This window comes from Acinetobacter sp. Root1280 (genome assembly GCF_001425285.1).
In the GTDB taxonomy this organism is placed as follows: Bacteria; Pseudomonadota; Gammaproteobacteria; order Pseudomonadales; family Moraxellaceae; genus Acinetobacter; species Acinetobacter guillouiae.
Genome location: NZ_LMED01000023.1, coordinates 322,565 through 380,235, shown reverse-complemented (window position 1 = coordinate 380,235; position 57,671 = coordinate 322,565). Strand labels below are relative to the sequence as shown.

The window sequence follows — 57,671 nt, the reverse complement described above, 5'->3', positions numbered from 1 at the left end:
GAAAAGTGGATATCACGAAATAGTCGAAAAAGGATTACTCGACAAATTGATTTTGCAGGCTTAGAAACAGAGCAAGTCTATAATGATCAAGATCAATTGGTGAAAATTGTACAACCAAATGGTGGCATCATCCTATTTGCCTACGATGAAGCAGGGGACTTAACTGAAATCAAAGATCCTGAAGGTCATATTTGGAAAACTGAATATGATCAGGATGGTAATATCAGCAAAGAAATTAATCCTTTAGGGCATACCACTCAGTATAAATATAATAATGACAACCAATTGGTTGAAGTGATTGATGCCAAAGGCGGCTCAAAGAAAATTCAATATAATGATCTTGGACAAATGGTGTCGTATACCGACTGTTCAGGGAAAAGTAGTGCTTGGGAATATGATGAGCTGGGAATAATGCAGTCTCAAGAATTTGAAAATAAGAAGAAAATTCAATATATCTACAGTAGTCAGGTCAAAGACAATGGGCAAATTCAAGCTGTTATTTATCCTGATGGATTAAAAGAACAATTTGAACATGATGAAGAAGGGCGTTTACTTAAGCATATCGATAGCAAAGGCTTAATCACCCAATATAAATACAATCAAGTCGGGCTATTAGAGCAACGGATCGATGCCAATAGTTACCAAATCGGCTACCAGTGGGATAAACAAGGTCGTATTAAAAAGCTGATTAATCAAAACCATGCAGAATATTTATTCGACTATAACCGTTTTGGGCAATTGGTACGTGAACATACTTTTGATGGAGAAGAAAAACATTACAACTATAATGACAATGGGCAACTGTTTCACATTCGTCAACCAAATATTCTGACTCAATTCGGCTATCATACGGATGGTTCGATTGCGTCAAAAACATTTACTCATTTACAAACTCGACATCGTCAAGTTGAAGAATTTGAATACAACTTAAATAATCAACTCAGCAAAGCGACCAATACTGAAAGCCAAATTGATTTTTATCGCAATCAACTCGGACAATTGGTACGTGAGCATCAACACTATAAAGTACCGAATCTAACGCCACTGACAGCAGTATTACGTTATGAGTACGATGAATTGGGGAATTTGACTCAAACCATTCGTCCTGATGGGCAAGTTCAAGCCAATCTAAGTTATGGATCGGGGCATATTTATGGCATTGCTTTTAACCAACAAGATATGGTGGCATTCCAACGCGATGATTTACATCGTGAAACTACACGACTGCTGGCCAATGGTTTAGTGCAAACTAAGAATTATAATGATGTGGGCTTACTCAGCTCACAAGTCATTCGCCCTGAACAAGAAACTACGGACAGGGTACAATTTCAAGTAGAACGTCATTATCACTATGATAAGAACTATTTGCTGACTCAAGTCGATGACAGTCGCCTAGGAAAGTTAAATTACCAATATGATCCAATCGGACGTTTAATCAAAAGCCAAAACCCATATAAANAACTATTTGCTGACTCAAGTCGATGACAGTCGCCTAGGAAAGTTAAATTACCAATATGATCCAATCGGACGTTTAATCAAAAGCCAAAACCCATATAAATCGGAAAGCTTTAGTTTTGATCCTGCGGGGAACTTGATTGATCCAATTGCTGCGCAAGTGAAAAATAACTTGATTAGCCAGTATCAAGGCAAGCATTATAAATATGATGCACAAGGCAATGTGATTGAAACCACTCAAGCAGGTCAGACCTTAAAGTTAACTTGGGATAACTTAAATCGTCTGATACAAAGTGACAACAATGGTCAAATCACTGACTATGGTTATGATGTATTTGGTCGCCGATTATTTAAGAATAATCATCAAGACCAGAGTTTAACCTTATTTGGTTGGGAAGGTGATCAGATGGTTTGGGAATCAGTGAAATCACCAAAAGTGCAAACTGATTATACCAAACACTATGTCTATGAGTCAGATAGCTTTGTACCGCTATTACAAACAGGTTATACAGGCTTTATCAAACTAATTGAAACACCTGACTATCGTCAATTCCAAAACGGACCTTATTCGATTTATAAAGATCCAGTATGGAAAACTGAAACCAGAAAGAACAAAGCTGAATTAGAACGTGTTGCCTTTTATCACTGTGATCAAGTGGGTACACCACAAACTTTAAGTAATGAGTTAGGGGAGTGTGTTTGGGAAATCAAACAGGATACATGGGGCACAGCTTTAGAAATTAATATAACAAACCAAGACAATCCATTGGAACAAAGTAATATTCGTTTTCAGGGTCAATATTACGATAAAGAAACAGGCTTACACTATAACCGTTATCGTTATTACGAACCGTATAGTGCAAGATATATGAGTAAAGACCCCATAGATTTATACGCAGGATTGAATCACTACAGTTATGTAATTAATCCAACTTTGTGGGTAGATGCTTTGGGATTGCAAGTAACCTATGGTGGAGAGTTTATCGGTTTAAGTCGTCAAGCTTCAGCAAATTTAGAATACGAAGGTTATCGAAATTATGACTGTTGGATGAAGACAGGTGATATTTGTCGGTTGCAAGGTCCTCCGTTATTCGATTATGTTTATTGTTCGGGAGGAGTAGGCCCCTTTGCTTACGCAGAGATTACTAACCTACATAATGGTAAGGTATTTCAAGTAGGTGCATCATCAAGGCCAGATGTAAAAGGTGCTAAAGCGATAGGTAAGAATGCTGTGATGGTGCTTGATGGAACTAAAAAACTAGGTGCTTCTGATCTTACAAAATTAAAAGGTAAGTTTTCGGCTAGTTGTATGGCAGGCTATATTTTTAATAAACCAGAAGGTAGGGGGGACGATCAAAGTACAGATAGTTTCCTTTCAGGACTAGCAGGAAGTGCGAGTGGTGGTATATGGGGAGTCCGTGCAGGTTTAGTATTACCTATTGATACAAGTTCTACATCGGTTAGTGAAAAAGTTAAAGCTTATTTTACCTCTAAAACGATGAAAGGTTTTGAAATTGGGGTTGGTACACCAGGAGCTGATTTTAATGTTGGATATGGTGTTGAAGCTCAAGGTCGTTCACTTACAGAGAAAATTAGGGATTAAATATGAAATTTAGCAGTTTAAGTTTTTTAATATGTTTTATGATCGCTTTAATGGGATGCAATAGTAATAAGATTTATGATGAACCATCAGATAAATACCCGTTTGATAAAAAAATGAAAACTGTTTTAGGTGAAAAATTAGAAGTTGTTAATTCATTGAATAGAGCAGAAGTTCAGTTAGCGTATGTCGAGTTACCTGCAAACTCTATAAAAACTAAGAAAATAATAGACTTATTGGAAAAAGATGGCTGGATACTTAAAGGGCGAGGAATAAGTGTCGATACATATTGTTTAGGTTCAAAAAATAGCATCAATATAGCAAGTCCAATATCATTTAATGCGACAGATTTTAAAGGAAATAAGGTTAGAGTTACAAAAACGGATGTAGACATAATTTCTTTTAGTTATAACAAGTGGGGAGAAGAACTTTGTGAATAATTATTTTCAGTTTAAATTTATTTTTTTTTTTAACGAGTGAAATAAAAAATGCTTCTGCCACTTACGGCAGAAGCATTACTTTTATTGTGTATTTATTTTCACAAAATTCAGCCCAATCAGCCATTAGCGCTTTACGTTTTTCGAGATATGCTCCACGTAAATACGCAGCTTCAACTTCGTCAGGGAGTTTATGTGCTAATACATGCTCACAGACTTCCCGTGGATAATCGGTCATATCAGCCGACCAATCACGAAACGTAGACCGGAAACCATGAGTGCTGATGACTCGATTTTGTTTTGGATCAATATAGCCTAAGCTACTTTCCTTAAATTTCTGTTCATGCATACGCTTAATCAAAGCTGTTAGCGACATATCTGAAAGCATCCCACCACCACGAGGTGCAGGGAAAATGTAACCTTGTGATTGTGTATCAGCTTGAATAGACTTCAATAATTCAATTGCAGGTTCTGATAATGGAACACGATGCTCCTTTTCAGCTTTCATTCGTTCTTTCGGAATAATCCAAACCTTGGTTTCAAAATCAATTTCTTGCCAAGTTGCTCCAAAGATTTCACCAGAACGACATGCCGTTAAAATTGCAAATTCCAGTGCTTTTGGAGAAATACCATCTTTCTGGCGCAGGTGCTGAACAAATTCTGCTACCTGATCATAAGGTAAAGAAGGGTGAGGGCGTGATACCTGTTTTAAATTACCTAGAATAGGTTCTAAGTTACCTTTCCATTCGGCAGGGTTATCACCTTCAAAATATTCCATGGCTTTGGCATAATCAAAAATGGTTTCAATACGGCCACGGAGTCGTTTAGCCGTTTCATTTTTCTCAGCCCAAATGGATTCCAGAACTTTGGCAATATCTACTTTATTAATAGAGCCAATCACACGGTCACCTAAAATAGGGTATATATAAGTTTCTAACGTAGTCGACCATTGAGCAATATGTTTCTGATTTTTCAATTCACGAGATTTATTAGCAATCACAATCTGAGCACATTCGCGGAAAGTACGATCACGGAGCTTTTGAATACGTAAAGCCTGAAGCTTTTCCTGTTTTTGCTGGATAGGATCAATCCCATTTCGGATTTGAGCTTTCATTTCTTGAGCTTTTGCCCTTGCTTCGGCTAGTGATACTTCTGGGTAAGAGCCCAATCCAATATCACGGCGATGACGTTGCTGTTTTCCATTTTCATCAAAGCGCTGACCTACAACAACACGTAGAACCCAAGCACGAGAGTCGTTCACAATACGCAGGTGCAAACCATTGACACCGCCTACAGCATGCCTTCCATTTCCTTTGATTTTTGCTACACTGAGCGCAGAGAGTTCTTTGGCTTTCTTAGGCATAGGTTTGTTCTTGTCCCACATAATAACCCACATAGAATATTGGAAATGATCGGATTAGGCAAGACGTGGTTGGAATATTATTTTATTAAGTGATTGAAAAATAAATTTATGTTGGATTAGTTCGGACGGTATAATACCACTGTTATACGGACACCGCTTCCGCCAAATATTAAAAAAGACCCTTAAATTGTTAAGGGTCTTTTTTTTGCTTTGATTTTGTTTAACGGACCTTGTATAAACTTTGGATTGAAATAGAACAGATCAGATTGATTTAGATGATCATCATGTTGAATCTCTTTTCACAGACGAGGGAAACAATCCAAAAATTTACCTTCATTTATAATTATTCCATTTAAATTCAGCATTGATAAAATAAGTACGTTCCAGACCATTTAAACCACTATACGCAGCTCTATAGGTGGTATTGCCGAGGTTACGAATCCCTGCACTTAAATTGACATATTTATGATTAAAACCTGCATATAGGCTACCAATGGTATAAGAATCAAAGCCGCCTTTTTGTATGACTTGAGGTTCATCAAATACAGTCTGAATTTTGCCTTTCACCCATGGCTGTAACGGCAATTGGCTAAAGGTATATTTATAATGGCTGTTAATATCAATTGGATGTGCCGCAGCTTGTACAAAAACATCTTCAGAATCAATTTTATTAAAACTACCTGAAATACCAAAATCATGCACTTCATCCATATAGTTGGCACTTAATTCCATACCCCAATTATTGACTTGGTTGGCATTATAATATTGGGTGGTGTCTTGAAAAAAGTCAGATTCATGATCATTGAAATTGCCTGTCGCTATATTGCATTTACCAATGCGAATACAGTTTTCTAAACCAACCCGATCAATAACTCTGCGATTGGTTTTCGTCCAGATATATTGGTCAAAGTCGCTATAAAACACGCTGGTATTTAAAGCCCAATGATCATTGAGGTATTTCCAGGCCACTTCAGCATGGTAGCCTTCTTCAGGTTGTAAAGCTAACCCCCCACCCAAAAAGCCACCAAATGTATAACGTTCATACAAATCAGGCGCACGGAAAGTACGGCTGATATTGGCGGAAATATTCTGGGTATCGGTGAGGTGATATTGTGCTCCAAGCGCCCATGTTGGTTCGAATATGGTTTTTTCAGGGGTAATTCCCGAAATACCGATGAGTTGTGAGGCAAGTTCAGCATTTGCCCCAGGAAGTAATTTTTGTCGGGTTGCCCAATAATTGGCACGTACTCCTGCAAAACCTGTCCATGTGCCGAAGTCATATTCTAGATTGGTAAAACCTGCATAATAATCTTGTTCAGAATACACCGCAGTGACGGCCTTATCTAAAACAGCTTCCAGACCAAAACTGGCTTTTAATTGATGCCAGTTTAAAAATAGATTGGCATTAAAATTATCACTGTCTAAGGTTTCGGTATAACCGCCTTCTTGTTGGCGTTCCAGTAAGGACTGTTTGTTATATTTAAATGAGAAATTATTAAAAATACCCAGATTGTCTTTACGATAAGTGATGGATTTGGATTCACGTTCCTTGCGCGCTAACAACATTATCATGGCATCTTGCATGGTACTGCCATGTGCTGATGCAATATCTTTACCGATCCATTGGTCATAATCGAGATCAATTTGGCTATCGATAGCAAATTTTCCTGATAATTTGGCACTCAGTGATTCGGCGTCATAACCCAAATCTTTGACGGTTACTGTGCTATTCACTGCATTTAATGCATTGGTTTTACTAATCGCATATTTTTTATCAGCATCACCACGAACCCGATAGTCATTGGAAGATTCTTTGGTATAAGTGACCTTTGCACCAAAATTATCCATGCCTGCGTTTAGACTGGTGGTCGAACTGGTTTTGTCATAGCCTTCATCATAAGCGAATTTTTGACTGACCCCGATGCCTTGACTCATTTGTACAGGTTTAGTCTTGACGATAATGACGCCCCCTGATGCACCCGGGTCGTAAATCACCGCAGGACTACCTTTTACCACTTCAATCATTTCAACGTTGTTAATATCCACCTGATTGATTTCACCAGAACCTGAATGGTCTAAACCTTGATTGGCGATTTTGATGCCATCAACAACACTGACCACGCGTTGTCCAGTCAGACCACGAATTTTCACATTTTTACCGAAAGCCCCAGTTTCGGTAATGGAAACACCAGGAATATCCCGAATCGCTTCTTTGACATCGGTTAAGCCTTCCTGCTGAATTTTTTCCTGACTGATGATCTGTTTGGAATAGGGTTTGTTAAACATTTCTTGTTGATTTTGTCGCTCTGCCTTGAGGACTTTTTCTGCTGTAACTTCAATGACAGGCAGTTTAGTAGGTTGTTCATCATTTATGTCGGTATCTTTATTATTTTCTGCTGCATAGAGATGATAGAAAGGAGAGTATCCACCAGCAATACACAGGGTCAATAATAGATATCGTGGGAGAAAGGGAGGTGTGTGCATGACAGAAATCCAGTCAAAATAAACGCAGGGTTGCTGCCCCATCTTAAGAATAGCAACAGCAACCGGATTGAATGAGCTATGTATAGATTAGTCAGTGATCCAAGAACCATTAATATGATTAACTTTTTTCAATGATTTTTCTTTTTCTGAGAAGCCACTAGTCAGTATAGGAACACCAGCATGACTACCTGTCATATGCAAGCCAAATAGACCACCAATCCCAGCCAAAGTGACATTACCTGAAGCGTCGGCAGTGACATTGGTAATTCCACCTCCACCCTCTAAATCCTTGATTTTACCCATGAGTTTGCCCGTGGTGGCATTGACAATACTACCGACTGTGTCAGTTGGATCTGTTGCTTGATTGGCACGTTTGTTCCATAACAATACATTACCTTCATAAACACCATTGGCACGGAATGCAGTGCGTTCAAAGTACATACGGCCAAACGTTGGGGAGACGCTGGTTTTGCTGGTTGTTGGCGCATCGAGTGGTAATTTATAAACGTTATAAACACGGGTTTCTGAGGCAGTTGGATTGGTCTCATTGACATAGACATAATCACCTACTGCCACAGCAGGTACCCGCATTGAAGTAAAGTATGGAATATCCTGATCAATAACAGCATTATCCAACGCTGTTTTTGTGGTTGTGGTTGCAGTATTTAACCAGCCTTGTTGATAATTGAGATTCATCTTGTCTTTAGATAACTTGGCCGCTTCGACAAATAAATAACCATTTTTGACCGCAGTCAGGTTGAGATTATATGACAGAGCCACATTGCTTGAATTATTGGCTAAATCAGTACCAGTGCCATTATCATAAATTTTGCTTGCACTGGTGCCTGTCAATTTCAGAATTTCGGCATTTTTAAAGACATAGGCTTTGCCAAATATTCTATGGGTGATCGCTGCATTTTGTGTATCAAGGTTATAATTAATCAATAAATAACCGGTATTACCTTCTGCCAAATTATCGACTACATTTGGCATGTTAAAGAAATTACTAAAGATACCAGAACCACCATGCCCACCACCAAATTTAATTTGATGATGTTCAGGGTTATAATTCGCAGGATATTCTGCACCTGTTACATTCGTTAAGGTTTTTGCAGTTTTATCATAAGCATAAAGTGTTTTTACACCTTCTTTTGCCAAATAAATATGGGTATCGTTTTGTGCTAAGAAGTAGTATTGACCTGTCCCGCCACTAATATCAGTACAGGTGATTAAATCAACGGTACAGCTTTGTAAACGCGCAGCTTCATTACTTGCGGTTGGGTAGCTTCCTTTGACATAGGCAGCACTATAGTTGACCAATACCGAATCAGTTTTACCTGTGCTGTTATTGACAACTGGCTTAATGGTTCGACCTTGTGTCACTTTGCCATCTGATAAACGTACAGTGATATAGGCATTTTTAATATTGTCAGACAGTTCGCCTCTAAAAATATCGGGTAGTTTGGCAAAAGTACGCAATTGCACATAGGAGTTATTAATATCAGTTTCATTGAGATACATAGTTTGTGTATCACCAATCGCCTTCATTTCTGCAGTTTTTAATGCTGCTGGTAATGCTGCACTACTAAAAATGGTGGCTTGACTGTTTGGATTGCTTGCATCAAAACGTTTCAGAATATTGTCGGTATAGAATGTGTATTCAGTTGCAGTTGTTTTGCCAGCTGGAGTGTAAGTACGTGTTTCTTTAGAAGCATTTGGGTCAAGGAAAATACCATATTCACGTTTTTTATAAACTGTTTTATCGCCATCTTTTGCAGCACTCATCACAAAGACACGATTGCCTAAAATCACGTTGTTGATGCTGTTGTAAGAGTCCTGTTTGTCGTTATTAGGGTCATAACGGACAATTTGAGAGTTACCAGTATCTGGGTTGGTGACTTTGTAGAATTGATAATCAAACACCGATTCAACTTGAGTATTAATCGTAATGCTCAGATCTGTGCTAAGTGAACCATCACTGACACTCACCACAAGTGTATCTGCACCGACCACATTGCCTGCAATATAAGTGATCACACCTGTTTTACTATCAATGCTTGCAGTGCCTAATTTTGGCGCTGTTTTAATGCTATAGGTAAGCGCGTTGTTTTCAGCATCTTTTGCCGTTACGCTAATTTTTTTACTTTCCAGGGTTTGTACGGTCACTGGGCTGATCGCATCAATTGTTGGGGCAGTATTGCTCGGTTTGCTGTCTCCACTACCACTGCCACCCCCACCACAACCTGTAAGAATGGTACAGATTGAACTGGCAATCAGGGTTTTATGACCTATTTTCATTTTAGATAACAACATTGCTTTATCCTTTGCTTGATAAAAAAATGGACAATCATCGTGGCTAGAAAGGACAATGCTTTGTTGGCTATATGATAATGATAATTATTTACATTAAAAATACTAATCTAATACAAAAACTGAGTCAACATAATATTTCTGTTTAGCATATTGATATTTATTGTTAATTAATGAAATGTCTTTTAATTTGATTAGGATTATGTCTGTTTTTTAAGCGTTGAAAATTTTTATTGGTGTCACACAAGTACTTTAAGATGAAGTGATATTTTGCAAGCTTTCACTTACAAAATATGTCCAATCTAGCTAATTTCATTTAATGTATAGTCACCAATTTTTTTATCACTTCTTCGCCTACTTCACGTGGTGATTGAGGATTTTGACCTGTAATAATGCGGTCATCGACAATGGCATAAGAGGTAAATGGGAAGAATCCTTGAGAATATTTTGCACCTTTTGATTTCAACTGATTTTCAAGGAAAAAGGGTACTTGTTTTTTCATCCCTGAAAGCGATTCTTCACGATTTGAAAATCCTGTCACTTTACGGTTTGCAATGAGTGCTTTGCCTTGTTCATCTTTTAGGGAAAGTATACCTGCCACACCATGACATACCGCGGATACTACACCGCCTTGACGATAAATTTGTTCAGCTAGTGCGGTTAATTCAGGATTATTTGGAAAGTCCCACATCACGCCATGACCGCCAGTAAAATATATTGCTTTATAGTCAGACGCTTTTACCTCACTTGGCTGCAAGGTGTTATTTAACCGTGACATAAACGCAGGATCGGCTAAATAAGCGTGTGCTTGTTTATCCATATAGATCCATTTTTGACTACGCTCATCCAGTGGCACTGCACCTCCTTTAGGGCTAATAAAATCCATTTGGTAACCCGCTTTATGCGCAACGTCATAGAAATGTGTGAGCTCAGTCACCCATAGCCCTGTAGTATCTTTACGTGAAGGGTATTTGTCATGATTGGTCATCACAACCAATATTTTTCCTTTAGATCCTGACAAAGATGGGTTCGAAATCGATTTTGAACTACTGTTATCATTCGCAGATGCAAAAGGCATTGAAAATAATGCTGCTAAAACAACCAATAACTGTTGAATTATACGATGCTTAATAACCCAAGTATTTGTCATCAAGATTTCCTGTGAGTTGTTTCATCGTGAGTATAGGATTAAAGTTAGCTTTAAGGTCAAGCCTGTTTTTTAATCTTTTGTCTATTTTAGATGAATGGCATTTTACCAATAAAGTGCTGTCTCTTTGTGTTATTTAGCATTTGCTTTAATTTGATCTTTTGCAAGTGCAATCAAATATATTCATCATTTTAAATTTAAGCTGCGGTTTTTTGTGCATGAATTTTAATCACAATTCAAATTGAATTAAAAAACAAATAAACCCTATTGACCTTGAAGTCCACTTTAAACATAGCATGAACTCAATGCTGAATTAGAGTGAAAGCTATGTTGAAATTTTTTAATTTAAATCGAACAACTCAAATACTTTTTATGAGTTTTGCATTCGTACATTCTGCTTTTGCAGCAAATGATCTTACACCAAACAATCAGCTCAGTTACATCTCACATTTACAAGAGAATACAGCGATGCAAAACATAAATACTGTAACGACCAATCGAGTTAATGCAAAGCAACCAACCACTCAGTATCCAAATGCAAAAGCGTTTGTAGAGGTTGAATTTGGACCGCATAAGGTACAGGTTCCTAAAGGTGGTTTTTATGACCGATTTCATATGCAACCAAATTTAGATGAGGTTGCAAAAGAATCTGGTGTGGGCAATATTGATTTCTTTAGAAAGATTCCTAAGCAACTGGTTGAAACACGTATAGGTCAAGTGTGGTCGCCAAACTATTATTATAAAACCAGCAATGTTCAACTGTTGATGCTTGCACCATTAGATAAGTTAAAAGCAAAGTTGCCTGCTAAAGTTGAACCCTTAAGCCCAATACCTGGATATGGATTGGTCTCACTTACTTTTTTTGCCTATGATGTCTGTGATAACGATCCTTATGATGAAGTATCTGTTGCTGTTGTGGTTCGCCGTCCTCATGCAAAAGGCGCCAATATTTCAGAGTTAATCAAATCTGCACGTACACGCGATTATTATGGTTATGTCCTTGCGCTTCCTGTCGATACTGAAATTGCACGTGTACGTGGTGTTTATGGTTATAATTTACCCAAGTGGCTCACTGCAATTGATTTAAAAATAACTGATCAGGTCCAAGCGCACTTGTATGATACTCAAGGCAATCTCGACATCAGCCTATCTGCGCCAACACCAAAACTTAAAACTGTAAAAAATCAATCACAGCAAGAAAAGAAAACCATGCTGAATCAAGTTGATGGTATTTGGTATCGTTCATATGTTCAGGCAAATAACCAAAATTTTGCTCAAAAGTTATTTCCAAAACATGTTGAGTTAAATCGTTATGGTGGTCCAGTCAGTCAATTATTGGATCAACTCGGTGCTAAAAAAATCTTACGAATGGATGTGATCAAAGATGCTCAGTTGGCACTACATATGCCAACACCGATTGCTGAATGGAATTAATAAATAAAAATAAAGCGTGATGATTTTACATCACGTTTTTTTTCATATCGAAAATATCAATTTTTTTGTCAGTTATGGTCCCTTTTTTGAAATCGATAATAAGGTTATAACTTGGATTGAATTTAATCATTGCTTATTTTTTAAATTAGTGAAAAAGCCTACACTCAGTGTTTGAGAAAAGAACTGATAGAGGAATGAAAATTTATTAGGTTTACATGTAGTTAAGATGATTGGAAAATAGTTATTTTACTGCTAATAAATCGACTATAACCTTTATTCAATAGTTTTTTAGCTGTACGTTTTTAAAGGGTTAATGTAAAGTTAGATCTTAGTAAATGTAAAATGATTTTAAATTTTAAAGTTAAAAATGTCTAAAAAGCCTTATCTATCACCAGAAATGCAAGAATATCAAGTAAAGCAAAAAAGACAAAATAAATTACTTTTGCAACTTTCAATTCTTCTATTTATCCCGCCTTTATTGTTATTTCCCGCATATCCAAGAAATGATTGGCAATATTCCATTTATAAGTACATCACACAGAATTTGTTGATTACAGTGGGTACAAAAGGACCACTACCATTTTTTACTATTCTTTCTAGTATATACATTACAGTGATTATGTTTTTCTTAAGTTGTTATGTCTGCTGGTTATTCTTAAAAAAGTATGGCATTCAGGAAAACTTTCAAAAAAAGATTTACAGTTTATTCGTACAATTCGAATTCTCTTCTTCATATAAATATCCTTGGTTAGAAAAACCAATAATCAAAAAAACATTAGTTTCGAGCATTTTTATTTTATGTTTTCTTGGCAGTATTTGGCATTTTGTTCATGATGAAATTTCATTCCAAAGTGGTAGTCGTAAAGGTGCACTCATAGAATGGAGTTACAACTATCGAATAGGCGTATTGTTCTGGGAATTGATCATGAGCTTGTTCAGTATCTCTCCTATTTTTTATTTCTTTCTTTTATTCATTTATCTTGGCAATTACTTTTTCCGTGGATTGGGGACTGGAAAAATTATTTCTTCAAAAAGAAACAGCAAAATAAAAAAGCGTAAGAAAAAAAGATGATTTCTTTAATTCTGCCATATTGTCTTATCCTGTAATAGTACGACACTTATGTCATAAAACGCTCAATCAATTTCATTGGGCACTTTAATATTCTCGTGGCGTCTATATCATCCACTCCAGCATCCTTATGTTTTACTTGCTACAAAGAATAATAAATCTAAGCTAGAGGCTTATCCAATAACATCATATTGAATAAGCCCATTTAAGACCATTAATCAATATCAGGATGTTGCTTGGCGAGATGATCACGTTTTTCTTGCAACTCTTCAATTTTTTGATCAATTTTTTCGATTTTTTGCTCAATATTTCCATGATATTGTTCGAGAAGTTCTTCAGCTTCTTCAGTATCAACGGCCATTGGTTTTGCACCTTTGAGCGGTAAGTTGGCTGTTTCTTTAAGATAAATCGCAGTAATCACCCCAAAGCAACCACAAATTACCAAATAATAGGCAGGCACCATAATATTTTGAGTGGTTTCAACCAATGTCGCTGTGATGGTTGGGGTTAAACCTGCAATCACCACAGAAATATTAAACGCGATTGCAAGTGCACTATAACGAATTTCAGTTGGAAACAATGCGGGTAGGGTTGAAGCCATTATTCCAATCAGCATATTGAGTGAAAGTGCCAACATCAACAGACCCAAGAAAATTAAGTAAACATTATTGGTGGCAAGCAATATAAAGGCAGGGTATGACAAGACAATTAGGGCAATGCTGCCTGCAAAGACAAATGGGCGACGACCAATCTTGTCGCTAAGCATGCCTACAAACGGCTGTACAAAGAGCATTCCAACCATTACTGCAATAATAATCAGAACACCATGATTTTCTGAATAGCCTAAGTTATGTGAGAAATAACTTGGTAAATAGGTGAGTAGCATGTAATAGGTGACATTGGTACACAGCACCAGACCAACACAGACCAGTAGACTGCGCTTATGCTCACGGAAAATTTGTTTGAAACCCACTTTTTGCGGTTTTTTAGATTGTGACTGTTCTTCTGCATGCGCCTGAAAAGTCGGTGTTTCATCTAAAGAGTGACGTAAATATAAGCCAATCAGTCCCAGCGGTAGCGCTAAATAAAAAGGGATACGCCAGCCCCAATCGACAAAGGCAGCTTCGCCCATGGAAAAGCTGATCATTGAAACGACGCCCGCTCCAACAACAAAACCTAAAATAGAACCAAAATCCAGCCAGCTTCCCATGAAACCACGCTTTCGATCTGGAGAATATTCCGCTACAAATATTGCTGCTCCAGCATATTCACCTCCGACTGAAAAGCCTTGAGCAATTTTTACAATGAGCAGCAAAATAGGAGCCCAAATCCCGATACTTTCATAAGATGGAATCAAACCAATACCAAAGGTACTGACCGACATGATAATAATGGTGATTGCCAGAATTTTTTGACGACCATATTTATCGCCTAAATGTCCGAAAAATAATCCACCCAAAGGTCGAAATATAAAGGGTATAGAAAAGGTGGCAAGGGCCGCAATCATTTGTATACTGGGTGATGAATTTGGGAAAAAGACTTTACCCAATACATAAGCGACATAGCCATACACACCAAAATCAAACCATTCGATGGCATTCCCTAAAGCTGCGGCTTTAATGGCTTTTTTAGTCTTATCATAATCAATAATTTCGACATCATCGATTTCAAGTGGTTTGATTTTTCTTTTATACATAAATGGCTTAATCCTAATGAATGAAAGTGTTAAAAAATCTCTTTAAAACACAATCAAAAAAAATTCATCATGAGCAGAAATGATTAAAAAATATAACGCTAGGTTACATTTAAGATTTCAATGTCATAGAATTTTAATAAATATCAATTGATTATAATTTTAGTTTTTTTGTGAATTTTATGTGTTGGGTAATCATGAACAAAATGTATGAGATCTGATGCAATTATGTAATAAGTTTAACGTATATAAATCAATCAAAAGGCTTGAGAATAACAGTTGTGTCTGTTTAGCTAAATTCGTTTTAGCAGGGCGCAACGCCAAACTGAATGATAAAAAAATACTGAGATTAGAAACAGGGTATTAGGATGGTGACTAAAGCAATGGATAGGCATTGATCCTAACAATTCAGCAAAAACATCAAAAAATTATTTCATATAAAACTTCTGCTTATAAAGTCGAATTATAAAAAATCCGGATTTTTGATAACTTGCAACAGCTGAGGATTATCGATTGGGATTGAGAATATCACTCCATTCGTACTTTGAACAAAAACAATATGGTCTTTAATAATCGCCTTACAAAAAGGGTTACTATTCTCCAAAAACAAAAACCACAGTAACTCATTTCTTAAAAACAGACCGACCACACCATCCCCACCAAAGCTAGCCTCACCATATCTTATCTGGTAGTCTGCATAACGAATCTGCCCCATATAATCAAAATCAATGAGATCCGCTTTCTTCACTTCGTCATCAAAGAAATTTAATTTCCTTACGATATCTACAGTTGCGTTATCCTTGTTTCTATAATTGAGAACAAATATTTCTCCATTGTGCAGAAAAATTCCATTTATAAATGGACATTGAAAATTATTTAATATCTCTATTAGTTTCATATATGCAAGTCCTTGACTCGTTGCTGAACCCCGTTTGTGTAAGTCCTGATTATATTTTTTGTAAAAATAAGTTGCTGAATCTTAATAAAATTTACAATTTTAATGATTAGTTAGACAAAGTATCCCCTTGTGGAGAAGTACAATTTTAGCAAAGTAAGCTCTTTTTTTGATTTTGTTTCCTGATTTTGTTTTATGGAAAGCCATTATGTTTTCAAATTATATCCATCCATTTGTTTTGTTTTTCTCATTACTCAATCCGTTTTTAATGAGTATCTATATGATCGGGATGATTCGCCATACTGAAACCCATGTATTCAATAAAGGTTTAGCCCAAGGTGCCTTGATTGCTTATGTGGTTTTTATGCTTTTTGCATGGGGTGGCGAAGCAATTTTTAGTACTTATTTAAATGTTCGTTTTGAATCATTTCAGATTTTTGGTGGATTAATTTTCTTAGTGATTGGCTATCGTTTTGTATTTCAAGGCGCGGATACGATCGGAGAAATGAGAGGAACACCTGCACATTTGGCCAGTACCATGGCGATGCCATTTATGATTGGTCCTGGCACAATCAGTGCGGCTGTCGTAACAGGAGCGAGCATGTCTTTACTCGAATCCGCTGTGTTGATTGCTTTTACCTTATTTATTAGCTGTGGCATTTTAATGATCATGAAGTATGGGCATGACCACTTACGTTATAGCCATGCGAAATATATTGATCGCTATTTTGATATTGTTGGACGTTTATCTGCCTTGTTAATCGGCACAATTGCGATTGATATGATCGCAACTGGGGTGATTGGTTTGCTTGAAAAGTATTAATAATTATTTATATTCATGTTTTTTGAGGTAATTATCAAATAAATGCGATGACGTGATTTACGCTGAGGTGAGGGATACACATCACGCCATGTCAAAGTTTATTCAGTAATATCATCTAGAAATCTTCTTCTTAGCCTTTCAGATTGAAAGGCTGTTCATTTTATATCTTTGTCTAACAAAACGAATTTGAAGTAGAAAATAATGGAGGAATGTAGAGATATATGTTGTTTTTGTGTGAAATATAACGATAATGATTTTTATTTAGATTAAGAGTTTTATTTCGTGAATAAATGGATTTCTCAAAATCGAATCTTTGCTAAAAGTGCAATTTATCTTGCACTTTATAGTTGTTGGATTGGGACAGCTTATGCTGCGACGGAAGCAACAACAGAGCAAACAAATGCTTTACCCATGATCGTTGTCACCGCAGAAAATAATACAGAAAATAACTACACTAAAAAGAATGCCAGTACATCGACTAAGCTCGATTTGAGTGTAAAAGAAACCCCACAATCTGTTTCAGTGATTACACGCAAACAAATCGAAGATATGGGTGCGACAAATTTGGGTGATGCACTATTAAATACAACTGGGATTTTGCTAACAGGGGATAATACGGAGAGGACCAACTTTTCTATTCGAGGCTTTAATGTTGGAGATGGCTGGAACTCAAATATATTGCAATATGATGGTGTTGCTTTAAATGCAAGTAATGTCACCTCATCTAAACCAGATATGGCAACCATTGAAAGTATTGAAGTATTACGTGGGGCAGCAGGATTGATGCAAGGATCAGGAGAACCTTCTGGTGCAATTAATCTTATTCGTAAAAAACCAACAGAAGTTTTTCAGGCGAGTGGTGCTGTCAGTTATGGTTCATGGAACACTGTACGTGGAGAAATGGATGTCTCTGGTCCATTGAATCAATCTGGAAGCGTGCGTGGGCGTTTAGTTGTCGCAGGTCAAGATGGTGATTCATTTATGAAATCTGTTACTCGTGATTCTAATGTTTTGTATGGAATCGTGAGCAGTGATTTAACTGAAAATACGCTATTGAATATTGGATATTCACGTCAAGGTGAACATGCAGTTCCCGTAAATACAATTCCTAACTATTTCAATGGTCAAAAAATAGGTATCGATAATTCCAACTGTGGTTGTGATTACAGAGATTTTTGGGATAAAACCAATAGACAAGCTTTCTTAGATATAAGCCATAAATTTAATAATGGATGGGAAGTAAAAGCCAGCTATATGAAGGCAAACTATGCTATGGATATGGCATTTACTTCATTGAGCGTGGCTCCAAAAACCACAAGTGCTGATGATGCTTTAGCAACTGTTTATAAGTACGGATATAACTATGAGCAAAAATTAGATATTTATGATTTTTTTGCAAAAGGGACATATCATTTATTCGGTCGTGAGCATGAATTGGTATTTGGTGCAAATCACAGTAAAAGTAATATTACAGGGGCATGGACAAGTTGGGACCAAGTGCTAGAAGATTATAGTTTGGTTGGTGGAGGGGAAACACCGACACGTGACTATTTATACGTCAATATTAAAAATTACAGTCCTTATCAGTTACCTTACATCGCACCACGTTATCAAAATACCAGCGTTGATCAGGTACGTCAGACAGGATACTACCTCACCACTCGTTTAAATATTATTGATCCGCTCAAAGTTATTGCTGGTGTGCGTCAAAGCAATTATGAAAGTGTCAATGAATATAAGAAATCAAATATTTTAACACCATATTTTGGACTTACTTACGATATCAATGATGCATTGACTGCATATGCGAGTTATACCGATACTTTTGTTGTGCAAAATGTCAAAGATCGTAATGAGACATTACTTGATCCAGTACAGGGTAATGTTTATGAAATTGGGCTAAAAGCAGGGCTTTGGGATGATCGTTTAATTGCATCAGTTGCAGGGTTTAAAACCAATCAAATTAATCGATCAATACGAGATGAAAGCACCAAAGGGCAATGCCCGTTTAATGGTGGTGAGGCTTATTGTAATGTTGCATCAGGTGAGGTGATCAGTAAAGGGATTGAAACTGAGATTCGTGGTGAAATTATCCCCAATCTTAATTTAAGTTTCGGCTATACATACAATACTACGGAATATGCAAACGACCCTACAAATCAAGGTTTGGTTTTTAATGAGGATACGCCTGAACATATTGCACGTTTATTTGCGACTTATAAGTTTGCAAATAATTTAATCCTAGGCGGCGGTGCAAATTATCAAAGTACTTGGAAAGTGGGTCGTTATAGCGAACATCCTTATCGTCAGCCTGGATATACGATTGCTAACTTGGTGGCGAGCTACCCATTAAGTGATAAAGTGAATATTGCATTAAATATCAATAATATTTTTGACAAAGAATATTATTCACAAATTGATACTTATGGCGACATTCGTTTCGGTAATCCTCGAAATGCAACGCTCACCTTACGTGCAAAGTTTTAAATCAATCGAAGGATGGCTGATATTTTCAGCCATTCGCTAAAATAACAATCCAATTTACTCCCTAAAATGCACTCAAAACCCTCAACTAAATTTCTTGAGTAATTTTTAATAAAATTATAGACGACTGGTCTATTATTGATTTATAGTGTGTACATGAAACGATCAGATAAAAGTGAAGCGACTCGACAACATATCTTAAATACCAGTTTTAAGTTGGTATTACATAAAGGTTTTGTTGGAGTTGGCTTACAGGAAATATTAACGACCTGCGGTGTACCTAAAGGTTCGTTCTACTATTACTTTGCTTCTAAAGAAGCATTTGGTTGTGCACTTTTACAGCAATATCTTGCTGATTATAAAGTGAAAATAGATCAATTGATTCTGCAAGAAGAGCGGAGTGCTTATGCGCGTTTAGTTGCGCTTTGGCAAGCATGGATTGATGATCCATGCCATAACGATGGTGGCTGGGCTGAGAATTGTCTGATTGTAAAACTTGCAGCAGAGGTCTCTGACTTATCCGAAGATATGCGTCAGATTTTAAATTTTGGTGTGACCAAGCTGACAGAACGCATTGCAAATTTACTTATTGACGGACAGAAGGATGGCTCAATTCCACAACATATTGAGCCTGAGAAAATGGCACAAACGATGTATCAACTCTGGTTAGGTGCAGCTTTATTGGCGAAACTTGCACAGAACAAACAACCACTTTATTTGGCTTTAGAAACTACACAGCAATTACTAAAACCTATATAGGAACAACAAATGAAAAGTATTATTCATCATGTTTTTGGCGAACCTGTCGACGTATTAGCATCAGCAGACATGCCAAAGCCAGAACCTAAAGCGGGCGAAGTTCGTATTAAAATGATTTTATCTCCAATGCATAATCATGACATTTGGACGGTGAGAGGCAGTTATGGCTATAAGCCGACACTTCCTGCAATTGGAGGTAGTGAAGCAGTTGGTGTGATTGATGCTGTTGGTGAAGGTGTCGATGCAGTGTCTGTTGGGCAACGTATTGCAGTTGCCGCAGTTCACGGCAGTTGGGCTGAATACTTTATTGCGCCTGCACATGGTGTTGTGCCTTTAATTGACGCAATAGACGATGAAACTGCTGCACAATTGATTGGTATGCCGATTAGTGCACTGATGCTGTTAGATTTTATTGATTTAAAACAAGATCAGTGGCTTATCCAAAATACAGCCAATGGCGCTGTTGGTAAAACCGTTGCGATGATTGCGCACGCTCGCGGTCAAAAAGTCATTCATTTGGTTCGCCGTAGTGATGCGGTTGCAGAAATGAATGGTTTAGGTATTCAAAATGTAGTGGCGACTGATCAAGCGGATTGGAAAGATCAAGTAAAAGCGATACATGCAGATCAACCTTTAATTGTTGGGGTAGATTCGATTGGCGGGAAAGCCAGTAGTGAAATGTTGGCTTTACTCAGTGAAAATAGTGTCTTGGTATCATTTGGCAGTATGACGGGTGAACTGATGCAAATTTCATCAGGTGATCTTATTTTTAAACAAGCGACAGTCAAAGGTTTCTGGGCAAGTGTGGTCAATAAGCAATTGTCTGCAGAACGCAAAAAAGAGTTAATTGTAGAATTGTTGACTTTAGCTGCTCAGAAAAAATTAGTATTGCCTGTTGAAGGCGTATTTAGTTTTGATCAAATCCAACAAGCAGCAGCTAGAGCAACAGAAGGTGCACGCCAAGGCAAGGTGTTATTAAAACCATAAATGTATCTGACATAGATCAGTTGTAAGACTGATCTATCAGTGTTTTTAAAAATAAGGAAAAAAACGATGATTGGACAAATTTTAATTGCCTTAATTGCACTACTACATGTGTATATTTTAGTTTTAGAGATGTTCTTATGGGATAAACCATACGGTTTAAAAGCATTTGGCAATACGCCTGAAAAAGCACAGCTCACTAAAGTCATGGCACAAAATCAAGGCTTATATAATGGCTTTTTAGCGGCAGGCTTATTTTGGTCTTTATGTGCACCTGCAATCTATGCCTTGCCACTGGCAAATTTCTTTTTGGGCTGTGTATTGGTTGCTGGGATTTATGGCGGTCTGACTGCGAGTAAGAAAATTATTTATATACAAGCGATTCCAGCAGCGTTGGCGTTACTTGTGGTGAATTTGAATTATTAAAGTAAGGGTCGAATCTCGCCCTTGCTTTAAATTTCTTCAACGTTGGGGCAGTAGTGGCAATGAACGGTGGTCAAGTATCGAGGCAACAACGAACCCGGGTCAGCATAATACAAATCAACAAGGTTTTGCCTTCACCACAAAAATTCTGGATACGAATCCAGCCAATTTACCGGCTGGTAATTATTCGGATACTGTAACAGTAAATGTTGAGTTTTGAGGATATAAAGTCATGATAATCAGTTTTATCATGGCTTTATTAAATGGTAAATTTACAGTTTATTTTTTTATTGATATTAAATAAAAACTCTCTTTAATTATGTTTTTTTGAAAAAACATAGTAGCTGTTCACTTTATTTAAACCCTTTCTTAAAATTATTTATTATACATATACAAATGTATTTTATTTTTTATCATACATTTTTTATGTGAAAAATATCAATATTAAAATAATCTAGAGATGGTTTTGTGAATAGATACATTGACATAATATTTGTTTTTTTTTGTGTTTTTACCATTTTTTTGTGGTCTTAAATTGTGCTTTAATTTTTAATTAAAGCATGGATTTAAATAATTATTTATTATAAGTATAGATAATTTATTTCCATGTTCTAAAATATTTATATGTTTTATACATATTTGTTTTTATAAAAAATATTTAATATAAATGTTATTGTGAATGGAAGAGGGCTTATTGTGCGGACTTATGCATACTTCAGAATTGATGAATTATCAATGGATGAATTTAACTATGCTGACTATATTCTTGGGTATGGTTATGAAATACCGAAAAATAGGCTTGTATTTGAGCAGGTGAAAATAGGTATACCCTTAGAGTTTAGGCATAAACTCATAAACTTGATTAACTACACATTGGAAAATGGTGATCTTTTATTAATAGATGGAATAGATTCTTTGGGAAGTGATTTCAAGGAAATATATTCGAGTGTTAATTTTATTTTTAAAAAAGGAATCCGTTTAGTATGTTTGGATTTTTCAAAGAACGAAATTAAAGGAGATATAAAAAAGATTTTTTTTCATTTTCTAAAAATATGTTCTGATTTCGATGGAAAACTTCAATCGAATAGAAAGATTGGTAATAGAAATATAAACAAAGTAGGTCGACCAGAAATTTTAAATAAAATCCAGAAAGAAGAGGTTTTAGAAAAATTTAAAAATGGCCAAAGTGTCTATTCTTTAGCTAAGCAGTATTCAGTTACAAGAACAGTCATTCAAAGACTACTTTCAAAATCATCAGATAACGTTATTCGTGAGGATTAAATGAATATCAACATTAAAATGAATGACAAGGCTAAAATAAGTAGATTGGTTGTAGCAAAACAAATGAACAATCTGGATAAGATGTTCGTTGTTCAACTCAAATATTCTCTGAATAATAAGAAGAGGGTTATTGATGAAGCCAATCAAATTGAAATCAGCTCTGTAAATGGATTGATTGATTATGAAATTCATAAAATCGAGCATGAGGAAAAGAAAATAATATTTTTATATGGTTCTAGTCCATATGTTATAGATTTAAGAAGTTAATTATTTAATACACTTAAATTTTTTATTGAAAATAAAGGTTAAATAATTTTGTTTTTTTGGTTAATCATGTTTTTAAGTTTTATGTGAGTCTGTGGTGGAGGTTGAATAATAATATTTAAAATATTTGATAGTGAATGTTTTTACGTTTTGAAAGTAATATATAGGATTGTTTTGTTTTTTATGATGCTTTGTTTATTTGGTTTTAATGCAGGTTGTGCAGTCAGCCTGCTATTTTAGGTTTGTATATGGTAAGATGTGTTGTGGAAGTTTTTATAAGTTTAAATCAATTTTACTTTGAACTAAAATACATTAATCTAAATAATGTTTTAAACGGAAAAATTAAAAACGACTATACTTAAAATATGATGAAATAACTTTATATAATTGAATTTATGTTAAATAAGGGTAAAATTCATTTTAAAAATGTTAATATAAATCTACATGTAAAGTGCTGAAAATAGTCTGTAATAGTATTCTAAATATTTAGAATAAAATTATAGATAAATAAGTAAATTATTTATTGGCGACATAAGGTGTCGCTTAAAATAAAAAATAGTTTGGAAATATTGAGATTTTCTATTAAATTGTTTCTATAAAAACTTTATGATTACTAATAATATGGAACAACTTAATCCATCAGACTTAAAAGCCATTCTTCATTCAAAAAGAGCGAATCTTTATTATTTAGAACATGCACGGGTGATGCAAAAGGATGGTCGTGTTTTATATCTAACCGAAGCCAAAAGTGAAAATCAGTATTGGAATATTCCAATTGCCAATACGACTGTGATTTTGTTGGGGACTGGAACATCGATTACACAAGCTGCCATGCGGATGCTCTGTAGCGCAGGTGTTTTGGTTGGTTTTTGTGGTGGTGGCGGTACGCCTTTATTTTCAGGCAGTGAAGTGGAGTGGCTAACGCCACAAAGTGAATATCGTCCAACTGAATATATGCAAGGCTGGATGAGCTTTTGGTTTGATGAAAAGAAACGTTTAGATGTGGCCAAACAGTTTCAGGTTGCGCGGGTTGAATATATTCGTAAAGTTTGGGCAAAAGATCGGGACTTACAGGCAGAAGGGTTTTATTTAGATGATAAGGATGTTCAGTTGGCTTTAACTGGTTTTGAAAAGAAAATTCCAAATATGAGCAAAGTCGGGGATTTACTTCTTGCCGAAGCACAGACCACCAAGCAACTTTATAAAATTGCTGCGACGCGTTGCAAACTCAAATTTGAACGAAATGCTGAATATGGTGATTTAGCCAATGACTTCCTCAATCATGGTAATTATTTGGCCTATGGTTTGGCTGCAACCACACTTTGGGTCTTAGGCATTAGTCATTCATTTGCAGTCATGCATGGTAAAACTCGGCGCGGTGCTTTGGTCTTTGATATAGCCGATTTAATTAAAGATGCTGTAGTACTACCATGGGCATTTATTTGTGCCAAAGAAGGTTTTAAGGAGCAAGACTTTAGAGCCTTGTTATTACAGAAATTTACCGAACACAAGGCAGCTTAGAAAATTTGTTCACCGACACCCAGCTCAATGATTCTGTTCACTGCCGAGCAGGCAGCTTAGAAAATTGCCGATATTTCCAGCAAGATATTGTCTAGGTTCACTGCCATATAGGCAGCTTAAAAGAAGCCAACACAACACATATTAATATGTTAACTATTTCACATTTTAATTGGAAAAAATATTTATATGATTTTTAACATTAAAAAAGCTGAATGTTGTATAGAAAAATAAAAATATTCATTCCTTAAGATCATATATAAACATCATCATTGGGCATCTTAACTGGGCGATTTGTCAAACATTGGTCAGTGGGAATTCTAAATTTAAGCGAAATATTAATCAGTAAAATAGTCGTTAAAGCATTGCTAATCCTTTGTCTTTGGGCGTTGTAAGGGGGCGAGGGTGAGTTGTGATATCGTTTTTTTGCCTGAATTTCGAAGCACACACAGCGAATTTCAAAGCAAATTTCCTTAATCAAATGACATAAAACGATGATTTATACTCATGTGACTAATTTAAAATTTACGCTGAAATAACGTGAATTTTGTTTTTATGTAAAAAATTTACAAAAAAAAATATTTTAAATAAAACTGAAATATGAATGTAATAAATATTTAATATATTGAAATTTATAATAAAAATATTTTTCTCAAAAAATACAAATTTATATACACTTGTATCTGTTTTATACACAAAGTGTGACTTTGTTTACATTTTTATCTCAGTGTGCATAATACCCATCGATCAAAACGAATCATTTTTTTGTCTGTATAGGATACTTGGTATGAAAAATACTTTTTTAGCAGCATCAGTTTCAATTTTAGCAATGTCTAGTGCTTTTGCAGCAGACGGCACAATCACAATCAATGGTCTAGTAACTGACAAAACTTGTGATATCGTGACTCCACAAGGTAAAGATTTCACAGTAACGCTTCCTACAGTATCTAAGCAAACTCTTGCTAAAACTGGTGATATCGCGGGCCGTACGCCATTCACAATCAACTTGGCTAACTGCTCTGAAGGCAAAGTTGCAACTTATTTTGAACCAGGTTCAACAGTTGATTTTGGTACTGGTCGTTTAAACAACACAGATGCAACTGGCGCGAAAAACGTTCAAGTTCAATTGTTAGGTTCAAATAACCAATTCATTCCTGTACTTGCTGCTGGTGCTTCTGGCACGCAAACTAACTCTCAATGGGTAGACGTTGCAGACAAAGGTGCAGCTGATCTTAATTACTATGCTGAATATTATGCAACTGATGCATCTGCTGCTGGTAAAGTAACAACGTCTGTTCAATATACTATTATCTATCAATAATTTTTTATTGAATGGTACGGAGCTAGGTTGTCTAGCAACCTAGCTCTTTTACTTTATTTTAGATATAGAGATAATCGTTATGTTCTTGAATCATTCCTTTCTTAAAAAAGGTTTACTCGCATTTTTAATTCCGTTTGGTGCAGCGAATGCTGAAATCATCATTCATGGTACTCGTGTTATCTATCCATCTGATGCACGTGAAATTACTTTACAGGTAAGTAATAACGGAAATAATCCTGCATTGGTTCAAGCATGGATTGATGAGGGAGATGCAAAATCTACTCCAGATCAATCGAAAGCGCCTTTTATGATTACACCGCCTATATCGCGTGTGGAAGCTAAAAAAGGGCAGTCTTTACGTATTACCAGTTTGCCGAATGCAAATGAATTAAGTAAAACTCAAGAAACACTCTTTTGGTTAAATATTCTCGATATCCCACCAAAACCTTCTGCGAAAGATCAGAATGTTGTACCAGATAACTTTTTACAACTTGCGATTCGATCGCGTATTAAGTTTTTTTATCGCCCAGCTGGACTTAAAGAAGATGTCGCATTGGCACCTGAAAAATTACAGTGGAGCAATAACGGTACTCAGTTAACCGTAAAAAACCCAACACCATTTCATATTACCTTGACTTCTATTATGCAAGATCAATCAGGCAAACGCGTTGATTTGATTTCACAAGGTTTAATGTTGAAACCATTTTCTGATGGAACGGTGAGTTTAAAAAATTCCAATGTCGCTAAGATGACCTTTACCACAATCAATGATTATGGTGGTCGTGTAGAGCGAAATATTAAATTTTAATAGATTGATCAAGTCTTTAAATTTCTTCAATACAAGAAATTTAAAGCACCTTCGTAATGATGATTTAATCATTTCATTTATCTGAGAGTAAGCGAGTAAAAAAACCTATTCATTTGTTGATAGGCAGACTTCTTTATGCAAAAAAATGAACAAAGCTACAAGTGGATCAAGCGACATATCAGTTACTATGTGGCTTGTGGGGTTATTACGCTCAGCATTCCTGCTTTAGTTAATGCATCTGAAACTGACTTAAAAGAGGCTGAAAAGTCTCCAACTGCTGCAGAAGCAGAATTTGATTCGGCTTTTTTAATTGGCGATGCCAAAAAGATAGATGTAAATCGCTTTAAATATGGCAATCCTGTGTTACCAGGTGACTATAATGTAGATATTTATGTCAATGGCAACTGGTTTGGTAAACATCGTATGGTGTTTAAAGCGACTGAAAATAATCAAAATGCTTTTACCTGCTTTAGCTCAAATCAATTATTAGAATACGGCGTTAAAGCAGAGGTGTTAAAAAAAGGCGAAAGCTTTGCTTTGACAGGTTGTCAGAAAATCGAACAGTGGGTTGAAGATTCTTTTTATGAATTTGATACTTCACGCTTACGTGTCGATATTTCGATTCCGCAAGTTGCGATGCAAAAAAATGCACAAGGCTATGTCGACCCAAGTGTTTGGGATCGTGGGATCAATGCTGCATTTCTTTCTTATAATGCCAGTGCATATAAAACATTTAATAAAATCCAAGGTGGGGAAGAAACCACTAATGCGTTTACTTCGGTAACAGCTGGTGCAAATTTAGCTGGTTGGCAACTGCGCCATAATGGTCAATGGCAATGGCAAGACCGCACTACTACAGATAATCAATCTAAATCGAGTTATGATGCGATTAACACCTATGTACAACGCGCATTCCCGCAATACCGTGGCGTATTGACTCTGGGTGAAAGCTTTACCGATGGTGAAATCTTTGATTCATTTGGTTATCGTGGTTTTGATTTTTCCAGTGATGACCGCATGTTACCTAACAGTATGATTGGTTATGCACCTCGTATTCGCGGTAATGCAAAAACCAATGCCAAGGTTGAAGTACGTCAACAAGGTCAATTGATTTATCAAACAACGGTTGCACCAGGTAGTTTTGAAATCAATGATCTTTATCCGACAGGGTTTGGTGGTGAACTGGAAGTTTCTATTTTAGAAGCCAATGGTGAGATTCAACGCTATTCAATTCCTTATGCCTCTGTTGTGCAAATGCTCCGTCCAGGAATGAGTCGTTATTCTGTGTCGATGGGTCAATTCCGCGATAAAGATATCGATCTAGATCCTTTTATTGTGCAAGGAAAATATCAACGTGGTATCAATAACTCGATCACGGCTTATGGTGGTGTACAGTTCTCAGAAGACTATTCAGCTGTAACATTGGGCAGTGCTTTTGCAACACCGATTGGTGCAATTGCACTTGATGTGACACATTCACAAGCGGATTTTGAACGTCGTAAAAGTGAAAGTGGTCAAAGTTTCCGTATTAGCTATAGTAAATTAATTACCCCAACCGATACCAATTTGACTTTAGCTGCATATCGCTATTCTACAGAAAACTTTTACAAGTTACGTGATGCGATATTGGTACAAGACCTCGACAATAAAGGCATTAGTTCAGCCCATGTAGGTAAACAGCGCAGTGAATTTCAGATCACCCTGAATCAGGGTTTACCACGTGATTTTGGAAATATTTATGCAACAGGTTCGTGGGTAGATTACTGGAATCGTCAGGAAACAACCCGTCAGTATCAAGTCGGTTATAGCAACAGCTATCGTGGTTTGACTTATGGTTTGTCGGCAATTAAACGTATTGTTGAAAACAATGCCACAAGTATCAGCAATAGCGATACTGAATATATGCTGACCATGTCCTTACCACTTTCATTTAAGAAAAGCTCAGCGAACCTTAACTCGATTATGACACAAGATAATGCGACTGTCGGTGTGAGCGGCGTTGTTGGCGATCGTTTTAACTATGGTACATCTGTATCGACACGCTATGGTGATAATCCAAGCGCCAATTTAAATGCTCAGTATCGCACCAACTACGCGACTGTTGGCGGATCATTCAGTGCGGCTGACGGTTATCAACAAGCAATGTTAACTGCACGTGGTAATATTGTTGCTCATCCTGAAGGTGTCTTGTTTGGACCAGATCAGGGGCAAACAATGGTCTTGGTGTATGCACCTGAAGCTGCTGGTGCTAAAGTGAATAATGCGACAGGTTTAAGTATTAATAAATCTGGTTATGCGGTGATTCCATATGTAACACCATATCGTTTAAATGACATTACCCTTGACCCTCAAGGAATGTCGACAGATGTTGAGCTAGATGGTACAAGTCAGCGTATCGCGCCATATGCAGGTTCAATTTCACAAGTGAGTTTTGCAACGAAAATTGGTAAAGCAATTTATATTCGCAGCAAAAAACAAAATGGTGAAACTTTACCTTTTGCAGCAGAAGTATTTGATACAAAAGGTGAAAATATTGGAATGGTTGCTCAAGGGAGTATGGTTTACATAAGAACCAATACCGCAGCAGACACGGTTACAGTGAAATGGGGCGAAAATGCCAACGAGCAATGCCGAATTCAATATGATGTTTCTGCGCAAGCAGCAGACAAAAAGCAAAATATGATTATGGCGGAAGGTGTATGTCAATGAACGGTAAAGTTTTAAATCGTATTCTCTTGCTTATTGCAGGGACTGTGAGTTCAGGCGCATATGCAACGTGTGCACCTCAGCGTGGATTTACCCCGCAAGATGTGAGTATGTCTGTTGGTCGTGTTGTGGTGAGACCGAGTGATGCCGTTGGCACTATTTTACGTAAAGCGACATTTCCAATTTCATCGAATGGATCTACTTATTATTGTGATTATTCTGCAGGCACAATTGAAGCAGTATTGCAGCAAAGATACCCTTTAAGTCCATCAGGCAACTCAATTTATAGTACCAATATTGAAGGGATTGGTATTCGTCTATACCGCGAAGCGGCAGATAATTCTAACTTTTCAGGTTATTACCCTTATACAAGAAGTTTATCTAGAAATACCACCTATCGTTTATCGCCTGGATATTTCGTTGTAGAAATTGTTAAAACTGCACCATCAACAGGATCAGGTGCATTGGTCCCTGGACAATATAGCCGCTATAACGTGATTGGTTATCCGAATCAGCCTTTTTTAACCAGTACGGTATATGGGAATGCGATTACCATTGCTTCTTCATCATGTGAAATCCAAGGCAATATTAATAAAACGGTGACACTGCCAACTGTAAATAAGGTTGATTTTAAAGGTGTGGGTTCAACGCAAGGTGAGCAAGCCTTTGATCTCAACATCTTATGTAATGGTGGAAAAAACCCAACGGGTTATGAAGAAAGCAATAAAATCAGCCTAAGCTTTGATTATGATGCTGTAACCAATACCACAAATGTCATTTCCAACAATGCTGCTGCGGGAAGCAGTGCATCAGGTGTTGGTGTACAATTGCTTTCACAATATAAAAATTCGAATAAAGTGATTGCTAAAAATGACAAGCTAGAATTAGGCACGTTAAAGTCAAATGATAATATTCAATACAATGTGCCAATGACTGCGCGTTACTATCAGACTGCAACCAAAATGATGCCCGGAAAAGTACGAGCTATGGCAACCGTCACAATTGAATATGATTAATTGACGTAAATCATATTTTTTAAAATTATTTTTTTATTTATTGCTTGGAAAATCTTGTATTAATAATAAGGTTATGTAATTAATTAACTACACCATTTCTTTAGAGGGGAATGAGATGGAGTTAAATAAAAAACTATCCTTTTTATTAATAACATTTACAACAATATCGAGTTTAAGTTTAGCCACTTATGCAGAGGAGATTCATTTTCAAGGGCAGATTGTAGAATTTACATGTGAAAAGAATTCTAATAATTCTAATTGCAAAACGATTGATAATACGATTGATGCGTTGAGAAAAACCACCACAATAGATAGCTTTAATTTCAATAACTTAGTTGATAAAAAAGCCAATAGTATGGCCCATTTAAAAATTCAAGATTTGGAAAGTGATCAGCATAAAATATTGGTGGTAGATTATTATTAAGTCAATTAAGTTATGCAATATATTGTTGATATAGCATAAATTAAATAATATTCTGCGTGATAAGTTAAAATATAATCTGATTATTTTAGTCGGATTATATTTTAATTCGTATTAAAAATAATCAAATTTTAAACTGTTTTAAATTTTTGTATATTATTTTATCGGTTGAACGGTTTTTTTTAATATATCCATAAAGGTTTTTAAGATAATATTGTAATTTTTCCCTTTATGTGTAATTAGACATATCGGCGTACTATAATGCATAATCTCTTGTAAAATCGGTTGCATCAAACCATCTTGGACCCATTTTTTCGCATAATGATCGGGTAAAAACCCCATAAATTTTCCTGAAAGAATCAGAAATGCGATACCTTCTCTGTCACTTGCAGTCGCTGAACAGTTCAATCGTTGATGCAACTTCATTGCATCGGGGGTAATGGCATAATTCGGAAGAACCGTATTGCATTGTTTTAAGTCATCTAAACTTATTTCACCTAAATGCTGAAAGAGTGGGTGGTTTTGCCCACAATAGAGTGAAGATTCTTCGTTATATAAATGAAAATAATCTAGACCTGATAATGGGCTCACCAAAGGAATCGCGCCAGCGTGTAATCGATTGTCCAAAACACGACACTCAATATCTGACAGTGTGCTCATACTAATATTAATAACCACCTCAGTATTTTCTTCCGCAAGCTGTGCCAATGTATTGGTAATATAAGCACTGGGCATCGTGACTAAGTTATTAATAATCCCAATATTAAATTCACCTTTGAGCTGATTATGCATTTGATTGATTTTGGCACGAAAGTCCTCAATCGAAGCGGTCAGTACTTCAATATATTCTAAAACTTCCCGACCTTCATCGGTGATGGAAAAGCCTGCTCGACCACGTTGACAGAGGCGAATCCCTAAGCGATTTTCCAGATCACTCATATGCAAACTAATCGCAGAACGGCTAATCCCTAGGATACTTTCGGCAGCAGTGAAGCTGTGACAATCACAGACTGTTTTAAATATTTTAAGTAATTTTATATCAAAATCAGTGACTTGGTTTAATTTTTTAGGTTTCATTTAGTTTTGCTTTTTTATATCTAAACTCAAGATATTTTGAATTTATCAAAACTATTGTGCTTTGTACACTCAAGAGATAACCACAAAACAAGAAGAGTACTTATGTTTGATATCGATACATCAAATGACCGCGATGACGCATTGGAAGCCAGTCAGTCAAATGAGCAGATGAATTTAAATTATCAAGCCCATTGGATGCCATTTTCTGCAAATCGTAATTTCCATAAAGATCCACGCATGATCGTGGGTGCAAAAGGATCGTATTTAATTGACAGTATTGGACGTGAGATTTATGACTCATTGTCAGGGCTATGGACGTGTGGTGCAGGGCATACACGACCTGAAATCCAACAGGCTGTGAGTAAGCAATTGGCAAAACTGGACTATTCACCTGCATTCCAATTTGGACATCCTTTATCTTTTCAATTGGCTGAAAAAATTGTTCAGCTGATGCCGGAAAAACTGCAACATGTCTTTTTTACCGATTCAGGTTCTGAATCTGCGGACACTGCGATCAAGATGGCACGCGCATATTGGCGCATTCAAGGTAAACCAAGCAAAACCAAATTGATTGGACGAGCGCGTGGCTATCATGGTGTAAACGTCGCAGGGACCAGTCTAGGCGGTATTGGCGGAAATCGTAAAATGTTTGGTCAATTGATGGATGTGGATCATTTGCCTCATACTTTGCAAGCGCATTTAAGTTTTAGCAAAGGCTGTGCAGAGACGGGTGGGGTTGAGCTGGCAGATGAAATGCTCAAGCTGATTGAATTACATGATGCTTCTAATATTGCAGCAGTGATTGTAGAGCCTATTTCAGGTTCAGCAGGCTGTATCGTGCCACCAGTTGGTTATTTACAACGCTTGAGAGAAATTTGTGACCAACACGATATTTTACTGATTTTTGATGAGGTGATTACTGGCTTTGGGCGTATCGGTAAATGGACTGCGGCAGAATATTTTGGGGTTACACCAGACCTTTTGACCTTTGCTAAACAGATTAGCAATGGCGCAATTCCGTTAGGTGGGGTGGTGGCAAGCCGTGAAATTTACAATGCATTTATGCAGCAAGATCTACCTGAACATGCCATTGAATTCACCCATGGCTATACCTATTCGGCCCATCCTGTTGCCTGTGCCGCTGCTCTAGCAACGCTGAATGTACTTGAACAAGAAAATTTAATTTCTCAATCTGCTGACTTAGCACCAAGTTTTGAAAAGCTTGTCCATGAATTAAAAGGTTCACCCCATATTGTCGACATTCGTAACTGCGGATTGATTGGTGCCTTGCAATTGGCACCGCGTGATGGTGATGCCACGATTCGAGGTTTTGAAATTGGAATGAAACTGTGGAAAGCAGGTTTCTATGTGCGTTTTGGTGGCGATACCCTTCAGTTTGGTCCAATGTTTAACACCACAGAAGTACAATTAACCCGTTTAATGAATGCTGTAGGCGAGGCACTTTATCAAGTGAAATAAATAGGATGAGTCTCTAAGCAAATAAACACGGAACAAATAGACAAGGAAAGGTAATGAACAATTTAGAAAATTTTAGTGGTGGCGAGTTGTCTAATACTGAGACAGCTGAAGCAGTACAACCGATCACGCTGCTTGGGCATTTTATTCAAGGGGGACTTGTAACCAAGACCTCAAGAACACAAGCTGTATACCATCCAGCAACAGGCAAGATCAGCAAAGAAGTTGCGCTTGCCGATACTGCATTGGTCAATCAGGTGGTTCAAATTGCACAACAGGCTTTTCCAGCATGGCGTGATACCCCTGTGATTAAACGTGCACGAGTGATGTTTAAGTTTAAACAACTGCTAGAAGAGAATGCTGAAAAACTTTGTGAGTTGATTGGACAAGAACATGGAAAAATTTGTCATGATGCACAGGGCGAGTTACAACGCGGAATTGAAAATGTTGAGTATGCATGTGGTGCACCTGAGTTTTTAAAAGGTGAATACTCAAAAAATGTTGGCCCAGATATTGATTCATGGAGCGAATTTCAACCTTTAGGCGTGGTTGCCGGGATTACACCTTTTAATTTTCCAGCGATGGTTCCATTGTGGATGTTTCCAATGGCGATTGTTTGCGGGAACTGCTTTATTTTAAAACCCTCTGAAAAAACCCCATCAGCAGCATTATATTTGGCAGAATTACTTCAACAGGCAGGTTTACCCGATGGTGTGTTTAACGTCATCAATGGTGATAAACAAGCAGTGGATGCCTTATTACATCATCCAAATATTCAAGCGATTAGCTTTGTTGGTTCAACCCCGATTGCTGAATATATTTATCGCACAGCAACCTCGGCAGGCAAACGCTGTCAAGCCTTAGGTGGCGCAAAAAATCATGCCATTATTATGCCTGATGCAGATATCGATAATGTAGTGAACTCATTATTAGGTGCAGCTTTTGGCTCATCTGGTGAACGCTGTATGGCTTTGTCTGTTGCAGTGGCAATTGGCGATGAAATTGCTGATCTGGTGATTGAAAAACTTAGCCAAGAAATGCAACAACTCAAGTTTGGTCATTATGCAAATCAACAAAATGACTTTGGACCGCTCATTTCTCAAGCACATAAAGATAAAGTTCAAGCTTTTATCCAAAGTGCTGAACAGCAAGGTGCTAAAATCGTTGTCGATGGTCGTGATGCCAAACCTATCGGCTATGAAACTGGATTTTTTGTTGGCCCGACGCTAATTGATCAGGTTTCATCAGACATGACCAGTTATCAGCAAGAAATTTTTGGTCCTGTTTTACAGGTGATTCGTGTAGAAACCATGCAACAAGCGATGCAGTTAATCAATGATCATGAGTATGGAAATGGTACCTGTATTTATACCCGTGATGGGGAAGCTGCACGCTATTTTACCCATCATATCCAAGTGGGAATGGTCGGGGTAAATGTGCCATTGCCTGTACCTGTTGCATATCATAGTTTTGGTGGCTGGAAGCGTTCGTTATTTGGTGACTTGTATGCTTATGGGCCAGATGGAGTACGTTTCTATACACGCCGTAAAACCATTACCCAGCGTTGGCCAGCTACACACGTTCGTGAAGCAAAGCAGTTTTCAATGCCCACTTTAAATTAATTTTTGCTGTATAGAGGGAAGGTCATCGATTTTCTCTCTTTTGAATAAGGATTTAATAATGTAAATCACGATTTTAAAAGTATTTTTAAGGAATAAAATATGAATGGTGTTAAAACAACAAAATTAGGTGAAGGACTTTCCAACCGACATATCACGATGATTAGTATCGGTGGCGTTATTGGTGCAGGTTTATTTGTCGGCTCTTCAGCTGCAATTGCTAAAGCAGGTCCTGCTGCTGTACTGGCTTATATTATTACCAGTATTATCGTTTTTCTGGTGATGCGTATGCTCGGTGAAATGGCCGTTGCACAACCAGATACAGGTTCATTTTCTACCTATGCACGTAAAGCAATTGGCCCTTGGGCAGGCTTTACTGTGGGTTGGTTATATTGGTGGTTTTGGGTATTGGTAATCCCCATCGAAGCAATTGCTGGTGCTGAAATTTTACATGCGTGGTTTCCTCAAGTTTCCAGTGCTATTTATGCTTTTGCTTTTATTATTTTACTCAGTTTAGCCAATTTCTTTAGTACTAAAAGTTTTGGTGAGTTTGAGTTTTGGTTTGCTTTAATTAAAGTGGTTGCGATACTGCTGTTTATTGTGATTGGTGCATCAGCTGTATTTGGGCTTTGGCCTTTGGCGCGCGATGTCAGTGGTGTGGGGCATTTATTTTCAAATGGCGGTTTTATGCCGCATGGTATGGGTGGTGTTCTTTCGGCTATTTTAATTTCGGCGTTTTCATTTTTTGGTGTTGAAATTCTGTCGATTGCAGCGGCAGAGTCTAAAAATCCACAAGAGAAAATTAAACGTGCCACCAATTTAGTGCTGTATCGCATCATTTTATTCTTTGTTGTTTCGATTTTTCTAGCAGTGGCTTTAGTCGATTGGCGTTCGCCTGATTTACAAAAATTAGGGACATTTCAGTATGTCTTGGTCAGCCTCAATGTGCCGCAAACCAAATTGATTATGGACATGGTGGTGTTTATCGCGGTGGCAAGTTGTATGAATGCGGCTGTATATACCTCTTCACGGATGCTGTTTGCATTGGGTGCACGTCAAGAAGCACCGAAAGTTGTGACTAAAATTAATGATGCAGGTGTACCAACGATCGCAGTGTTTGCTTCAACCTTTGTTGGACTGATTTGTTGCGCCGTGAATTATATGTTCCCAGGGCAAGTTTTTGGATTTTTACTTTCAACAACGGGTTCAATTGCCTTGGTGGTTTATTTAGTCATTGCTGTGTCACAACTACGCTCAAGAGCTAAACTGGAAAAAATAGGCGCTCAAGTGACCTTTAAAATGTGGTTATTTCCTTGGCTGACGTGGTTTGTCATCGTGGTGATTATGAGTGTATTGGGCTATATGTTTTTATCGCCTCAATATAGTTATGAAACGACTTTGTCTTTAGGGGTAACCTCCATTGTGGTGATTTGTGGTCTGATGGTGACACGCAAGAATAAAACCGCGAAGTGTATGGCCGTCCATTTGGATTAAATCATCATTAAACAGCGCAGAACAAGCAGCAAACTTTGTAGGTTAAGGGGAAAACCAACACTACAAAGTTTGTTTTTTATGTATGGACTTTTGCTTTCATCATGCCAGTCTATAAAAAGAAAACAATAACTTAAGTTGGATGTTCTAGGTTATTTGAGCGAGATTTGGCTTATTTTAGCTGAGTTGAACATCAGGTGTACTGAGCTCCGTTTCAAAGCTTTCATTTACAGTATGCTTTTCATTTACATCTAATTTTTTATTGATATTTTGCTTTCTCCACGTAGAAGGAGAAACGCCATTCCAAGCTTTAAAAGCACGATTAAATGAGGTTTGGTCCTTATAGGCAAGTAAAAAGGCAACTTTTGTGATGGATAAGTTTTGATTTTGGAGATATTTCTTGGCTAGATTTTGACGAATATTACTGAGTATTTCTTTAAATGAAAGGTCTCTATTTTTTAAATATTTTTGCAGTGCTCTCGCAGAAATATTTAATGATTTGGCAATAGAGTGAATTTGCACATTATTATTTTCAAGTGCTTGTAGCATACTCAGATTAACCAATTCTAAGAAAGAATCCTCCTGAGGCATTTTACTGAGTAATATGTTGGCATGATTCAACAATATTTCTAAAAGAATAGGGTCATAATATTTTAATTTGGTTTCCAATAGAGAATTCGGTATGACAATCCGAGTTTGCTTTGTATTAAATTTAATCGGGCAATTGAACAGTTGTTGGTATTTTTTTGTGTCATTGGGTTTGGGTATGGCAAGTTCTAGACAATGAAAAACACTTGCATCTGAATCGGTCAGTTGTTGTAAGTGGTGAAAAAGACTAGACACTTGTATTTCTTCAACGATGGTGGTTTCTTCTAGATATAAACCCACTTGTAAATATGCAGGTTTATCCCATGAGATTGAAAAGTGGTTTTCCTCAATAAGCACTTTTTTGGGAATATAATTAAACCAAAGCTTTTCGTATTGAGACAGTATTTCAATATAATCAAATAATGTATCACTCGACTGAGCCATATAAGCCACAATGCCGATATGTTTGGGCTGAACCAAAGCACCGATGTCTAATCCAATACCCACTTGGGGATATTGTTTGTTGATTTGTTTTATTCTTTTGAGCCATTCGCCAAACGGTAGCTGATCATTGAGTGGATATTCAGCATCGCTTGAAACATCTAAGCCTTTTTTTTTACAGAAATCGTCTAATAAAAGTGCCATTCCTTTATTAACACTTTTTATTTTAAAAAAAGTTTTCATGAATTCTCCCAATATTCATTCGATGTTTCTGTGTATTTATTTTTTATTTAAAGTAATCAAAGATTTGTCGTTATGTGTGAGGTCTTCATTTTTCTTTAAAGCAATGTGGGAATTTGAATGATGAAAATAGATAAAGTCCTCCGCTATTTTTTATGCCATTCAAATGAAAAGGATGAGTTCCTAACCCTGTGCTTTAAAAAGTTTGAATACTCAATCGTATTAACCGTCAATAATAAATCGTGATATATGCTCAATCATATTGAATAGAAAACTGAGCATTTGCATTTGCAATCCCTGCGAGGGCTTGTGCTTTGGTCACGATATAATTTGCATAAAAGAGTGCCGAAACATTGCCATTGATGTCTGTGCTAAAAGCTTCGCTTTTCTTGCCTAAAGGCAATCTTTTTTTATCTTGATCTCGGATTTCTATGGCAATATTTTCAGCTTTATTGGTTAAGGCATCGAGCGCTAAAAGTTCAGCATTTTCGTTATTTCGAGGCCCTTCAAAAGTGATGGTCACAGATCCATTCGGGGGACAGTTACTCATCTCAAAATGAATCGGGGTTGGTTTTGATTGACTACCGATATTGGGTAAGTCTTTGCTCGCAACGCTTCCAAGCTGAATATATTTATCCTGTTCAGAACTTAATACGCCACAGGTTGCTGTCGTCACGATTCCTGAAAGCTCAATATTCACCCGACCTAGCTCTACATTGGTATTTTGAGCATGAGAGAGCTGATGAATATTTAAACAACATATTATTGTGGCAGCAGCCATATATCTTGCTCTATTTTTCATTGTTGTCTCCTAATCAAAATCTACTCTGAGATATCCTCTAGACTTAAACGGACCAATTTCTGGTTTATTTCCAGTGATACTGACGGGCCAAGCTTTGATGGTCACATTTGCTGGCTGTTGTTTAAGATTAAATGGAATCACACTATTGATATTATTGGGCAACAACACATTGTCATTTTGATCTGACATCTTAAAGCCAATATCTGGATTATCTGAGATCATCATATCTCCAGTGGCTTTTTCAGCCTCAAGCCGAAGTGTCAGCATTGCTTGTGCATCAATATTGGTACATTGAATCGCTAAGGTATGACTTTGTTTATTGACATTGTTGGGTTTATTGCCAGGACCCGCCTGACTAAAGGCATAGGCTGGGATTTCCCCAAACTTAATTTCTAAAAAGTCACCTGTGCCAATTTTGCAGCTTTGTGGAACCGAAATAGAACCGCTGTAACTGATCTTATAAACAGGGATATTTAATGGATCTGCTGAACCCGTTGTCACGTAAACGGTAAACATGGTTTTTTTCGGGATAGGCACAAAATCAATAAAGGGTTTAATCACCTTGAGGCGGAAGGTAAAGTTTGAATCCCAAATACCAAAGGGTTGGCCTTTACTTACATTGGGATCTGTACCCATCTGTACATAATTTGCAGGAGGATAAAAATCCCCCGCAAAGCTATCGGTAATTTTCATGGCACCGACCAGATAGTCGTTGATCGGTAAGTATTTATATCGATCAATCGTTTCTATTACAGAGAGGTCGGAAACATAACTACGCATGGTTCTATTTCGACTAATATTGGAATTATGAGCCGGGCAAGTTCCATAAACTTGCGAAGAAAAATTCTTTTTAAGCTCTACAATTTTACCTACAGCGTTATTCGAGCTGCTGAAACTATTGGATAGATCATAAAAAACGTCATCCACCACACCATTCCCTTTACTGTTCCAACAGACAACTGCAAAGGATTGGGCTGAAGCAAGCAGCAACATACTGGAAATTAAAAGCTTAAATTTCATATGATCTCTCCTTATTGACATTCAAGATCAAATTGAATAACGGGTTTGCTGAGGTCCATGTCTGAAATATCGTAGTTTGCCAAACATTTTCCTTCAGCAGATTCGCCCCAATTCACTTCCAGGGTACCTTTGAGCGGAAGCCCAGTTAAATAAACCCGGCCATCGTCTGCAACGATGCTGGTGGCTGAACTTTCCTTTTCGATCACACTACTTGCATACGGTATAAACTTGCCGTTATGGGATAAGGTGATGAGTGCTCGTACACCTAAACTGGTGTTAAACGTTGCTCTGGCAATTGCCCCTTTGATTGGGACGACATTTTCAACGTTATTGCTGATTTCGAGATTATTACTGAAAGTATTTGAATTGAGTGCAACACGATTGGCACGATACTCAGTGGCATAAGGAACGATGGCATATCCACGCCAATCGGTTTTAACGCCGGTATAGTTTTCGATATTTACACCTTTGGCACCGGGTGCTTTAACCAAAATTGAGGTGCTACCTAAAGGCTGACCAAAGGTAATACCATCACGGTGCGCTAAAATACCGCCAGATGCGTTATAGGTGAATTGATTTGAGTTCTTTTCGTAGCTATAACCTGCACCTACCGTACCGTAACTACCATTGTAATTTAGGCTGACTGAACCAATATCACCTTGCTTACTGACTTGTCCCTGATTGATGCTATAACTTAAATTACGATCTTTCAGTAAGGTGCCACTTAAACCTGCCATATAGGACTCATTACCGTTTGAATTTTGTGTGGTCGAAAAAGTGCTATATGCATTTTGGATTGGATGATTGCGGAAATTCGCTTTCGGCCATAGCTTGTCCAATGGGAAGGACAGATTCATGGCATACATGGTGTCACTTTGATTAATCTCAGAATATTTGTTACGACTGACTGAGAATGAATAATTCAGTGCTTTCCATGAGTTTGCATAACCCGCTTGAACCCATTCATTTTTTTTGTTGGTATCCCAATAGGTTTGCTGATTGCCGGAGACAAATAAAGAACCATAGTTTCCAAGTGAATGCGAGATATTGACTTCAAAGCGACCTTTTTTAGAATTATATAAGTTGTAGTAATCTGTAATGATCGGGGTATTGGCTTGATTTCCGTCTTGAGTTTCGGAAACGTGATAACCACTCATACGATTATAAGCAACATCATTTAAGGTATAGAAACCCTTGGTCGAATATCGATAGCCCAATAACTGGAAGGTTGTTCCAGAACTTAATAATGATTTTGAATATAAAAAGCGCAAAGACTGTCCACTGCTCGAGGATTGATCTGCCAACTCACTGTCCGCATGGGTAAGGTCAAAAGATAAAGCCCCATAATCTCCTAGGTTGGCACCTAGACCCACCAATGCACTCTTATATTTATCTGACAATTGCGTCCCAGCATAAACGGAAATACCATTTTTTAAACCGTGAATTGCAGTTGCCTGTAACAATGATGGATTATCTTGAGAATCCAATCCACTACGGTACTCACCAATCACCAGACTGTATTTTGTGCGTCCTTCACGTTGTAAAACAGGAAGGCTTGAATAGGGCACTTGAAAGCTTTGAATCGAACCGTCATTTTCTTCAATCGTAACCAAAAGGTCACCGCTGATTGAGGTTGGATTTAAATCTTGGATAAGGAATGGTCCGGGTGCGACATTTACCTGATGGATCACAAAACCATTTTGTTTAATCACCACTTTTGCATTGGTTTTTGCAACCCCACGAACGGTAGGCGCATAGCCTTGCTGACTGTCAGGATACATTGCCTCAGAAGTCGACAAATGTGCGCCACGGAAACCAAAGCTGTCAAAAATTTCGCTACTTGTTGAACCGTCACCAATTACCAGCTGGCTTTTTAAAGGAATAATGGTTTTTTGTACATAGGTATTTAAATTATTCCATTGATTTGTGGTTTTACCGTTGTGTGAATTGGCGTTAAAACTGCCTGAATGTCGGAACTGCCATGAGCCAATATTGAGTCCATTATCCAGACGTAAAAATAAACTGTTGGTATCTGTTTTAGAGTTGTCATAACCCGAAATATTATAGTTGGTATAAAAGCCGTTGATCCCTTCATCCCATTGATCGGGTGGAATATAGCCGCGAATTTGGTTGCGTAAAGACGCTTGCGGCAAACTGATCAATAATTTTTGTTTATCAAATTGAAAGTGGCTGTTTGCACCTTCAATAATTGAAATAAAATCCACACATTGTGGGTTTGAGCTAGACAATTGCTCGTATTGGGCAATATTGACTCCAAATCCTTGCAATGTTTTGCTGTCTAAACACGGAAATAAACCAGTCGTATCTTGAATGCCTGATTTTTCAATAAAATTGATGTCGCGGGTAAACGCATATTGATCGTTGACATACACATCAACCCGGTAAACACCAGGCAATTGATGGGTCGATTTCTCAAATCTGCTCAAATCAGAAATTTGTGAATTGGATAAGTTATCTGTTAAAAATGCAGGGTTAAAAACCTGTTCTGCATGACTGGTTCTTGGGACTACGATTGAAATCAGCATAGTCACTGCGATACCCACTGGATATCGCTTGATATTTCTCCTTACGCATACAACACTGTATGGCATTGAAAATAGACTATTCATAATTATTACTTCAGTTCTAAATCAACTTTAGCCGTTAAACCACCGTAATCATTGACCGTTTGATAACTCAGCTTATTGCCTGAAGTCGCTGAAATTTTTGTTTGGGCAAATGGACTTGCCATCACATTTGGCACTTTTTGGTTATCAACAAAAACGTTCACAAAAGAAACATGATATGGAGATGGATTATTCACCATGATTCCTTCTGCTGATTTTGAAAACTTAAGTGTTTCTAATGCGGCTTCAGGTTTAGTTTTTAGATTTATCGGTCTTACAAACAGTTTGATTCGAGATAAAACAGCAAGTTGTAAAATATTCTTGTCAATCAAAGTCGATTTATCAATCGAAGGAATTGCTTTGACATTGACCCAAAATACCGACTCTCTATCTTGGGGTAAGTTGGTAGCAACATTGACAATTCTTAATGTATTTTCGCTATTTGCTTCTGCGACAAATAAGGGAGGAGTAATCAGAAAATCTTTTGATTTTTCATCTAGATTATTTTCAATCCACGAGTTAATTAAAAAGCGTTCTTTATTGTTGCTGTTGACAATCGCTAATGAAACTTGCTTGGCATCGGTTGGGTAAATAACACGAGTTGCCCCAAGTGATATACCCCCAATAATATTGTTATTGGCTAAGCTGGTGGATGCTAAGCAGGCTAAGGTTATACTAAGAACACCATTTTTAAATAAGTTCAGTTTCATATAAGTCCTTAGAATTCATTTATGGATAAAAAACAGAAATTAAAATATTCGATGCTTGAGCGGATGGCTTTTCTGAGGTTTGGTTGAGGAGAATACCAATCCTATTTTTAGCGAAACTGTCATAACGTTCAGGTCGATCAATTTGTCGAATAAATTTCTGATCCAGACGGGGCTGTTCAAAATCTTGAATGTTTAATTCTTTATTAATATCAAAATCATTTCTTGCTTTTGGATCTGTATAAAACATCTCATGGGTTGGTTTATTTTGTTCAGATAGACCAATGGCGAGATTGTCGTAGATGCTTACAGGGCATAATGAAAAATTGATTTGAATTGGAGAATTGGGAGTTTTAATAGATACAGCAGCATTATTCTCAATCAAGATTGAGCAGCTTTGATTTATCAAAACTCCCTGAAAATGAGCTCTTCCACCAAATACATAACTTTCTGCGTAAATATGAGTACTTACTAATATTCCAACAATCAGGGTTATATACTTTTTCATGGTAAATAAGCTCATGTAATCAAATATTTAATAATTATCTTAAGTAGATAAATTATTCATATTTCACTACAAAAGTTGCATCAGCATTTGCTTGACCTGGTGTAGATGCACCAGTCGCAACATAACGAGCGCTGAATTGAAGTGTGTTATCACCAGTGATCAATGTTTTAGGTGTAGAGAAACTAGCACCAGTAACACCTAAGATTTTTGAAGTGTCATCAGCAATCTCAATCCCTACATTTGTTGCAGCAGTAGAGTTTGTACCACCAGCAGCAACTGAAAGTAAGTTTGCATTAGACGTTACAGACTGACCATAAAATGCAACAGCAGCAGTTGCTTGAACTGTTGGATCACAGTCAACAAGTTTGATTTGGAACGGTACTGGAGTTGTTTTATCGCCAGCAACAGCTAAACGTGCAGTACGGTATTGACCTAAATCAACAGTTTGATTTGAAGATTCTGTACTTACAGCACATGCTGCATTTACGATTTCACCAGTAAAATGTACTGTTCCACCGTTAACAGTTACAGGATCAGCAGCGAAAGCTGAAACAGAAAGCGTTAAAGCAGATAAAGTTGCAGTACTTAATAGAGCTAATTTCATAGTAAAACCCATTCATTTTAGAAGGTTGATTTTTAATATTTATTTAAAATCATTTTTTATGATTTCAATAAATTACACTTAGTCGCACTGTTTAATAAAATAGTAATGTACTTAAATAAATGCATGGTTATAGTGACGTACATCACAATAGATAACTTTGTATTTTGTGCATAATTAATTTGTATTTGGCGCCCTTATCATTTTTTATGAAAAGTATATGAATTAATATGATTAATCTGAGGGCTTGGTTTAGATGTGCTGTGTACAGTGTTGTTGCTTATTATTGATATAAGTGAGTACGGTTTTTTGATCAAAAATGCTCATTGAATGGGTAGGTATAATATTTTATGTAAGTTGAATTTTATTTAATATCAATTATATATATGGTTAAAATAAGATGGTAAAAGTATTTGTGACGGACTGTTCTTATTGTATATGTGCTTTAGGGTGCTTATAGCTTAGATTTGGGATGATGTGATATGACGGATGCTTGAAGCAGTGATTAAAAGCCGAGGAGTTCAGTTTTTTGAGAATATGATTAATTACTCGCTAAGAGGTAAAGCACTTAAAAGTGACATATTTCATAAAATTCACAGTTAATCATAAAAAGCAGTTACTACATACAATCAAGCTTCACTGATTGAGTTTAAGTATGAAAATTTAAACTGCTTTGACTATTGTGGTTGGATCATCGTGTATAGGTCGTTATCGGCAGTTCGATTGTTAAAAGATGATTATAACTAGATCACAAAACGAGCTCGGAAGCCAGACTTACCCTATAAGCTTCTGCTGCATAACAATAGCAATCAAAACTAGACGATTTATACAACGGTTGATTGTGTATAGCGCTTTATTTTTTTATTTGAGATGGTATTCCAATTTGCGCAGCCAAAGGCGAGAAAATCACTTTAATTGGAGAGTTAGCCTGACTTTGCTGTACATCAGGCCCTATATAATTCTTGCCTTGAGATGTTGCAAAACTACGATGCCACGCACTAAGTTCAGTGTCTGACAGCCACGCTATATGCAAAGCATTATCCTTTGCGCCAAAGTCGATGGTTCTTACATCGAATTGCGCCAAAGCATGAATAAATGAACGACATTTTTCAGTTTCACCTTTTTTCAGAACTGAAATCTGAACTTGGGTTGCGCCACCAAACATTACATCATTGGCTCGGCACTGAAGAACTTCCACATGAAAACGTCCATCAGGAGAGGGCAGATCTCTTATCAGCTTATTTACCGTGCTGGATTGGCATGCTGTTAATACGATGGGCAATATCAGTAAAGTACATATCCTTGTCAGTTTCATTTTATTCCTTGCTATGTAAATACATTACGATTTTTGTTTTATCGCTTTATTCAAATCGGTCAGTCTGCTTTTAGCCAATACATGGAATGCTTCAGTTGAATTGTTTTCACAACTTCGGCGGGTCATCATATCGTGTTGCATGTTTACTGGCGATTTAATTAAGGATGATGTGGTTAAGTTTATCTGTATTTTGCTGTTTTAAAACATGTTTTTGTATTGATTTTTCACATGATTTAATTGTTTGTGTTTAGCTGCTCTGCATTTAATCTTAATGGGAATGCTTAGAGAAAATTTAATGAATAAAAATGACTTGCAGAAAAAAGTTGTAGAAGTTTTAATCTAAGTTTGAACGTTAGATAAAATATTAACATTCCATCAATCAGAAAATTGATCATATATTTTTTGTTATTTTGGATAGTAATCATTCAATTTGTTAATGATTATTGGCCATGAGGGCTTTTATTATGTTTAAAACATTCACGATCACAGAGCAACACTATTTTAAACAATTCATGGGGATTGCAAACACGCTTGTGCTGGCGTTTGTTGTTTTGATGTGGTCAGGCCATGTGGCCGCAGAGGGCAATTGTCCTCCTGGTTATTATCCAATTGGTGGGCAAGGCCTGCAAGGGTGTGCACCGATTCCAAGTGGCGGTAGTAATGGTAGTGGCGGTGGTGGCACATATAAATGGGAACCCTCACTTTGGGAAAAACGTTGGGGCGCGATTGCTGAAGATAAGGCAGCACCTTCTCGACCTACAGGTTATGCCCAAGCGACACGAACCGAACGTGGGGCTAAAAAAGTAGCCTTGGAAAATTGCCAAAAAAAGGGAGGTAAAAATTGTGAAGTCATCTTTACCTATAACAATAAATGTGTTGCCTTGGCTGATCCGACTCAAGGTGGTCAAGAGTCTGTGATTAGAATTGATCGTACGCCCGCAGGCGCCAAAGCATTAGCTGCTTATGAATGTCAAAGTAAAAACAAGCAAGAGTGTAAAGTGGTTTACTCAGCATGTAGTACTTATTACGAGCCGGGCGCCAGTATATTTTATTGGTGGTAATACATAGGGTTCTGCTTTAAGTCACATCTCCTATTGTGATAAACCCGAGATAAGTATTTGAAGTAAAATATATTTAAATAAAAGATCGGATCTTTTTAAAGGATAAAAATGATGAAAGCGGTTAATTTTTTACTGGGCAGTATTTTAGCTTTGCCCTTGTTTGCACATGCAGATGCCTTGAAACTGCAAAAAAGCACACAGGAATTTGATCAATATCGTGGTCAAATTACAGTAAATGGAGAATATTCATATTATTTTGATGATGAAGTGGCAGGTGATGTTATCTGTTTTCATCCCAGTGCGCCTTCAGATCAGTTGATACCGCGTAAGCCGGATGATCGCCGTTCACGCTGGTTTTGTTTCAATGATACTCAACAGGCAGCTCAGGCATTAAAACTCAATAAAAGACCCAAGGAAGGCTATATTGGCTATACGGGACATGCAACTGTAACGGTTGGAGAATATGCGGTTTATAAGGGCGAAAGTGATGGTACTGATCTGGCAAAATTGGTATCAGTTCAAAAAGCCGATACCCCTAAACTGGTTAAAAGCTCAGGTTATTAAAGCGCATTGTTATCGCGATGTTAAATTAAATACATATTTAAAGTTTAAAGGAAATAAATCATGAAAATTGTTAGTTTTTTACTGGCGGGCATGCTGATTACGCCAATTGTTGCACAGGCAAAAACACCACAACAATGGGCTGACTGTGCCGATAAGGTTGGGCGTACTATCGATGTGCAAGAAGTTGGTAATATCGGCTATGAGTCAGAAATCAAAAGCAAGTGCGGTACACGTCCTGTTCCAACAACGGGTATGGCGAAACCAGATGGTAAACACCCACATGACGTTATACAGGCAGCACCTTGGAAAGCTCGTTTTCAGCAATTAGTTGGCAAATCATATGCAAATCTCACTTCAGCTTTAGTGGTATCCAGTGCAATGCAGCGTCAGGGTGATTGGCTGGTAGGCAGTGGTTATGACCCACGTGGGGCGGGTTCGAGTAAGGCTGTCATTGCGATCAATACTAAAACAGGAAAAGTCATGGCGGCTTATTCAGATACTGAAGATGGTGTTAAATTCTTTGGCTTTGATGAAAATACCAAAGGTGTTCCAAGTAAATTTTCACAATGGGTTGCGGAAAGTGCAGCAGGCTGATCTGTTAGATGTATGTTTGGCTGATCATGACGTGTAGCAATCAATCAGCAATGGCAAAGGAATGCCAAGCAATAAAGTTGTTTCATAAGTCCTTTTTAAAACCATGGATCAACATAAAATCCCCCCTCATCCTAGCCTTCTCCCAGAGGGAGAAGGAACTTTCAATACCAATTGATTCACTCCACATGATCATTTTTTGATTTATGAAAGATATCTAATGTTCAGCTTAAAATATTGATTGTGATTTAAAATTAGCAATTACAGGAAAATTACAATCTGGAGTTGTATAAATAGCTGTGTTCAAAGCTTCGGTTTGTTGTAGCAAAGATATGTTGTTTAGAGAGCAATCGACTGTTCAAAATACTGTGTTATTTCGAATTAACATTTTGTATAAAACCCTGAGTATGTCATCAACACAGTCATATAAAAAATAGCATTACTTAGCGATAATTAACAGTAAACAAGCTTTTAAAATAAGTTTTATAAGTATAATACGCCACTTGATGAAATGGGATTGAATAAACTGTTGCAGTAAAAAATAGTGTTGCAAGAGGATCTTTTAATTAAGAAACTAATTATTAGACAAAGTTCAATTGTATTTTTTGTATTTATTGTTATTCAAATGTTATAATTTGTCTAAAGAAGGCTTTTTAAGCCAATTAAATTAGCTGATGTTGATGAATAAAACATGCTTCAATTAAATATTTCTAGGCTCACCTTGAGCGAAGATGGTGATACATTTTTAGCACTTGAAAAAATTCCTGCGATGCAACGTAGACGGTTATCAAGTATTGCTAAAATTGCACTGAATAGTGCAATTCAAAGTTTGCAGGGGATTCAGGTCGACTATATTGTTTGGAGCTCACAATATGGCGATGAAGAAAAAACACTTAAAATTTTACAAGACGTCCTTTCAGACCAGACCCCATCTCCGACACTTTTTTCAACCTCTGTACATAATGCAGTTTCAGGTTTGTATTCTATATTTTGTCAAGATGATACGCTCGCGACCAGTTTGGCTGCGTCATGGTCTGAAGCTTTAGTAGAAGCTTATGCTTATTTAAAAACCCACCACAATGCTAAAAATGCCTTGGTGATTTATTATGATCAAGCATTGCCTGAAATATACGATGAGTATCAGAATTTTAAAGCTTTTTCATTGGCTGGAGTGGTCAGTTTAGAAAATGCCAATTTAAAAATCGATGTAGAAAATCTGCAACCGCAACAAAGCAAATATTTAGAAGCTCAAAATTTTAATGCGTTTTGGCACAATCAAAACCTGATAGAAAAGGGTGCTTGGGTCAAATGCTAAATATCAATAAAGTAAAGAAAAAGTTAAATTACGCTTGGCGTGTTGGCGCTACAGGTTTTAGTTTTGCAAGTTTTGGCTTGGGCGGAATTGTGATTGGTGGTGTGGTTGCACCATTGGTGAAAGTGAGCACATTTGATACAAGAAAAAGACAAGATCGCGCGCAAAAAGCCATTAAATATAGCTTTAAAGGCTTTACTGAAATGATGGTTAAATTGGGCATCATGACCTATGAGGTCGAAGGCTTGGAAAAGCTGGCCCATAGCCGTCAAGAGTTAGTCATTGCAAATCATCCAACCTTGATTGATGTGGTGATTTTGATTGGCTTAATGGAAAAGGCCAACTGTATTGTAAAAAAAGCACTTTGGCGCAATCCATTTACATTGGGGCCAGTACGTAGTGCAGGTTATATTTTAAATGAGGGATCTGAGCAATTTATTTTGGACTGCGTTAAAAAACTCCAAGAAAAAGATGCAGCCTCATTATTGATATTTCCAGAAGGGACACGAACAGAAAAAGGTGCATCACTGAATGAGTTCCAACGCGGTGCATCAAATATTGCGATTCGAGCGAATGTTCCAATTCGTCCGATTTTGATAGAATGCACGCCCTCGACACTGACCAAAAATGAAAAGTGGTATCACATTCCAAATGAACCATTTCACATTCAGATTACAGTGTTAGATGCGGTACATGTACACGATATATTGGATGATGCTGCTGTTAACTCAAAACAGGTGAAACAGCTCAATCATTTTTTGCACAACTTATTTAATCAAGCGTTAATTAAACAAGAGTTATCTACAAATGAGCAATCTTGCTGATGAGTTAAAAGAAATGATCATTGATGTGCTGGCATTGGAAGATATTTCAATTGAAGATATTGATACCAATGCACCACTCTTTGGTGATGGATTAGGGCTGGATTCTATTGATGCCCTAGAATTAGGTTTAGCTTTGAAAAAACGCTATAACATTCATTTAAATGCTGAATCACAGGAAACCAAGCAACATTTCGCCTCTGTGCAAAGTTTAGTGGACTTGGTTGAAGCGCAACGCGCTGCTTAAGAGGTCGTTATGTTATCTGAAGAAATCGTCTTAACAAATCTACGTGAGTGGATGGAAGAACTATTTGAAATTGAACCTGCTGATATTCAGCTTGAGTCAAACCTGTATTCTGATCTAGATGTTGATAGCATCGACGCTATTGATTTAGTTGTTAAAATTAAAGAATTAACCGGTAAGCAAGTTAAACCTGAAGATTTTAAAAATGTCAGAACAGTGCAAGATGTTGTGGTTGTGATTCAAAATATGTCTGCAGAATGAATCATTTGATCCGCAGTGGAGTCACCGTCTTATTTCTACTTTACCCATTTATCGTGGGCTACAGCCTAGCGCATGGTCATTTTATTTGGGTGAGTGCTTTGTTGGTTCTGCTCGGTGGATCACGCTTATTTTTTAAAAAAAGCGATCTTATGTGGCCATTGACTTGGTTTGCCATTATTTGTGGTGGGCTGAGTTTGATTTTAAAAGATCATGCTTGGTTAAAGCTGTATCCAGTATTGATGAGTGTGGGCGCGTTGATAATTTTTGCGACCACCTTAATCAAACCACCCTCAATGATTGAGCGTTTTGCACGTTTGGTTGAACCTGATTTGCCCGAGTCTGGGGTGATCTGGACCAAAAAAGTTACGATTGTTTGGTGTGGCTTTTTTATTTTAAATGCCTGTATTGCGCTTTATACAGTGTTATTTAGCAGTACCCAAATGTGGGTACTTTATAATGGTTTTATTTCTTATCTTTTGATGGGTTTGTTATTTGCAGGTGAATTTGTACTGCGAAAAATTCATCAAGCTAAAAATCATACGAGTTAAAATAAACGCTTATGTTGTGTCATTTTCAAAGCCACATTCATGCTGAAAAATGTCTGTGTATCACCTCTGATTTTAGTGTCAAAACATTTTCCCAATTTTGGCAGGAAGTGTTGAGTGAAAAAACACACATTGAACAATCCACTGAAAGTGCATGGGCCTTGTGGCAAAATGACAGTTATGATTTTTTAGTGTTATTTTTTGCAGTTTTGCTGGCGGATAAACAGGTGATTCTCCCGCCAAATCGTGTGCGTGATTTGGAAAAAAGCTTAGCAGCTCAGAATATTTATTTTATTGAACGACAATATAAACAGATTAATCCTGTGGTTGAAGATACTCAACACATTGATCTAAATGATGCATTTTTAAATCGTGCAGCAGTGTTTTTTTATACTTCGGGTTCTACAGGGCAACCTAAAAAGATTCCGCGCACCCTAAAACAGCTGCTTAATGAAGTACAAGGTTTAGATCAAAGTTTTGATCTAGCAGAAAATGCACTGGCGCTTGCTACAGTCAGTCATCAACATATTTATGGTCTATTGTTTAAATTACTTTGGCCACTTGCCAGTGGCAGAGCTTTTTATAATCCGCAATTGGCATTTCCTGAAGATGTGGTTGAAGCACAAAAAAAGTTACAGCATTTAAGTCACGATCATTTTGGTTCAAATCATTATGTGGTTTCCAGCCCAGCACTTTTAAAACGTTGGACCTCTGATGTATTACTTGAACAGCATTCAGTGGTTTATTCTTCAGGTGGTAAATTAGATGCTGGAGTGCGTCCACTGCTCAATGCCAGTATCACCGAAATTTTTGGTAGTTCCGAAACGGGTGGCATTGCTTATCGCACACAAGATGAGGCGCTTTGGACGCCGTTTGCAGATGTCGAAATTAGCGTTACAGATGCAGGTGAACTGGGTGTCTTGACTCAACATGCGTATATCAATGATTGGATCTATACCGCAGATAAAGTCGAAGTGTCTGTGCCTGATGATCGAAAAAGTCAGTTTCAGCTTCAAGGTCGCTTAGACCGTATTGTTAAGCTTGAAGAAAAGCGTTTAAGTCTTGATTCTATTGAAAGTGGTATTGTTGAATTGCCAGAAGTCAGTGAATGTCATACATTGATCTTTGAAAAGGATCATCGACAAATTTTGGCATGTGTGGCGGTATTGTCTGAACAAGCTCAATTAGAACTTAGACACAGTCATAAGCGTGCATTTGTCGCAAAAATAAAACAACAACTTGCAGATAAATTGGAATATATTGCGATACCGAGGCAGTGGCGTTTTTTAAGCCAATTACCGAAAAACTCCCAATCAAAGCTCAATAAAAATTATATGAAATCATTATTTGAAAACTTAAATTTACCCGTGGTTTTAGCATCGCATATTGATGCCAATAGCGCAGAATTTAAATTAGAGTTTATTCCTGAACTGGCTGCTTTTAATGGGCATTTTCCTGGTCAACCGATTTATCCTGGTGTTGGGCAAATTGCTTTTATTCAAAAGCTCGCTAAAGAGATCTGGGCTGATCTAGATTGGTGTACAGCATTGGAACAAATTAAGTTTCAGGAATTGATCCAACCGCATGCCGTGGTTTTGCTTAAACTTGAGCGTAAAGCAGATAAAATCAGTTTTCAATTGCAGCAGGCTGAACAGTCTTTAGCATCAGGACGTTTGGTTTTTGCTACTACGGTTAACGCTTAGGAGACAGATGATGCAGCAATATCGATTGGGTTTTGTGATTCCTGTGTATAACCATCCGCATTATATCAAAGCATTACTGGACTATATTCACCCTTATGGTTTGCCAGTGGTTTTGGTCAATGATGGTAGTGATATTGAATGTTCGACCTTGTTGCAAGAATTGGCGCAGCAGCATAAAAATGTATATCTGGTTGAGCATGCGACCAATCAGGGCAAAGGTCAGGCCGTGATGACAGGTTTATATCAAGCACAAGATCTCGGCTGGACACATGTTTTACAAATTGATGCAGATGGGCAGCACGATTGGCAGGATATTGAAAAATTTATCACCATCTCAGCACAACATCCTCAAGCAATGATTTTGGGACAGCCGATCTTTGATGAAACGGTGCCGAAAAAGCGTTTGTATGGTCGTTATGTCACCCATGTCTGGGTTTGGATTAATAGCTTGTCACTTGAAATCAAAGACAGTATGTGCGGTTTTCGTATTTATCCACTTGATCAAACCATTCAAATCCTCAATCGAGCAAAATTTCAACCACGCATGGGTTTTGACAGTGAAATTTTAGTGCGTCTAAAGTGGGAACAAGTTCAGTTTATCAACGTACCTACTGCTGTGATTTATCCAGAACAAGGTATTTCACATTTTAATTTGTGGAAAGATAATTTAGGACTCAGTAAAGCACATGCGCGACTTTTTGCAGGCATGTTGATTCGCTTACCTAAACTGTTGGCACAAAAAACCAAAGGTTCAGCACATGACTGAATCACATACAAAACGATGGAGTGAGCTTAAAGAAAAGGGTGGAATGTTACCTTTGATGTTAATGCTTTGCTTTTATCGTTTTGGTGGGCGTTTTTTGTGTAAGCTGGTGCTGTATTTCATCATCATGTGGTACTGGATCTTTTCTCGTACAGCGCGTCAGGCTTCATTACTTTATTTACAAAAGTTGCATCATTTTGCTCAAGAAAAGTCACCATTTTCACATCAGCCGAATATGAGTCATTCGTATATTCATTTGATGACATTTGGTGAGTGCATTTTGGATAAAATTGAAGGCTGGCTGGGAAAAGTCGCAGAAGAAAAGCTGATCTTGCATGGGCATGCGCATTTTCGAGAAAATTATAAAAAAGGTGCGATCATTGTGGTATCGCATTTTGGCAATATCGAACTGCTACGTGCGATCAAATCTGATCATCAGCAAAAAATCAATGTATTGGTTTATCAAAAACATGCCAGTAAATTTAATGAATTTCTTAAAAAGCTCAATCAAAAAGCCGATGTGCATCTGATTTCGGTTGATGAACTTGGCGTTGATACTGCGATTCTTTTGCAGGAGAAACTGGATCAGGGTGAGTGGATCATCGTGGCAGCAGATCGCGTTCCAGTTCAATCGCAACGTGTCGAAAATCTTAAATTTTTAGCTGATGAGTCCGCTTGGCCGCAAGGACCTTGGATTTTAGCGAGTTTACTGAAAGTTCCGATATTGGCGGTTTTCTGTTATCGCAAGCAAGACAACTTTCATGTGCATATCCATTCAATCGCTCAAAAACTTAATTTTCCGCGGCAAACCCGCAACCAAGCCATAGCTGAAGTCATACAACGCTATGTTCAACTGGTCGAACAGCATTGCGTAGATGCACCTTATCAATGGTTTAATTTTTATAATTTTTGGAACAAATAAAAATGCAGACACTTGTCATCGGAGAAAAACCACTTTCAATTGAAGAGGTTGTTGCTGTCGCAAATCAACAGCTCAAAGTGGCGCTGCCTAAGTCTGAAAGTTGGCAGGCATTGATTCAACGAGGTGCTGATTTTCTCGATCAATTATTGCAAGAAGAAGGCGTCATCTATGGTGTAACCACAGGTTATGGTGATTCTTGTTTGGTTGAAGTGCCTGCACATCAGGTCAATGAATTGCCTTTGCATTTATCTCGTTTTCACGGTTGTGGTTTGGGGCAAAATCTGGACTTGATCACTGCACGTGCTGTGATGGTGACTCGATTATGTTCTTTGGCGCGTGGCTATTCAGGGGTATCACATGCTTTACTTGAGCGTTTGGTTTGGATGCTCAATGAAAATATTATTCCAGTGATTCCTTCAGAAGGTTCAGTCGGCGCCAGTGGTGATTTAACCCCATTGTCCTATATTGCAGGGGCATTGGTCGGTGAACGGGATGTTTACTATCAAGGCAATATCGTGGCAGTCGCGGATGTTTATGCTGAATATGCGATACAGCCTTTGGCACTCAGACCCAAAGAGGGACTTGCCATTATGAATGGTACTGCGGTAATGACCGCAATGGCCTGTTTAAATTATAAAAAAGCTGAGCAGATTAGTTTGGCAAGTACTTTAATCACAGCATTAAATGTGTTGGCATTAGAGGGCAATCCAAGCCATTTTGATGAAGTGTTATTTGCCCAGAAACCACATGCCGGTCAGCAAGAGATTGCCAAGCAACTGCGTGAATGGTTAAACGATAAAGTACAAACAGAGCATCAAAGTCCACGTTTGCAAGATCGTTATTCGCTACGTTGTGCACCACATATTATTGGAATCTTTGAAGATTCTAAAACTTGGCTTAGACAATTTATTGAAAATGAATTGAACTCAAGTAATGATAATCCCTTAATTGATCCGATCAATTTACGCGTGTTACATGGTGGGCATTTCTATGGTGGACATATCGCACAGGCTATGGATAGCTTAAAAATTATGATTGCCAATATTGCTGATTTGATGGATCGTCAGCTTGCACAATTGGTCGATCATAAAATGAATCATGGTTTACCGCGTAATTTGACTGGTGCTAAAACCGATCGCTTACCGCTCAATCATGGTTTTAAAGCCGTACAGATTGGGGTGTCAGCTTGGACTGCTGAAGCGCTTAAACAGACGCTTGCAGCTTCAATTTTTTCACGTTCAACCGAATGCCATAATCAAGATAAAGTCAGTATGGGCACGATTGCCGCACGTGATGCCAGTCGGGTGATTTTATTGACTGAACAAGTGATTGCTGCATTGAGCTGTGCTGCGGTTCAAGCAATTGAACTGAGAGGTTTGGCACAGCAATTAAGCCCAGTGTTGGGTCTATTTAGACAATGGGTACTGAAAGAATTTCATTTTGTTGAAGAAGATCGTCCATTGCAAAAAGAACTGCAAGCGATTGTCGATCATCTTGAAAATCTCAGTCTGTTAAACTGCAATCTGTTGCAGCACAAGCAGGAGAACGTTGATGTATGCTGATGTCATTATTGATGTTCCATTTCATGATGTCGATACCATGAATGTGGTTTGGCATGGGCATTATCTCAAATATTTTGAAATTGCACGTTGTAAATTGCTGGATCAATTTGACTATAACTATAATCAAATGAAAGATTCTGGTTATGCATGGCCAGTGATTGAAAGTTATGTCCGTTATGCGCAAGGTATTATTTTTGGGCAGCATATCCGAGTACGTGCGACTTTAAAAGAATGGGAAAACCGTTTGAAAATCGAGTACCAGATTTTTGATGCAGAATCAGGTAAACGCCTCACCAAAGGTTTTACCAGTCAGGTGGCAGTTGAGATAGAAACTCGAGAAATGTGCTTTCAGTCACCACAAATATTTTTAGACCGCCTGTATGCATGGTCTGAATTTAAGACCCAATAGGGGGCATGAAAAATGTTGAATTTTAAAAATAAAATCAAACTGATCATCACCAGTATGATGTTTATGGTTGTGACGGCACTTCCATTGGCAAGTTATGCGGAAAGTTCTAAAGTTGGGCAAATTTTTCAACAGCTTTCCCAAACACCTGTAGTTCGCGCCCATTTTGAGCAGCAAAAAAAGCTCACCTCGTTAAATAAAACTTTTAGCTCAAATGGGCAGGTTTTATTTTCCAAAAGCCAAGGGGTGATTTGGCAGATTCAAAAGCCTGTTCAAGCAGATTTGATTGTTACCCCAAAGAAGTTGCTACAAAAAACCCAGCGAACCATGAGTCAACTTGAGATTGATAACAGTCAATATGGTTCAGTGGCGACCATGTTTTTACAGTTAATGGCAGGCGATGAAACAGCCTTAGCCAAAAATTTTAATGTGGTTGCAGCCAATTACACAACATCAGCTTGGGATGTCACATTGACCCCGAAAAGTGCGTTGTTTAAAAAATTGTTTGTCAAAGTGAATGCGCAAGGTGGACGTTATGTCAATCGTATTGTGATTACTGAACAAGCCAATAATATGACGATTATTAATTTTAGTCAGCAGACGGCTCAACCTCAAACTTTATCGGCGTCTGAGAATGCACTTTTCCAATTGGCAAAATAAACTCACTGCAATTTGGTTGATATTTTTAGTCATCATTGCGATCGGGCTGGGATTTACATGGATGCAAAAAGGCATTCACATCCAGACCAATATTTTTGCTTTACTGCCAAAAGTAAAGCAGGATAAACAGCTTGAGCAAACCGAACACTATGTCAGTGAGCAATTGAACAATAAAGTGTTCTTGGTGATTGATGCAAAATCATCTGAACAAATTGAGCAAGCAACACAGATATTAAGGGCTGGTGTCCAACAGTCGAATTTGTTTAAGCCATTAAAAGCGCAAGTTGATACTGAAGATTTTGCCAAGACTTTATATGCACATCATGCAGGCTTAATTAGTTCGCAAGATCAAGCAATCTTAAAACAACAGGATTATGCGGCACTGACTGAACAAAGTTTGATGCAAATCATGAGTCCGGGCATGCCAATCACTGAAAGCTTGCTTCAACAAGATCCATTGTTATTATTTCCACGTTATGCCATGGGGCTTGCAAGCCTGCAACAGCATTCAAATATCGAAATACAAGATGGTTTTGCCACAATTTCTGATGAGCAAGGCTATTCTCGACTATTTAATTTAGAACTTTTAAAAAGTCCTTATGATATTGAGTATCAAGAACAAACTGCCCAATGGATGACTAATGTTAATCAGCAATTGAGCAAGATCGGGGTGAAACCGCACTGGACTGGAACAATTGTTTTTTCGCATTTTGGTACCCAATCTGCAAAGAATGAAATTTCTACAATCGGCGTGGGTTCGAGTATCGGTGTCTTGCTTTTGGTCTGGTTTGGTTTCCGCTCTATTCGCCCGATGTTGACCGAGTTTATTGCAGTTGCCACAGGGTCAATGGTGGCTTTTGCGGTAACCCACTGGATATTTTCCGAAATACATCTGATGACTTTGGTTTTTGGTGCAAGTCTGATTGGGGTATGTGTCGATTTTTCCTTTTACTTTATGGCGATGCAATCACAGCAACGACATCTCAATGGATTTGCCGTATTAAAGCCGATTTTACCCAGTTTGTTGATCGGGCTTTCAACCACATTGC

The 57,671-nt window shown here is 37.4% G+C and carries 50 protein-coding genes and 1 pseudogene (2 of these 51 running past the window's edge); 36 read left to right on the top strand and 15 right to left on the bottom strand.

Translation table 11 applies throughout. The features are described 5' to 3' along the window. The 3 genes and pseudogenes from ASC84_RS23370 to ASC84_RS15715 all read left to right on the top strand — a co-directional run. A pseudogene (locus ASC84_RS23370) lies at window positions 1-1,359 on the top strand (RHS repeat protein); its annotated part reaches 1,720 nt to the left of the window's first position; the annotation flags it as partial. A gap of 100 nt (window positions 1,360-1,459) precedes the next feature. Further along, a partial coding sequence (locus ASC84_RS23365; RefSeq protein WP_227515165.1) for an RHS repeat-associated core domain-containing protein occupies window positions 1,460-3,058 on the top strand: 1,599 nt, incomplete at its 5' end. A gap of 2 nt (window positions 3,059-3,060) precedes the next feature. After that, window positions 3,061-3,495 (top strand): hypothetical protein, encoded by a 435-nt coding sequence (locus tag ASC84_RS15715; protein WP_056516457.1) that lies wholly within the window; start codon window positions 3,061-3,063, stop codon window positions 3,493-3,495. A 61-nt stretch (window positions 3,496-3,556) separates the two neighbouring features. Here ASC84_RS15715 and ASC84_RS15710 read toward each other — a convergent pair whose 3' ends face one another. The 4 genes from ASC84_RS15710 to ASC84_RS15695 all read right to left on the bottom strand — a co-directional run bounded on the left by ASC84_RS15710 (window position 3,557) and on the right by ASC84_RS15695 (window position 10,727). Beyond that, complete coding sequence (locus tag ASC84_RS15710) at window positions 3,557-4,855, bottom strand: site-specific integrase (protein WP_056516454.1); 1,299 nt, start codon at window positions 4,853-4,855, stop codon at window positions 3,557-3,559. A 333-nt stretch (window positions 4,856-5,188) separates the two neighbouring features. Then, window positions 5,189-7,339, bottom strand: a complete 2,151-nt coding sequence (locus tag ASC84_RS15705) for a TonB-dependent receptor (protein WP_056516499.1) — start codon at window positions 7,337-7,339, stop codon at window positions 5,189-5,191. 87 nt (window positions 7,340-7,426) lie between these two features. Beyond that, a complete protein-coding gene (locus tag ASC84_RS15700; protein WP_056516451.1) occupies window positions 7,427-9,652 on the bottom strand; it encodes an Ig-like domain-containing protein in 2,226 nt (741 codons plus the stop codon). A gap of 313 nt (window positions 9,653-9,965) precedes the next feature. Beyond that, window positions 9,966-10,727, bottom strand: a complete 762-nt coding sequence (locus ASC84_RS15695) for a type 1 glutamine amidotransferase domain-containing protein (RefSeq protein WP_056516496.1) — start codon at window positions 10,725-10,727, stop codon at window positions 9,966-9,968. Window positions 10,728-11,123: 396 nt separating this feature from the next. Here ASC84_RS15695 and ASC84_RS15690 point away from each other — a divergent pair, with 396 nt between their 5' ends. Together ASC84_RS15690 and ASC84_RS15685 are read left to right on the top strand one after the other, a co-directional pair. After that, entirely contained in the window at window positions 11,124-12,230 is a 1,107-nt protein-coding gene (locus ASC84_RS15690) for an acetoacetate decarboxylase (RefSeq protein ID WP_081409371.1), read from the top strand. Between the two features lie 367 nt (window positions 12,231-12,597). Further along, entirely contained in the window at window positions 12,598-13,302 is a 705-nt protein-coding gene (locus ASC84_RS15685) for a hypothetical protein (RefSeq protein ID WP_056516448.1), read from the top strand. A 211-nt stretch (window positions 13,303-13,513) separates the two neighbouring features. Here the strand turns inward: ASC84_RS15685 and proP are convergent, their stop codons facing one another. After that, window positions 13,514-14,995, bottom strand: coding sequence for a glycine betaine/L-proline transporter ProP (proP, locus tag ASC84_RS15680; RefSeq protein ID WP_056516445.1), 1,482 nt, complete (start codon window positions 14,993-14,995; stop codon window positions 13,514-13,516). A 460-nt stretch (window positions 14,996-15,455) separates the two neighbouring features. Then, on the bottom strand, window positions 15,456-15,890 hold the full coding sequence (locus ASC84_RS15675) for a hypothetical protein (protein ID WP_056516442.1): 435 nt from the start codon (window positions 15,888-15,890) through the stop codon (window positions 15,456-15,458). A 205-nt stretch (window positions 15,891-16,095) separates the two neighbouring features. Here ASC84_RS15675 and ASC84_RS15670 point away from each other — a divergent pair, with 205 nt between their 5' ends. The 13 genes from ASC84_RS15670 (at window position 16,096) to ASC84_RS15610 (ending at window position 30,698) form a co-directional block, all read left to right on the top strand. Further along, window positions 16,096-16,710, top strand: a complete 615-nt coding sequence (locus tag ASC84_RS15670) for a MarC family protein (RefSeq protein WP_034615920.1) — start codon at window positions 16,096-16,098, stop codon at window positions 16,708-16,710. Window positions 16,711-16,992: 282 nt separating this feature from the next. Next, a complete protein-coding gene (locus ASC84_RS15665; protein ID WP_056516440.1) occupies window positions 16,993-19,197 on the top strand; it encodes a TonB-dependent siderophore receptor in 2,205 nt (734 codons plus the stop codon). A 153-nt stretch (window positions 19,198-19,350) separates the two neighbouring features. Further along, the gene (locus ASC84_RS15660) at window positions 19,351-19,953 is read left to right on the top strand and encodes a TetR/AcrR family transcriptional regulator (RefSeq protein ID WP_056516437.1); all 603 of its coding nucleotides are present in this window, start codon (window positions 19,351-19,353) and stop codon (window positions 19,951-19,953) included. Between the two features lie 9 nt (window positions 19,954-19,962). After that, window positions 19,963-20,940 (top strand): zinc-binding dehydrogenase, encoded by a 978-nt coding sequence (locus ASC84_RS15655; protein ID WP_056516434.1) that lies wholly within the window; start codon window positions 19,963-19,965, stop codon window positions 20,938-20,940. A gap of 66 nt (window positions 20,941-21,006) precedes the next feature. Further along, the gene (locus tag ASC84_RS15650; protein ID WP_056516432.1) at window positions 21,007-21,363 is read left to right on the top strand and encodes a DUF1304 domain-containing protein; all 357 of its coding nucleotides are present in this window, start codon (window positions 21,007-21,009) and stop codon (window positions 21,361-21,363) included. Between the two features lie 732 nt (window positions 21,364-22,095). Beyond that, the gene (locus ASC84_RS15645; RefSeq protein ID WP_081409370.1) at window positions 22,096-22,641 is read left to right on the top strand and encodes a recombinase family protein; all 546 of its coding nucleotides are present in this window, start codon (window positions 22,096-22,098) and stop codon (window positions 22,639-22,641) included. Continuing rightward, complete coding sequence (locus tag ASC84_RS15640; protein WP_056516425.1) at window positions 22,642-22,908, top strand: hypothetical protein; 267 nt, start codon at window positions 22,642-22,644, stop codon at window positions 22,906-22,908. It begins immediately after the preceding gene. 618 nt (window positions 22,909-23,526) lie between these two features. Next, entirely contained in the window at window positions 23,527-24,426 is a 900-nt protein-coding gene (gene cas1f, locus ASC84_RS15635; protein WP_056516422.1) for a type I-F CRISPR-associated endonuclease Cas1f, read from the top strand. A 784-nt stretch (window positions 24,427-25,210) separates the two neighbouring features. Continuing rightward, window positions 25,211-25,744, top strand: coding sequence for a fimbrial protein (locus ASC84_RS15630; protein ID WP_056516421.1), 534 nt, complete (start codon window positions 25,211-25,213; stop codon window positions 25,742-25,744). A 79-nt stretch (window positions 25,745-25,823) separates the two neighbouring features. After that, on the top strand, window positions 25,824-26,552 hold the full coding sequence (locus ASC84_RS15625) for a molecular chaperone (protein WP_004722241.1): 729 nt from the start codon (window positions 25,824-25,826) through the stop codon (window positions 26,550-26,552). Between the two features lie 135 nt (window positions 26,553-26,687). Further along, on the top strand, window positions 26,688-29,261 hold the full coding sequence (locus ASC84_RS15620; RefSeq protein ID WP_056516418.1) for a fimbria/pilus outer membrane usher protein: 2,574 nt from the start codon (window positions 26,688-26,690) through the stop codon (window positions 29,259-29,261). Continuing rightward, window positions 29,258-30,274: a fimbrial protein gene (locus ASC84_RS15615; RefSeq protein ID WP_056516491.1), complete on the top strand. Its 1,017-nt coding sequence runs from the start codon at window positions 29,258-29,260 to the stop codon at window positions 30,272-30,274. Before ASC84_RS15620 ends, ASC84_RS15615 begins: the two co-directional genes overlap by 4 nt. A gap of 115 nt (window positions 30,275-30,389) precedes the next feature. Then, window positions 30,390-30,698 (top strand): hypothetical protein, encoded by a 309-nt coding sequence (locus ASC84_RS15610; protein WP_056516415.1) that lies wholly within the window; start codon window positions 30,390-30,392, stop codon window positions 30,696-30,698. A gap of 153 nt (window positions 30,699-30,851) precedes the next feature. Here the strand turns inward: ASC84_RS15610 and ASC84_RS15605 are convergent, their stop codons facing one another. After that, entirely contained in the window at window positions 30,852-31,772 is a 921-nt protein-coding gene (locus ASC84_RS15605; RefSeq protein ID WP_056516412.1) for a LysR family transcriptional regulator, read from the bottom strand. 102 nt (window positions 31,773-31,874) lie between these two features. Between ASC84_RS15605 and ASC84_RS15600 the strand changes: the two genes are divergently transcribed. From ASC84_RS15600 to ASC84_RS15590, 3 genes are all read left to right on the top strand, one after another. Next, window positions 31,875-33,251, top strand: coding sequence for an aspartate aminotransferase family protein (locus tag ASC84_RS15600; protein WP_056516409.1), 1,377 nt, complete (start codon window positions 31,875-31,877; stop codon window positions 33,249-33,251). A gap of 53 nt (window positions 33,252-33,304) precedes the next feature. After that, the gene (locus tag ASC84_RS15595) at window positions 33,305-34,870 is read left to right on the top strand and encodes a CoA-acylating methylmalonate-semialdehyde dehydrogenase (RefSeq protein ID WP_056516407.1); all 1,566 of its coding nucleotides are present in this window, start codon (window positions 33,305-33,307) and stop codon (window positions 34,868-34,870) included. A gap of 99 nt (window positions 34,871-34,969) precedes the next feature. After that, the gene (locus ASC84_RS15590) at window positions 34,970-36,361 is read left to right on the top strand and encodes an amino acid permease (RefSeq protein WP_056516404.1); all 1,392 of its coding nucleotides are present in this window, start codon (window positions 34,970-34,972) and stop codon (window positions 36,359-36,361) included. A 174-nt stretch (window positions 36,362-36,535) separates the two neighbouring features. Here ASC84_RS15590 and ASC84_RS15585 read toward each other — a convergent pair whose 3' ends face one another. From ASC84_RS15585 to ASC84_RS15550, 8 genes are all read right to left on the bottom strand, one after another. After that, the gene (locus tag ASC84_RS15585; RefSeq protein WP_056516401.1) at window positions 36,536-37,630 is read right to left on the bottom strand and encodes an AraC family transcriptional regulator; all 1,095 of its coding nucleotides are present in this window, start codon (window positions 37,628-37,630) and stop codon (window positions 36,536-36,538) included. Window positions 37,631-37,880: 250 nt separating this feature from the next. Beyond that, complete coding sequence (locus ASC84_RS15580; protein WP_056516399.1) at window positions 37,881-38,429, bottom strand: fimbrial protein; 549 nt, start codon at window positions 38,427-38,429, stop codon at window positions 37,881-37,883. Between the two features lie 9 nt (window positions 38,430-38,438). After that, the gene (locus ASC84_RS15575; RefSeq protein WP_056516394.1) at window positions 38,439-39,449 is read right to left on the bottom strand and encodes a fimbrial protein; all 1,011 of its coding nucleotides are present in this window, start codon (window positions 39,447-39,449) and stop codon (window positions 38,439-38,441) included. A gap of 11 nt (window positions 39,450-39,460) precedes the next feature. After that, complete coding sequence (gene fimD, locus ASC84_RS15570; protein WP_056516391.1) at window positions 39,461-42,079, bottom strand: outer membrane usher protein FimD; 2,619 nt, start codon at window positions 42,077-42,079, stop codon at window positions 39,461-39,463. A 5-nt stretch (window positions 42,080-42,084) separates the two neighbouring features. Beyond that, entirely contained in the window at window positions 42,085-42,786 is a 702-nt protein-coding gene (locus tag ASC84_RS15565) for a fimbria/pilus periplasmic chaperone (RefSeq protein WP_004722216.1), read from the bottom strand. A 19-nt stretch (window positions 42,787-42,805) separates the two neighbouring features. After that, window positions 42,806-43,291, bottom strand: a complete 486-nt coding sequence (locus tag ASC84_RS15560) for a hypothetical protein (protein ID WP_056516387.1) — start codon at window positions 43,289-43,291, stop codon at window positions 42,806-42,808. A 52-nt stretch (window positions 43,292-43,343) separates the two neighbouring features. Continuing rightward, window positions 43,344-43,895, bottom strand: coding sequence for a type 1 fimbrial major subunit FimA (fimA, locus tag ASC84_RS15555; protein ID WP_016539504.1), 552 nt, complete (start codon window positions 43,893-43,895; stop codon window positions 43,344-43,346). 850 nt (window positions 43,896-44,745) lie between these two features. After that, complete coding sequence (locus ASC84_RS15550) at window positions 44,746-45,207, bottom strand: hypothetical protein (RefSeq protein ID WP_056516384.1); 462 nt, start codon at window positions 45,205-45,207, stop codon at window positions 44,746-44,748. A gap of 464 nt (window positions 45,208-45,671) precedes the next feature. On the opposite strand from ASC84_RS15550, the gene ASC84_RS15545 reads away from it, so the two are divergent. From ASC84_RS15545 to ASC84_RS15475, 15 genes are all read left to right on the top strand, one after another. Beyond that, window positions 45,672-46,268 carry a DUF4189 domain-containing protein gene (locus ASC84_RS15545; RefSeq protein WP_056516381.1) on the top strand — a complete coding sequence of 199 codons (597 nt, stop codon included), beginning with the start codon at window positions 45,672-45,674 and terminating at the stop codon, window positions 46,266-46,268. 111 nt (window positions 46,269-46,379) lie between these two features. Then, a complete protein-coding gene (locus ASC84_RS15540) occupies window positions 46,380-46,832 on the top strand; it encodes a hypothetical protein (protein ID WP_227515164.1) in 453 nt (150 codons plus the stop codon). A gap of 60 nt (window positions 46,833-46,892) precedes the next feature. Beyond that, the gene (locus ASC84_RS15535) at window positions 46,893-47,426 is read left to right on the top strand and encodes a hypothetical protein (protein WP_004722210.1); all 534 of its coding nucleotides are present in this window, start codon (window positions 46,893-46,895) and stop codon (window positions 47,424-47,426) included. A gap of 688 nt (window positions 47,427-48,114) precedes the next feature. Then, window positions 48,115-48,738 carry a beta-ketoacyl synthase chain length factor gene (locus tag ASC84_RS15530; protein ID WP_056516378.1) on the top strand — a complete coding sequence of 208 codons (624 nt, stop codon included), beginning with the start codon at window positions 48,115-48,117 and terminating at the stop codon, window positions 48,736-48,738. Continuing rightward, complete coding sequence (locus ASC84_RS15525) at window positions 48,732-49,559, top strand: 1-acyl-sn-glycerol-3-phosphate acyltransferase (RefSeq protein WP_056516375.1); 828 nt, start codon at window positions 48,732-48,734, stop codon at window positions 49,557-49,559. Before ASC84_RS15530 ends, ASC84_RS15525 begins: the two co-directional genes overlap by 7 nt. Next, complete coding sequence (locus ASC84_RS15520) at window positions 49,543-49,803, top strand: phosphopantetheine-binding protein (RefSeq protein ID WP_004819853.1); 261 nt, start codon at window positions 49,543-49,545, stop codon at window positions 49,801-49,803. The genes ASC84_RS15525 and ASC84_RS15520 overlap by 17 nt, the downstream gene beginning before the upstream one ends. 9 nt (window positions 49,804-49,812) lie before the next feature. Further along, the gene (locus ASC84_RS15515) at window positions 49,813-50,061 is read left to right on the top strand and encodes an acyl carrier protein (RefSeq protein WP_004819854.1); all 249 of its coding nucleotides are present in this window, start codon (window positions 49,813-49,815) and stop codon (window positions 50,059-50,061) included. Next, window positions 50,058-50,609, top strand: coding sequence for a septation protein IspZ (locus tag ASC84_RS15510; RefSeq protein WP_056516372.1), 552 nt, complete (start codon window positions 50,058-50,060; stop codon window positions 50,607-50,609). The genes ASC84_RS15515 and ASC84_RS15510 overlap by 4 nt, the downstream gene beginning before the upstream one ends. Before the next feature lie 11 nt (window positions 50,610-50,620). Continuing rightward, a complete protein-coding gene (locus ASC84_RS15505; protein WP_056516370.1) occupies window positions 50,621-52,309 on the top strand; it encodes an AMP-binding protein in 1,689 nt (562 codons plus the stop codon). Between the two features lie 10 nt (window positions 52,310-52,319). Further along, window positions 52,320-53,075: a glycosyltransferase family 2 protein gene (locus ASC84_RS15500; protein WP_056516366.1), complete on the top strand. Its 756-nt coding sequence runs from the start codon at window positions 52,320-52,322 to the stop codon at window positions 53,073-53,075. Beyond that, window positions 53,068-53,994, top strand: a complete 927-nt coding sequence (locus tag ASC84_RS15495; RefSeq protein WP_004722197.1) for a hypothetical protein — start codon at window positions 53,068-53,070, stop codon at window positions 53,992-53,994. The genes ASC84_RS15500 and ASC84_RS15495 overlap by 8 nt, the downstream gene beginning before the upstream one ends. Window positions 53,995-53,996: 2 nt before the next feature. Continuing rightward, window positions 53,997-55,556: a histidine ammonia-lyase gene (gene hutH, locus ASC84_RS15490; RefSeq protein WP_056516363.1), complete on the top strand. Its 1,560-nt coding sequence runs from the start codon at window positions 53,997-53,999 to the stop codon at window positions 55,554-55,556. Next, the gene (locus tag ASC84_RS15485) at window positions 55,546-55,965 is read left to right on the top strand and encodes a thioesterase family protein (protein WP_056516360.1); all 420 of its coding nucleotides are present in this window, start codon (window positions 55,546-55,548) and stop codon (window positions 55,963-55,965) included. The genes hutH and ASC84_RS15485 overlap by 11 nt, the downstream gene beginning before the upstream one ends. A gap of 57 nt (window positions 55,966-56,022) precedes the next feature. Beyond that, a complete protein-coding gene (locus ASC84_RS15480; protein ID WP_224965504.1) occupies window positions 56,023-56,622 on the top strand; it encodes an outer membrane lipoprotein carrier protein LolA in 600 nt (199 codons plus the stop codon). Then, window positions 56,597-57,671, top strand: the start of a protein-coding gene (locus ASC84_RS15475) for an MMPL family transporter (protein ID WP_056516353.1). It continues 1,256 nt past the right edge of the window; the window shows 1,075 of its 2,331 coding nt (coding positions 1-1,075); it begins with the start codon at window positions 56,597-56,599; its stop codon lies beyond the right edge, outside the window. The genes ASC84_RS15480 and ASC84_RS15475 overlap by 26 nt, the downstream gene beginning before the upstream one ends.

What these genes read in the sequence shown, in the direction of transcription:
- ASC84_RS15715 (WP_056516457.1), top strand. Translation starts at nt 3,061, where the DNA reads ATGAAATTTAGCAGTTTAAGTTTTTTAATATGTTTTATGATCGCTTTA.
- ASC84_RS15710 (WP_056516454.1), bottom strand. Translation starts at nt 4,855, where the DNA reads ATGCCTAAGAAAGCCAAAGAACTCTCTGCGCTCAGTGTAGCAAAAATC.
- ASC84_RS15705 (WP_056516499.1), bottom strand. Translation starts at nt 7,339, where the DNA reads ATGCACACACCTCCCTTTCTCCCACGATATCTATTATTGACCCTGTGT.
- ASC84_RS15700 (WP_056516451.1), bottom strand. Translation starts at nt 9,652, where the DNA reads ATGTTGTTATCTAAAATGAAAATAGGTCATAAAACCCTGATTGCCAGT.
- ASC84_RS15695 (WP_056516496.1), bottom strand. Translation starts at nt 10,727, where the DNA reads ATGCCTTTTGCATCTGCGAATGATAACAGTAGTTCAAAATCGATTTCG.
- ASC84_RS15690 (WP_081409371.1), top strand. Translation starts at nt 11,124, where the DNA reads ATGTTGAAATTTTTTAATTTAAATCGAACAACTCAAATACTTTTTATG.
- ASC84_RS15685 (WP_056516448.1), top strand. Translation starts at nt 12,598, where the DNA reads ATGTCTAAAAAGCCTTATCTATCACCAGAAATGCAAGAATATCAAGTA.
- proP (WP_056516445.1), bottom strand. Translation starts at nt 14,995, where the DNA reads ATGTATAAAAGAAAAATCAAACCACTTGAAATCGATGATGTCGAAATT.
- ASC84_RS15675 (WP_056516442.1), bottom strand. Translation starts at nt 15,890, where the DNA reads ATGAAACTAATAGAGATATTAAATAATTTTCAATGTCCATTTATAAAT.
- ASC84_RS15670 (WP_034615920.1), top strand. Translation starts at nt 16,096, where the DNA reads ATGTTTTCAAATTATATCCATCCATTTGTTTTGTTTTTCTCATTACTC.
- ASC84_RS15660 (WP_056516437.1), top strand. Translation starts at nt 19,351, where the DNA reads ATGAAACGATCAGATAAAAGTGAAGCGACTCGACAACATATCTTAAAT.
- ASC84_RS15655 (WP_056516434.1), top strand. Translation starts at nt 19,963, where the DNA reads ATGAAAAGTATTATTCATCATGTTTTTGGCGAACCTGTCGACGTATTA.
- ASC84_RS15650 (WP_056516432.1), top strand. Translation starts at nt 21,007, where the DNA reads ATGATTGGACAAATTTTAATTGCCTTAATTGCACTACTACATGTGTAT.
- ASC84_RS15645 (WP_081409370.1), top strand. Translation starts at nt 22,096, where the DNA reads ATGGATGAATTTAACTATGCTGACTATATTCTTGGGTATGGTTATGAA.
- ASC84_RS15640 (WP_056516425.1), top strand. Translation starts at nt 22,642, where the DNA reads ATGAATATCAACATTAAAATGAATGACAAGGCTAAAATAAGTAGATTG.
- cas1f (WP_056516422.1), top strand. Translation starts at nt 23,527, where the DNA reads ATGGAACAACTTAATCCATCAGACTTAAAAGCCATTCTTCATTCAAAA.
- ASC84_RS15630 (WP_056516421.1), top strand. Translation starts at nt 25,211, where the DNA reads ATGAAAAATACTTTTTTAGCAGCATCAGTTTCAATTTTAGCAATGTCT.
- ASC84_RS15625 (WP_004722241.1), top strand. Translation starts at nt 25,824, where the DNA reads ATGTTCTTGAATCATTCCTTTCTTAAAAAAGGTTTACTCGCATTTTTA.
- ASC84_RS15620 (WP_056516418.1), top strand. Translation starts at nt 26,688, where the DNA reads ATGCAAAAAAATGAACAAAGCTACAAGTGGATCAAGCGACATATCAGT.
- ASC84_RS15615 (WP_056516491.1), top strand. Translation starts at nt 29,258, where the DNA reads ATGAACGGTAAAGTTTTAAATCGTATTCTCTTGCTTATTGCAGGGACT.
- ASC84_RS15610 (WP_056516415.1), top strand. Translation starts at nt 30,390, where the DNA reads ATGGAGTTAAATAAAAAACTATCCTTTTTATTAATAACATTTACAACA.
- ASC84_RS15605 (WP_056516412.1), bottom strand. Translation starts at nt 31,772, where the DNA reads ATGAAACCTAAAAAATTAAACCAAGTCACTGATTTTGATATAAAATTA.
- ASC84_RS15600 (WP_056516409.1), top strand. Translation starts at nt 31,875, where the DNA reads ATGTTTGATATCGATACATCAAATGACCGCGATGACGCATTGGAAGCC.
- ASC84_RS15595 (WP_056516407.1), top strand. Translation starts at nt 33,305, where the DNA reads ATGAACAATTTAGAAAATTTTAGTGGTGGCGAGTTGTCTAATACTGAG.
- ASC84_RS15590 (WP_056516404.1), top strand. Translation starts at nt 34,970, where the DNA reads ATGAATGGTGTTAAAACAACAAAATTAGGTGAAGGACTTTCCAACCGA.
- ASC84_RS15585 (WP_056516401.1), bottom strand. Translation starts at nt 37,630, where the DNA reads ATGAAAACTTTTTTTAAAATAAAAAGTGTTAATAAAGGAATGGCACTT.
- ASC84_RS15580 (WP_056516399.1), bottom strand. Translation starts at nt 38,429, where the DNA reads ATGAAAAATAGAGCAAGATATATGGCTGCTGCCACAATAATATGTTGT.
- ASC84_RS15575 (WP_056516394.1), bottom strand. Translation starts at nt 39,449, where the DNA reads ATGAAATTTAAGCTTTTAATTTCCAGTATGTTGCTGCTTGCTTCAGCC.
- fimD (WP_056516391.1), bottom strand. Translation starts at nt 42,079, where the DNA reads ATGAATAGTCTATTTTCAATGCCATACAGTGTTGTATGCGTAAGGAGA.
- ASC84_RS15565 (WP_004722216.1), bottom strand. Translation starts at nt 42,786, where the DNA reads ATGAAACTGAACTTATTTAAAAATGGTGTTCTTAGTATAACCTTAGCC.
- ASC84_RS15560 (WP_056516387.1), bottom strand. Translation starts at nt 43,291, where the DNA reads ATGAAAAAGTATATAACCCTGATTGTTGGAATATTAGTAAGTACTCAT.
- fimA (WP_016539504.1), bottom strand. Translation starts at nt 43,895, where the DNA reads ATGAAATTAGCTCTATTAAGTACTGCAACTTTATCTGCTTTAACGCTT.
- ASC84_RS15550 (WP_056516384.1), bottom strand. Translation starts at nt 45,207, where the DNA reads ATGAAACTGACAAGGATATGTACTTTACTGATATTGCCCATCGTATTA.
- ASC84_RS15545 (WP_056516381.1), top strand. Translation starts at nt 45,672, where the DNA reads ATGTTTAAAACATTCACGATCACAGAGCAACACTATTTTAAACAATTC.
- ASC84_RS15540 (WP_227515164.1), top strand. Translation starts at nt 46,380, where the DNA reads ATGAAAGCGGTTAATTTTTTACTGGGCAGTATTTTAGCTTTGCCCTTG.
- ASC84_RS15535 (WP_004722210.1), top strand. Translation starts at nt 46,893, where the DNA reads ATGAAAATTGTTAGTTTTTTACTGGCGGGCATGCTGATTACGCCAATT.
- ASC84_RS15530 (WP_056516378.1), top strand. Translation starts at nt 48,115, where the DNA reads ATGCTTCAATTAAATATTTCTAGGCTCACCTTGAGCGAAGATGGTGAT.
- ASC84_RS15525 (WP_056516375.1), top strand. Translation starts at nt 48,732, where the DNA reads ATGCTAAATATCAATAAAGTAAAGAAAAAGTTAAATTACGCTTGGCGT.
- ASC84_RS15520 (WP_004819853.1), top strand. Translation starts at nt 49,543, where the DNA reads ATGAGCAATCTTGCTGATGAGTTAAAAGAAATGATCATTGATGTGCTG.
- ASC84_RS15515 (WP_004819854.1), top strand. Translation starts at nt 49,813, where the DNA reads ATGTTATCTGAAGAAATCGTCTTAACAAATCTACGTGAGTGGATGGAA.
- ASC84_RS15510 (WP_056516372.1), top strand. Translation starts at nt 50,058, where the DNA reads ATGAATCATTTGATCCGCAGTGGAGTCACCGTCTTATTTCTACTTTAC.
- ASC84_RS15505 (WP_056516370.1), top strand. Translation starts at nt 50,621, where the DNA reads ATGTTGTGTCATTTTCAAAGCCACATTCATGCTGAAAAATGTCTGTGT.
- ASC84_RS15500 (WP_056516366.1), top strand. Translation starts at nt 52,320, where the DNA reads ATGCAGCAATATCGATTGGGTTTTGTGATTCCTGTGTATAACCATCCG.
- ASC84_RS15495 (WP_004722197.1), top strand. Translation starts at nt 53,068, where the DNA reads ATGACTGAATCACATACAAAACGATGGAGTGAGCTTAAAGAAAAGGGT.
- hutH (WP_056516363.1), top strand. Translation starts at nt 53,997, where the DNA reads ATGCAGACACTTGTCATCGGAGAAAAACCACTTTCAATTGAAGAGGTT.
- ASC84_RS15485 (WP_056516360.1), top strand. Translation starts at nt 55,546, where the DNA reads ATGTATGCTGATGTCATTATTGATGTTCCATTTCATGATGTCGATACC.
- ASC84_RS15480 (WP_224965504.1), top strand. Translation starts at nt 56,023, where the DNA reads ATGTTTATGGTTGTGACGGCACTTCCATTGGCAAGTTATGCGGAAAGT.